Below are 55182 nucleotides of genomic sequence, written 5' to 3' on the forward strand. Positions count from 1 at the left end.
TGGCGCATTTCCTCCCAGCGCGGCGAGCCGAGCGGATCAGCCGTCTCCTGCGCGTGTACGCCTTGTGCGGCCAGCATCAGCGCCAGGCCCGTGGCAGCGATCAGCCCCTTCAAGGTCATTTCGGCTCCTTCCGCTGCGGCGGCTTGCGTTTGCTTTCGACGAAGCTGCGGATCGACCACAGCACCGGCGCGTCGATGAGGCCTTCCCACGGCGGCATGTGTTCGATGCCGAGCTTGATCTTGCCGTTCAGCACTGAATACCTGAAGAAATAGTCGCTGTCTTCGATGCAGCGCTGCTTCAGCGCCGGATCCTTGGCCCGGTTGCAGATGCCGCCGATGCGGCGCAGATCGGGCGCGGGCGCGCGCTCGCCGTCGGCATCGACGCCATGGCAGCGGGCACAGGCCTGGTTGAAGGCGCTGCGGCCGAGTTCGATGGCGGCGGCGTTGCCGCGCAGCGGATTGCTGTCGGCCCAGCCGGGGGCGATCGGCGGCAGCGTGGAAACATCGACGACCGGCGGCTGCGGCCGTTCCGCCTGCGCGGCGACGGGCAGGCAGCCCAGCACGGCGCACAGCGTGGCGGCCAGGCCCGCGCGCAGCCGGGCGAGGGCGGCGGAAGGATGGGAACGGAAGATCTGCATCGGGCGGCTTCCTTGCGAGAACGCTGCGGCTACCAGTCGGTGGCCGGGCAGCCCTGGCAATTGGTGAACGAGGATTCGGGGAAGATGGTGAAGCGCGTCACGCAGCGGTCGATGACGGCGTCGTCCAGCCTGACCGAGACGAACTTCGCTTCCTGCAGGTTGCAGCTCACCAGCTTCGCGCCGACGAACCAGGTGTGGTTGAGGCGGGCGAATTCCAGGCTGGCGCCGGTGAAGTCGGCGCCGGAAAAGTCGGAGCGCATCAGCCGCCCGGCTTCCAGATCGGTGCCGATCATGCGGGTGTTGCGGAAATTGGTGCTGGCGGCGTTGACCTTGTTCATGCGCGCGGCGGTCAGATCGGCGCCTTCCAGGTTGGCAGCGGACAGATTGGCGGCGCGCAGGTCGGCTCGCGTCAGGTTGGCGCCGCGCAGGTCGGCGCCGGCGAGGTTCTGGCCGACGAGGTCGGCATGGCGCAGATCGGCGCCCGGACAGCGGGTGTAGGGCCAGATCGGGCAGCCGTTGATGACCAGCGGCCATTCTTCTTCGTCGTCGGCATGGGTGGTGTCGCCGAAGCTCTCTTCCGCCCATGCGGCGGATGCGCTCAGGCCGCCCAGAACCAGACAGCTTGCGGCCAGCAGGCTACGCCAGCGCGGGCGGGAAGGCTGCGCGGCGGAGTTGGAGTCAGGAGTGTGAACCACGGGCGTGCTCCTTCCGGGGAGGCCGGGCGGGGTGCACCCGCCCGGTTATGGCGGCGAACCCGGCGCCCGCGCCGGAACGCGGGGCCGCCGGGTTCGTCAGGCAGGATCAGCGGCTGGCTTTCGGCAGCTTGAACACCCACATCGAGCCGCCCTGGGTCACCTGCTTGGTCAGCTCGGCCATGTCGCCGCCCCACAGCGGCACCGCGCCGCCGTAGCCCGACTGGATGGCGATGTACTGCTCGCCGTCCATCTCCCAGGTCACCGGGACCGAGACCACGCCCGAACCGGTCTGGAACTTCCACAGCTCCTTGCCGTTCTTGGCGTCGAAGGCCTTGACGTAGCCGTCCGAGGTGCCGGTGAAGATCAGGCCGCCGGCGGTGGTCAGGGTGCCGGCCCACAGCGGGAATTCTTCCTTGTGCTCCCAGACGATCTTGCCGGTGATCGGGTCGATCGCGCGCAGATTGCCGATGTGGTCGTCGAACAGGCGCTTGACGCGGAAGCCCTGGCCCAGATAGGCGGAGCCGGCCTGGTAGGTGATGTTCTCGGTCCAGTAGTCCATCGCCCAGTGGTTGGCCGGGATGTAGAACAGGCCGGTGTCCGGGCTGTACGACATCGGGTGCCAGTTGGTGCCGCCGATGAAGGGTGGCGAGACGAAGATCGATTCGCCCTTGTCGGCGCCTTCCTTCGGTTGCGGCGGACGGTTGTCCTTCTCGATCGGGCGGCCGGTCTTCAGGTCGAAGCCCGAAGCCCAGGTGATGCCTTCGACGAAGGGCCAGGCGCCGATCAGCGAGGTCGGCTTGTTGGGATAGCCGGCGCCCGTGGCGAGCTTGTCGCGGTCGGTGACGAAGAAGAAGCCGTTGCGGTCGGCGTGGGCCGAGGCATTGACCATCTTGCCGGTCTTCGGATCCTTGTACTCGAACAGCACGATGGAGTTGTTGCCGGAGAAGTCCCAGGCGTCGTTCGGGGTGTGCTGGAAGAAGCCCTTCAGTTCGCCGGTGCTGGCATCGACGTAGGCCTGGCCGGAAGTGAACAGGCTGTCCCAGTTGCGCGGGTCGTCGCCCGGCGCGGTGCGCTTCCAGGTATTCCACGGCGCGGGGTTGCCGGCGCCGATGACGACCATGTTGTTGGCGACGTCGAAGCTGGCGGTCTGCCACGGCGCGCCGCCGCCCTGGCTCCAGGCTTCGACCTTGCCGGTGGGCGAGTTGGGATCGTTCGGCCAGCTCGGTGCCTTGGGATCGCCGGTGGGGGTGCTGTCCTTGCCGTTCAGGCGGCCCATGTGGCCTTCGACCAGCGGGCGGGCCCAGACTTCCTCGCCGGTGTCGGGGTCGCGTGCGAACAGCCAGCCGACCACGCCGAATTCGTCGCCGGACGAACCGTGCACCAGCAGGATGCGGCCGCTCTTCTGGTCCTTGACGACGAAGGGGGCGCCGGTCATGGTGTAGCCGACCTTGTGGTCGCCGAACTTCTTGCGCCACACGACCTTGCCGGTCTTGCGGTCGAGCGCGACCATGGCCGCATCCAGGGTGCCGAAGAAGACCTTGTCGCCATAGATGGCGGCGCCGCGGTTGACCACGTCGCAGCAGGGGCGGATGTCGTCCGGCAGGCGGGCGTTGTATTCCCACAGGCGTTTGCCGCTGCGGGCGTCGATCGCGAACATGCGCGAATACGAGGCGGTGACGTAGATCACGCCGTCGTGCACCAGCGCCTGGGCTTCCTGGCCGCGCTGCTTTTCACCGCCGAAGGAGAAGCTCCAGGCCGGCACCAGGTTTTCGACGTTGTCGGTGTTGATCGTCTTGAGCGGGCTGTGGCGCTGCGCCTTCAGGCCCAGGCCGTAGGACAGCACGTCGCCAGTGGTCTTGTCGTCGTTGAGGATGTCTTCCCAGGTGACATCGGTGACTGCGGCAACCGGCAGCGACAACGCCGCCGCCGTGGCGACGACGATGGCGCGCAGCGCGAAGGGCTTTGCATGCGATTTCTTCATTTTTGCTCCTTGCCTCCTGATCCTGTCTTGTAGGTATGTCGTGTGGCTCTCCGCCGCTTTCGGGCCGACGGGCCGGGTGTCCGGTGAGGTGCTTTTGGCAAAGAGCGTGCCAGCCGCGGCTGAAGGGGTGAATGCCGCCTTTGGCGCCCTGTAGCGGTTTGGCGGGCGCTGCGGCGGCGGGCAAGGTGTAACGATATGGAACAGTCGCTCCCTTCTTGAACAGGCCGGACGGGCAATTTCATGTGGCATGGGGCGGCGGGGGCGTTGCGCCATGCACCGGCCGCTGGGCATGCTCAGCCGGCGGCTTCCAGCAGTTCGTCGGGAATGTCGTCCGGGCGCAATTCCGTGCGCTCGTCCCCCAGCAGCGCGAGCATGAGGCGCAGGCGGCTGGCGAGTTCGCTGATGTTGCCGGGCCATGAGTAGCGCTGCAGGCGGTCGATGGTCTCGGGAAGAACGCGGAGCGGTCGTCCTGGACTGGCTTCGTGGACGAAGTGATGTACCAGGCTGGCGAAATCGGCGCGTTCGCGCAGCGCCGGCAGCGTCACGACATGCCCCCTGTGCCGGGCCAGTGTCGCCTGATCCAGGCCACTGGCGTGTGCTTCATCCGGGAGCGGGCGCCGGCTGGCGGCGATGATGCGGTGGGTGCCGCCTGCCGCATCGAACAGCCGGCGGAGGGCTGGGGCGGGAAGAAGATCGACGTCAGTCAGGTAGAGCAGGCTGTTCTCCGTCTGGCGCAGGAAGTCCTCGAGTTCGTCGAGACCGGCCTGCTCGTGGGTGGCGAGGCTGCGGCCGTCGAGTTCGGGCACGGGAAGGCCGATGCCGTGGCCGCGGCAGTACTGATGGAGCAGATGGCGCTTGCCGGTTCCGGTCTCGCCGTACAGCAGCAGCGGACCTGCTTCGTGATCGTGATGCCAGGAATCGATCCGCGTGCCGGCCTGGACGACACGCGGATCGATGCCGGGCGCTGGCGGCGCATCGGTGCAAGGTGTGGTGGGCGCCCCCTCTTCTCCCGCTTGCCGGCTGCTGTGTGCTGGCCGGGGCAGCAGCAGCTCGGCCCGGGCGATGCAGGTCCGGCCGTGCAGCGTGCGCAGCGGAAACGGCGTCAACGGCCCGAATGCGGCCCAGGCCACCAGATGCTGCCACTGTGTGGTGAAGCACTCGGGGTAGCTGCCCTGCGGGAACTCCCCGTGCAGCTGCAGCAGCGTGCGGGCAGCACGATTGCTGGCCAGCAGGCGGCCCGCCTCGTCGAACAGCACCAGCCCTTCCAGCGGGCTGCCGAGCAGATCGGGCCGGGCATGGAAATGCAGCGACAGAAAGCCTTCGCCGAGGTTTTCGATCAGGCGGTGTTCGATGCATTCGGCCGTGGTGCGCAGCAGTGCGTCGGCATGCGAGAGGTTGGCGCGGGCGTCGGTGGAAATGTCCAGGATGCCGGCGACGCCGCCGGTGGGTGAGAAGATCGGCGTGGCGATGCAGGTCAGGAAGCGGTTGCGCGCGAGGTAATGCTGATCGCCTTCGATGGTGACGGCCCTGCGGGTGGTGAGTGCGGTGCCGATCGCGTTCGTTCCCATCGCCGCCTCGCTCCATTCGGCGCCGGGGCAAAGCGCGACCCGGGTGGAGCGGTCGAGGAAGCCGGTGTCGCCCATGGCGCTCAGGATCAGGCCGTCGCAGTCGGTCAGCAGCAGTGTCGAACTCGGGCAGTCGATCTGGCGGAAAAGGTTTTCGATGACCGGACGGGAGAAAGTCAGCAGGCGGGCATTGGCTTCCAGACGATCGCGCAGATCGGCTGCGGAAACGAGGGCGTCGGACAGCGCATCGTCAGGGCGCAGGCCGAACTCCCTGCTGCGCGCCCACGAGGCGTGCAGGTCGATCGGCGCAAGCGCGGCCGGACTCGGAGAGGGAGAGCGTGCAGGGTCCATGTCCTTTTCCATGCAGGAAGTATGCCTTCAGCGTGCATGGGCTGGAACTCGGCGCGGGCGGAAGTGCATCGCATTTGAACAGGTGTGCGGCAATTGAACACCCGGCAAGGCCGGCCTTGAGCAGTCCTGGGCGGGCCGTGCAGCCGATGAGCTTGCTAGTGATTTGAATGATAAGAAAAAAATATGATCGATGCAGCGGCATGCCATTCTGGCACGCTGCCTGCAGAGCAGGCTGGTAACGCACATGGCGTGCGTAACCACAAGAGAGGAGACATCGAGATGATCTACGCAATGCCCGGTCAGTCCGGGGCCCCGGTGCAGCACAAGGCGCGCTACGACAACTTCATTGGCGGCAAGTTTGTTGCGCCGGTCAAGGGGGCGTATTTCGATGTGGTGACGCCGATCAGCGGCCAGGTGTATACGCAGGCGGCGCGCTCGACGGCCGAGGACATCGAGCTGGCGCTGGACGCGGCGCACGCGGCGTTTCCGGCCTGGAGCAAGACGCCGGCGGCGGATCGGGCCAACATCCTGTTGAAGATTGCCGACCGCATCGAGCAGAACCTGGAGCGGCTGGCGTACGCCGAGACGGTGGATAACGGCAAGGCGATCCGCGAGACGCTCAACGCCGACATTCCGCTCACGGTCGATCACTTCCGCTACTTCGCTGGCTGCCTGCGCGCGCAGGAAGGCGCGATCTCGGAGATCGACGAGAACACCGTGGCGTACCACCTGCACGAGCCGCTGGGCGTGGTCGGGCAGATCATCCCGTGGAACTTCCCGATCCTGATGGCGGCGTGGAAGCTTGCGCCGGCGCTGGGCGCGGGCAACTGCGTGGTGTTGAAGCCGGCCGAATCGACGCCGGTGTCGATCATGGTGCTGGCCGAGCTGATCGCCGACCTGCTGCCGCCGGGCGTGCTCAACATCGTCAATGGCTTCGGCCGCGAAGCGGGCATGCCGCTGGCCACCAGCAAGCGCATCGCCAAGATCGCCTTCACCGGCTCGACCTCGACCGGCCGGGTGATCGCCCAGGCCGCGGCCAACAACCTGATCCCGGCCACGCTCGAGCTGGGCGGCAAGTCGCCCAACATCTTCTTCGCCGACGTCATGGACAAGGACGACAGCTTCCTGGACAAGGCGATCGAAGGGATGGTGCTGTTCGCCTTCAACCAGGGCGAAGTGTGCACCTGCCCGAGCCGGGCGCTGATCCAGGAGAGCATCTACGACCGGTTCATCGAGCGTGTGGTGAAGCGCGTGGCGGCGATCAAGCACGGCCACCCGCTCGACACCGAGTCGATGATGGGGGCGCAGGCCTCGAAGGAGCAGATGAGCAAGATCCAGTCGTACCTGGCGCTGGGCAAGGAAGAAGGGGCGCAGGTGCTGATCGGCGGCGACAAGGCGGATCTGGGCGCGGACCTGAGCGGGGGCTACTACATCCAGCCGACGCTGTTCAAGGGCCACAACAAGATGCGCATCTTCCAGGAAGAGATCTTCGGCCCGGTGCTGGCGGTGACGACGTTCAAGGACGAAGCCGAGGCGCTGGCGATCGCCAACGACACGCTGTACGGGCTGGGCGCGGGGGTGTGGAGCCGCAACGGCAACGTGGCCTACCGGATGGGCCGTGCGATCCAGGCGGGCCGGGTGTGGACGAACTGCTACCACGCCTATCCGGCGCATGCGGCCTTCGGCGGCTACAAGGAGTCGGGCATCGGCCGCGAGACCCACAAGATGATGCTCGACCACTACCAGCAGACCAAGAACCTGCTCGTCAGCTACAGCGAAAACAAGCTCGGGTTCTTCTGATGGATCAGGCTCCCGCGCCGCTTGCAGGGCGGCGTGGGGGCCGGTGTTCTCCCCCATCTCACGGAAGTGAGTTCCAGGCGGCCCAGGCCGCCGTTTTTTTTGCCGCCGGACAAGTGGGTGGGCATCTGTTCCGATTTGGAGCAGATGCTTCATCACGGGACAGTGACGATCAGCGGCGGTCGCTACCGCGGCGGCCGGGCAGCATCCTCGGCAGCACCGGCACGCCCTGCAGCCAATGCAGGATGACGGCGCCGACGTGCATCACGATCAGTGCCAGCAGCGTCCACGCGAACAGGCCGTGGGCGGCGCCGAACAATTCGTTCAGGGCTTCGTCCGGCCAGCCTGCCTTGGGAATGACGTAGCCGAAGAAGCGCATCGGGTACTTGGTGAAGCTGGCCGAGAGAAAGCCGCTCAACGGGGTCAGCACGAGCAGCAGGTAAACGGCGCGATGGCCGTAACGTGCAAGACGCTGCTGTGTCGCGCTCAAACGCTCGTCCACTGGCGGCGGATGCAGCCTGCGCCAGACCAGGCGCAGCGCAAGCACCAGGAAGGCGGTGATGCCGAGCGACTTGTGCAGGGCGATCGTGGAGCTGCGCTCGGGGCCGTTGGGAAGGCCGTCGATGGACAGGCCGATGAAGATCAGGACTGCGATCAGGATTGCGTGGATCCAGTGCAGTGCGATTGCACCCGGGTCATAGCGTGCAGGGACCATGAGCTCGTCTCCTTGTGAAAACGCCCCCTGCCGCGCAGTTCGGGCGGCAGGGGGCGCCTGGGGCGAACGGAATATGTTCGGGCACCGAGGCCCGGTCACTGTTCGGCGACCGTCTCCAGCCAGGCGCGGATCGCCCACATGGCTTCCTGGGACAGGATACCTTCGAAGGGCGGCATGTAGAACCCGGCCGTCGCGGGTGGCGCCGTTGCGGATGCGCTGCATGAAGATTTCGTCGCCCTCGGCGTCCGTCGGCAGGAAGCGCAGATCAGGTGCGATGCCGCCCGAGACGGCGCCGAGGCCGTGACAGCGGGCGCAGTTCTGGTTGAATGCCGAGTCGCCGATGCGGATCGCATCCGCGTTTTTGCTGTAGGGGTTGCGCTCCAGCCAGGCCTCGCCGAGGGGTTTCAGGGTGGAGACGTCAACGGCGTGGGGGACGACGTCGCCGTGCGCGCAGGCCAGCGACGCGCTGCCTGCCAGCAGCAGTGCGAGCGCTGCCTTGCGCAGGGGTTGGAACCTTGTCTCCTCGTTGTATTTGCTTTTCACTTTCTGTTTCCTCATGGCTGATGTCGGGGTGTGTCGATTTCGATGCACCGGCGAATCCGGTTGATGGGAACTCTGCAAGCGGTGTGCCATGACGACTTGCGCCATTGCGTGGCAAGGAATTTGCTCTCGCACACGCTATGGCCTCGGCGGCGGTTGCTGCAATTCGAGGCAGGTGCTAAGTTTTGGAACAACCGCGCATCACAAAAAACACGACAGGGCGCGAAGACAAGGAGGAGACAGGGAATGGGCCAGCTTTTGCCCGCCGACGGACGCGAACTGCGCGTGACCGAGGCGCGACGACGGTTTTTCGAGGAAGGAGCTTGCCCGGACGGCGAACTGCCGCACGAGGTGTTGCGCTCATGGGTGCGCTGCCGCGACGCCGGCGTCGATTACCTGGCCAGCGGCCGTGGCGATCCCGAAGGCCGCAGCGAGCTTGCCGATGCCCGTGAACGCAGCGAACTGCTGCTGAACAACGCCAGCGGCGTCATGGAACATGTTTACGAGCAGATCCGCGCTTCGGGCAGCATGGTCATTCTGGCCGACGACCGCGGCATGATTCTGCACAGTCTCGGCGATCCGGAGTTCGTCGGCCGCGCGCAGCGCATCGCGCTGCAGCCCGGCGCTTCGTGGAGCGAAGGTGCGCGCGGCACCAATGCAGTCGGTACCACGCTGGTCGAGGGGATGCCGGTCGAGGTCGTCGGCGCTGAACATTTTCTCGATCGCAATGGTTTTCTGGCCTGCAGCGCCGCGCCGGTGTTCAGTCCGGAAGGCGTGATGGCCGGTGTGCTGGACATCTCTGGCGACAGCCGCAATACCCAGCGCCACACGCTCGGCCTCGTCAGGCTCGCCGCGCAGATGCTGGAGAAGCGCCTGTTCGAAATCCAGTATGCGCGTGAGATCCTGGTGGCGATCCACTGCCGCCCGGAGTGCATCGGCGGCCTGCAGGAAGGTCTGCTGGCGGTGACTCAGGACGGACGCGTGGTGGGTGCGAACGGGATTGCACGTGCGCTGCTCCGGCAACTGCCTGTCTGCCCCGAGGGCATCGGTTTTTCCAATGTGTTCCGGGTGTCGTTCGGTGTCTTCATGGACCGTTGCGCGCGCGATCCGCATGCACTCCAGGCGCTGGAGCCGCGTGCAGGCGAACGCATCTTCTCGCGGCTGCGCGCGGCGGGGCCACTGCTCGGCATGTCCCGGGCCGGCACGCGCACCGACGAGACTGGCAGTGCAGCGCGTTCCCAGTCCGTACGCAGCGCCAAGCCTTGCGACCGGCGCACGGGGGAGATCACCCTGGACTGCCTCGCGACCGGCGATCAGCGGCTTCAGCTCGCGCTCGACCGCGCCGCGCGGATCAACGGCAAGGACATCCCGCTGCTGATCCAGGGCGAGTCGGGCGTGGGCAAGGAGCTCTTCGCCCGTGCCTTCCACTTCTCCGGCCCGCGTGCCGAAGGGCCCTTCGTCGCGCTCAACTGCGCTGCGATTCCCGAGACCCTGATCGAATCCGAACTGTTCGGCTACGTCGGCGGCGCCTTCACGGGTGCGCGGCGCGAAGGCGCGATCGGCAAGATCCAGCAGGCCCATGGCGGCACGCTGTTCCTCGACGAGATCGGCGACATGCCGCTGGGCATGCAGGCGAGGCTGCTGCGTGTGCTGCAGGAGCGCTGCGTGACGCCGATCGGCGGCCAGCGCCAGATCCCGGTCGATATCTCGCTGGTCTGCGCGACCCATCGGATGCTGCGCGATGCGGTTAAGGCGGGCAGCTTCCGCGAGGATCTGTACTACCGGGTCAATGGCCTGACCATCACCGTACCGCCGCTGCGCGAGCGCTCCGACATCCGCTCCATCGTTGCCAAGATCCTCGAAACCGAGTTGGCAGGCTCACCGCGGGCCGGCAGGGTCAGCATCAGCGAACGGGTGCTGGAGTTCATCGAACGCTATCCCTGGCCAGGCAATGTCCGCCAGCTGCAGAACGTGATCCGGGTGGCTGCCGCGCTGCTCGACGACGACGAAACCGAGATACTGCCGGTCCACTTGCCCGAAGAGCTGTTCGGCGCCGATCCGATGGACGACGCCGAAAGCGGCCGTCCGCAGGCGATTGCTGTGCCACGGGCCGAGGCCGAAGCGCCTGCCGCGTCGTCCGCGCAGGCGCGCAGCCTGGGCGAGATCGAACTGGAGGTGATCGCCGAGGTGATGCGCGAAGTCAGCGGCAACGTCTCGGCCGCTGCCCGCAGGCTCGGCATCAGCCGCAACACGCTCTACCGCAAGATCGGCCGCATGCATTGAGCCTGAGGCGCTGACGGAGCAAAGCCGGCCTCGCGGGCCGGCTTTGCTTTCAGTGGAGGCGGGGGCTGGCCGTCAGGCGGCGCGTGCGGCCGGTTCGGCGTCGAATGCCGGCTGCAGGCGATTGACGCCGCTGACGATGGCGCGGATCGAGGCGGTGATGATGTTGCCGTCGATGCCGACGCCGTAGCGGTCGCCGCCGTTGTCGCCGGCCTGCATCAGTTCGACGAAGGCGCAGGCCTGGGCATTGCCGCCGTCTTCGCTCGCGGTGATCGAGCGTTCCTCGTAGCTGCGCACCTGGACGTCGATGCCGGCGCCGCGCAGTGCGTGCACCGCGGCGTCGATCGGGCCGTTGCCTTCGCCGACGAGCAAGTGGCGGGTGCCGCCGATCTCGACCATGAGCCGGATGCCCTGGGCCGCGCCGTGCTCGAAGAGGTGGTGCTCGACGTAGCGCACCGGCGCCGCGGAATCGACGTAGGTGCTGCGGAAGAGCTCCCACAAGGCCTCGGCCGACATTTCGCCGCCGGTTGCGTCGGTGACCTGCTGCACCTCGCGCGAGAACTCGACCTGAAGCCGGCGCGGCATGACGATGCCGTACTCGGTCTCGAGCAGGTAGGCGATGCCGCCCTTGCCCGACTGGCTGTTGACGCGGATCACGGAGTCGTAGTTGCGGCCGACGTCGGCGGGGTCGATCGGGAGGTAGGGCACGTTCCACCGGGCGCCTGCCTTTTGGGCGGCGAATCCTTTCTTGATGGCATCCTGGTGGGAGCCGGAGAAGGCCGTGAACACGAGATCCCCCACATAGGGGTGGCGTGGGTGGATGGGCAACTGGTTGCAGTATTCGACGGTACGGGCGACGGCGTTGATGTCGGAGAAGTCGAGCTGCGGATGCACGCCCTGGGTGTAGAGGTTGAGCGCGAGGGTGACGATGTCCACGTTGCCGGTACGCTCGCCGTTGCCGAACAGGCAGCCTTCGACGCGGTCGGCGCCGGCCATGATGCCGAGCTCGGCGGCGGCGACGCCGGTGCCGCGGTCGTTGTGCGGGTGGAGGCTGAGCACGACGCTGTCGCGGCGGGCGAGGTTGCGGTGCATCCACTCGATCTGGTCGGCGTAGATGTTGGGCGTGGACACTTCGACCGTGGCCGGGAGGTTGAGGATGACCTTGTCTTCCGGCGTCGCGCCCCATTCGGCGGTGACGGCGTCGCAGATTTCCTTGGCGAAATCGAGTTCGGTGGCGGTGAAGGTTTCCGGGCTGTATTCGAGCGAGATGCGGGTGCCGCATTCGGCTTCGAGCTCGGTGGCGAGCTGCTTGATGAGGCGTACCGCCGATACGGCGAGTTCGACGACCTGCGGCTTCTCCATGCCGAACACGACTTCGCGGAAGGTCGGCGAGGTGGCGTTATAGATGTGGACGATGGCGCGCCTGGCGCCGCGCACCGATTCGATGGTGCGGCGGATGAGATCCTCGCGGGCCTGGGTGAGTACCTGGATGGTGACGTCTTCGGGCACATGGCCGCCTTCGATGAGGTGGCGGACGAAGTCGAAGTCGGTCTGCGAGGCCGAGGGGAAGCCGACTTCGACTTCCTTGAAGCCGATGTGGCAGACGGTGCGGAACATGCGCATCTTGCGCTCGACGTTCATCGGCTCGAACAGCGCCTGGTTGCCGTCGCGCAGGTCGGTGCTCATCCAGATCGGCGCCATGTCGATGGTCTTGTTCGGCCATTGGCGGTCGGCAAGCTGGATGGAGGGGAAGGGGCGGTACTTGGCGGCGGGGTTCTGCAACATCATGGCGCGATCCTTTTGGGCGTGGCGTTGTTCGATGGGGGAAAGTCTACTCGCCCGGCCGTGGCAGACGATTGCGTTGTTGCGGTGCGGGAAGCGATTTTTCGGCAGAATGATTCACAAAATGGGTTTCAAGTGAAATGATGTGCCGTATTGGGTGAAATCAGGAACCGATCATGCAGCTCGACCGCTACGACCGCCAGATTCTCGAACTGCTGCAGCAGGACGGCCGCATCAGCAACCAGGACCTCGCCGACCGCATCAGCCTGTCGCCTTCGTCCTGCCTGCGGCGGCTGCGGGCGTTGGAAGAGTCCGGCCTGATTCTCGGCTACCGTGCGCTGCTCGACGCGAAAAAGCTCGGCCTGTCGCTGATGGCGCTGATCCATATCTCGATGGACCGCCACACGCCCGAGCGTTTCACGCATTTCGAAAGCGAGGTGGCGAAGATTCCGCAGGTGCTGGAATGCCTGCTGATCACCGGCCAGGATGCCGACTACCAGTTGAAGGTGATCGTCGCCGACATGGACGGCTACCAGGAACTGCTGCTGAACCGCATCACCCGCATCCCGGGCGTCACCGGCGTGCATTCGAGTTTCGTGCTGCGGCGGGTGATCGACAACACTGCGATCCCGGTGCATGCAGGCTGAGGGCGCTGCGCCGGCGGGGCCGGCCGGGTGAGATTTCCCATGCCTCGGGAGGATTGCTAGAATCGCTATTCCATTTTGGAATAGCGAGCTCCGCACATGAAGCCCCTTGCCTCCGCTCCGGCCGTTGCCGTTCTTTTCGCCAGCCTGTTCCTGAGCGCCCCGCTGCATGCCGCCGATCTCAACGTGGCGGTGGCGGCGAACTTCACCGCGCCGATGCAGAAGATCGCCGAAGTGTTCGAGAAGGACACCGGCCACAAGCTGGTGCTGTCCTTCGGCTCCACCGGCAAGTTCTACGCCCAGATCAAGAACGGCGCGCCTTTCGAAGTGCTGTTCGCCGCCGACGACGAAACACCGGCCCGCATCGAGAAGGAAGGCGGCAGCGTGGAGGGCGCGCGCTTCACCTACGCCATCGGCAAGCTGGTGCTGTGGAGCAAGCAGGACGGCCTGGTCGACGACAAGGGCGAGATCCTGCGCAAGGGCAGCTTCGAACGCCTCGCGGTCGCCGATCCCAAGCTCGCACCCTATGGTGCTGCCGCGATGCAGACGCTGAACAAGCTCGGCCTCGCCGACAGCCTGGCGAGCAAGTTCGTGACGGGCGAGAACATCGGCCAGACCTACCAGTTCGCCGCCACGCAGAACGCCCAGCTGGGTTTCGTCGCGCTGTCGCAGGTGTATGCCGACGGCCGCATCACCGAAGGTTCGGCCTGGATCGTGCCTGAAGACATGTACGAGCCGATCCGCCAGGACGTGCTGGTGCTGAACAAGGGCAAGGACAATCCCGCCGCCGCCGCGCTGATGGACTACATGAAGGGCGAGACCGCCCGGAAGATCATCCTCTCCTACGGCTACGCACTCTGAGCATGGCGGTGCTCGACGACAGCGCCTGGCAGGCGATCCGGCTCACGCTCGAGCTGGCGACCCTGACCACGGTGCTGTTGCTCGTGATCGCCACGCCGCTGGCATGGTGGCTGTCGCAGACGCGCTCGCGCTGGCGGGCGCCGATCGGCGCCTTGGTCACGCTGCCGCTGGTGCTGCCGCCGACGGTGCTGGGTTTCTACCTGCTGGTGCTGATGGGGCCGAACGGCCCCGTCGGGCAATTTACCCAGGCGCTGGGCTGGGGCATCCTGTCCTTCAGCTTCACCGGCCTGCTGATCGGTTCGATCGTGTTTTCGCTGCCTTTCGCGGTGCAGCCGATCCAGCACGCTTTCGAGTCCATCGGGCCGCGGCCGCTCGAAGCGGCGGCGACATTGCGCGCAAGCCCGCTCGATGCCTTCTTCACCGTCGCGCTGCCGCTGGCGCGGCCTGGCATGCTGACCGCGGCGATCCTCAGTTTCGCCCACACGGTCGGCGAGTTCGGCGTCGTGCTGATGATCGGCGGCAACATTCCGGGCCAGACGCGGGTGGTCTCCACCCAGATCTACGGCCACGTCGAGGCGATGGAATACGCCCAGGCGCACTGGCTGGCGGGCGGCATGGTGGTGTTCTCCTTCCTGATCCTGATGAGCCTGTCGCTGCTCAGGCGCAGCGGTGGAGGCTTCATGCGATGAGTGGAGGCAGCAACCGCGTGCGGCTCGGCTTGGCGCGCTCGGAATTCTCCGTCGATGTAGACCTGACGCTGCCGGCGCGCGGCATCACGGTGCTGTTCGGCGCCTCGGGTTCGGGCAAGACCACCGTGCTGCGCTGCGTCGCGGGCCTGGAACGGGCGAGCGAAGGTCTCGTCCGCATCGGTGGGGAGGTGTGGCAGGACGATGAGAAGGGGGTGTTTCTGCCCACCTGGCGGCGTTCGCTGGGTTACGTGTTCCAGGAGTCGAGCCTGTTCGAGCACCTGGATGCGCGGCGCAACCTCGAATACGGCCTGCGCCGCACCAAGGTGCAGGGCGGACGGGGGGCGCTGGACGAGGCCATCGAACTGCTCGGCATCGGCGCTCTGCTGGCGCGCAAACCCGCCCAGTTGTCGGGCGGAGAGCGCCAGCGGGTGGCGATCGCCCGCGCGCTGGCGACGCGGCCGCGCCTGCTGCTGCTGGATGAGCCGCTGGCTTCGCTCGATCTGCCGCGCCGGCGCGAGATCATGCCCTGGCTCGAACGCCTGCGCGACCAGCTCTCGGTGCCGATGCTCTACGTCACCCATTCGGTGGAAGAGCTGAGCCGGCTGGCGGACCAGGTGGTGGTGCTGGAGCAGGGCAGGGCACTGGCGGTGGGGCCGGTCGGTGAGGTGCTGGCGCAGGGCGATCTGCCGGTGCTGGCCGGGGAGGATGCCGCAGCGGTGGTCGAAGGCGTGATCGAGGAATGCGATGCGCAATGGCACCTGGCTCGCGTGCGGCTCGACGACAGCGAGCGTCTCGTTGTTCGCGACGTCGGCCTGGCGGTGGGCGCACGGGTCCGGATGCGCGTGCTGGCGCGTGACGTCAGCTTGGCGCTGGATGAGCCGCAGCGCAGCAGCATCCAGAACCACCTGCACGGTGTCGTCGAAGCGGTGCTGGACGATATCCACCCCTCGCAGGCGCTGGTGCGGCTTCGCTGCGCCGGCCAGGCGCTGATCGCGCGCCTGACGCGCAAGTCGGTGGCGGAACTGGGTGTTCGGCCGGGCCTGCCGGTGTGGGCTTTGGTCAAATCTGCGGCGGTCATTGCCTGATGATGAGTGATGGCACGGTAGAAATGCTCGTTGGAGCCGAGGAGGCAAGGCCGGAAGTGGGCCGAATGCCTCCCGTTCGCGGTCTGGAAAACATGCACAGAGTCAGCCTCAACTACACGCTGGGCACCGATGCGGTGCCCGCGCTGGTCCGCAATCCCCTGCTCGACCTGCTGCAGGCGGTCAGCGAGCGCGGTTCGATCTCGGCTGCCGCACGCCAGCTCGATCTGTCCTACCGCCACGTCTGGGGAGAACTGAAACGCTGGGATGCCGAGTTCGGCCAGCCGCTGATCCATTGGGAAAAAGGCCATGCGGCCCGCCTCACCGACTTCGGCGCCAAGCTGCTGTGGGCCGAGCGCCAGGCGCAGGCGCGGCTGCTGCCGCAGATCGAGGCGCTGCGCGCCGACATCGAGCGTGCCTTCGCCATCGCCTTCGACGATTCCGCCCACGTGCTGACCTTTTTCGCCAGCCATGACGAAGCGCTGATCGCGCTCGGCGAGCAGGCGCGCGCCCGGCGGCTGCATCTCGACATCCGCTTCACCGGCAGCGTCGATGCCATCCGCGCGCTGAACGAAGGCCGCTGCGAGATGGCGGGCTTCCATACCCGGCTCAAGCCGGCGCGCGGCTCGCTGTCGCAGCGCACCTACAAGCCGCTGCTGCAGCCCGGCCGCAACAAGCTGATCGGCTTCGCCCGCCGCACCCAGGGCCTGATCGTCGCGCGAGGCAATCCGCTCGGCCTGCGGACGGTGGACGACCTCACCCGGCGCGGCGTGCGCTTCGTCAATTGCGCGCTCGGCACCGGCACACGGGTGCTGTTCGACGAATTGCTGGCTGACGCCGGCATCGCGCCCGAGTCGGTACGCGGGCACGAGCGGGCCGAGTCCTCGCACGCCGCGGTGGCGCATGCGATCGCCACCGGCATGGCCGACGCCGGCTTCGGCATCGAGGCCAATGCACGGATACGCGGCCTGGATTTCGTGCCGCTGGTCGAGGAGAACTACTTCCTTGCCTGCCTCAAGAGCAGTCTCGAACAGCCTGCGACCCAGGCATTGCTCGCGCTGCTGGGCAGCGCCGAATGGCAGCGCTGCCTGGCGACCCTGCCGGGCTACACGCCGATGAACAGCGGCGAAGTGCTGTCGATGACCCGCGTACTGCCCTGGTGGCGCTTCCGTACGCCGCGCGCGGAGAAGCCCGCGCCTGCCTGACACGGGTGGACCCGGCACGGTCGATCCGCGCATCATCACGGCTTCCGAGCCACGAAAAAATCGAGGAGACAGCCCGATGACCCAGCCCACCCTGACCGATGCCCTATTGACGGTCGAAGACCGTGTCGCCACGCTGACCTTCAACCGCGACGATTTGCGCAATGCCCTGACCGGCTCGGCGCTGATCGACGACATCTGTACCGTCGCCGACTGGGTGAACCGCTGCGACGGCGTATCGGTGCTGGTGATGACTGGCGCCGGCGCGGCCTTCTCGTCCGGCGGCAACGTCAAGGACATGGCCGAGCGTGGCGGTGATTTTGCCGGCGACGTCGCTGAAGTCGCCACCCGCTACCGCCGCGGCATCCAGCGCATTCCGCTGGCGATGCAGGCGGTGGAAATCCCGGTCATCGCCGCGGTGAACGGACCGGCGGTCGGCGCCGGTTTCGACCTCGCCAACATGGCGGACATCCGCATCGCGTCGACGAAGGCCAGGTTCGGCGAGACCTTCCTGAACCTCGGCATCATCCCCGGCGACGGCGGTGCCTGGTTCATGCAGCGCCTGATCGGCTATCAGCAGGCTTTCGAGCTGACGCTGTCGGGCCGTATCGTCGACGCCGAGGAGGCGAAGCGGCTGGGCATCGTGCTGGACGTGGTCGCGCCGGACGAACTGCTGCCGCGCGCCCAGGCCCTGGCGGCGCGCTTCGCCGCCCAGCCGCCGAAAGCCCTGCGCCTGACCAAGCGGCTGATGAAGATGGCGCAGCGCATGGAGCTGAAGGACTTCCTCGACCTCTGCGCGGCGTTCCAGGGCATGTGTCACAACGAGGCTGAGCACCTGGAGGCGGTCAATCGCATGCTGGCGGCGCAGAAGCGTTGACCGGAGGAGGAGGCTTGGCGGCGAATAAGCTGCTGTTTGGAATGTGAAATTCCGTGAAACACGGGGGCTGAAACTGGCTCTTACGGGCTCGACGGCGTAGAATCCCGCCCCTTGTCCACGCCTTGCAGCACGGAGCCCTCATGCTCTACCCCACCCGTTTCGATGTCATCGTCGTCGGCGGCGGCCACGCCGGCACCGAGGCCGCGCTGGCCGCGGCGCGCATGGGCGCGCAGACGCTGCTGCTCACCCACAACATCGAGACGCTGGGGGCGATGAGCTGCAATCCGTCGATCGGCGGCATCGGCAAGGGCCATCTGGTCAAGGAAGTCGATGCGCTCGGCGGCGCGATGGCGGCGGCCACCGACGAGGGCGGCATCCAGTTCCGCATCCTGAACGCTTCGAAAGGACCGGCGGTGCGCGCCACCCGTGCCCAGGCCGACCGCGTGCTGTACAAGGCGTCGATCCGCAAGCGGCTGGAGAACCAGCCCAATCTGTGGCTGTTCCAGCAGGCGGTGGATGACCTGACCGTGGTCGGCGACCGCGTCACCGGCGTGGTGACCCAGATCGGCCTGCGCTTCGAGGCGCCGGCGGTGGTGCTGACTGCCGGCACCTTCCTGAACGGCCTGGTGCACGTGGGCATGCAGAACTATGCCGCCGGCCGTGCCGGCGATCCGCCGGCAGTGTCGCTCGGCGCGCGGCTGAAGGAACTCGCGCTGCCGCAGGGCCGGCTCAAGACCGGCACGCCGCCGCGGCTGGATGCGCGCACGATCGACTTCTCGGTGATGACGGTGCAGCCGGGCGACGATCCGGTGCCGGTGTTCTCCTTCCTCGGCCGCGCCGAACAGCATCCACGCCAGCTGCCGTGCTGGATGACGCAGACCAATGTGCAGACGCACGACGTCATCCGCGCCAACCTCGACCGTTCGCCGATGTATTCGGGCGTCATCGAAGGCGTCGGGCCGCGCTACTGTCCGTCGATCGAGGACAAGATCCACCGCTTCGCCGACAAGGACAGCCACAACATCTTCCTCGAGCCGGAAGGCCTGGAAACGCACGAGATCTACCCCAACGGCATCTCGACCTCGCTGCCCTTCGACGTCCAGCTGCAGATCGTGCGCTCGATCCGTGGCCTGGAGAACGCGCACATCCTGCGCCCGGGTTATGCGATCGAGTACGACTACTTCGACCCGCGCAATCTCAAGGCCAGCCTCGAGACCAAGTCGATCGGCGGCCTGTTCTTCGCCGGCCAGATCAACGGCACCACCGGCTACGAGGAGGCCGCCGCGCAAGGCCTGCTGGCCGGCGCCAATGCCGCGCTGCAGGTGCAGGGCCGCGAAGCCTGGTGTCCGCGCCGCGACGAAGCCTACCTGGGCGTGCTGGTGGACGACCTGATCACGCGCGGGGTGTCCGAGCCCTACCGCATGTTCACCTCGCGCGCCGAATACCGCCTGAGCCTGCGCGAGGACAACGCCGACCTGCGCCTGACCGAGAAGGGCCGCGAACTCGGCCTGGTCGACGATGTGCGCTGGGAAGCCTTCTGCCGCAAGCGCGAAGCGATCGAGCGCGGCAGCGCGTTGCTGAAAGCGGCCTGGGCGCGGCCCGAGGTCATTCCGGCCGAAGACCAGCAGCGCGTGCTGGGCAAGCCGCTGGAGCGCGAGCAGCGCTATTTCGAGCTGCTGCGCCGGCCGGAGACCAGTTATGCCTCGCTGATGAGCCTGCCCGGCGCGCCGGAAGCGGCCGAGACCGATCCGCAGGTGATCGAGCAGATCGAGATCGCCGCCAAGTACCAGGGCTACATCGACCGCCAGCAGGAGGAAGTGGCGAAGCAGGCGCAGGCCGAAGCCACCCGCCTGCCGGCGGAACTGGACTACGCCGAAGTGCGCGGGCTGTCGAAGGAAGTGCAGCAGAAGCTGAACCTGCACCGGCCCGAGACCATCGGCCAGGCCGGCCGCATCCAGGGCGTGACGCCGGCGGCGATCTCGCTGCTGCTGGTGTGGCTGAAGCGCCGTGATCTGGCGGCGCGGACGGGCAGTGCCGATGCCGCGGCGCGGAGGCCGGCGGCATGAGCGGACGGCTGCAGGCTCATGCCGCTCAACTGGCCGAGGGTATTGCCGAGCTCGGCCTGGTGCTGGCCGACGAGACGGTCGAGCGCCTGCTCGCCTTCGGCGAACTGCTGCTGAAGTGGAACAAGGTCTATAACCTGACCGCGATCCGCAGCCCGCAGGAAGTCATCACCCACCATCTGCTCGATTCGCTGGTCGTGCTGCCGCAACTGCCGGCTGCCGGCCGCCTGGCCGACATCGGCTCGGGCGGCGGGCTGCCGGGCGTGGTGCTGGCGATCGTGAACCCCGGGCTGATCGTCAGCTCGATCGAGACCGTCGGCAAGAAGGCGAGCTTCCAGCAGCAGGCGAAGATCGAGCTCGGCCTCGGCAACTTCAGCGTCTTCAACAAGCGCGTGGAGCAGGTACGGGCCGAAGACCTGCCGGGCGGCGCGGTTGACGGCGTGATTTCGCGGGCCTTCTCCAGCCTGGCCGACTTCGTGAACCTGTCCGGCCACCTCGTCGCCGACGGCGGTGCGCTGTATGCGATGAAGGGTGTTCATCCCGCCGACGAGATCGCGGCCCTGCCCGCGGGCTGGGCGGTGGCCGAGCTGCGCGCGCTGACGGTGCCGGGGCTGGAGGCCGAGCGCCATCTGCTCGTTCTTCGCCGCACTGGGGGCGGAACGGGCTGATGCATCGCAACATTGAAGTACACTCGGGGCTCCGCGCCATGCGCACAGCCCCTGCAAACGGAACAGCCTGATTCGACCATGGCCAAGATTTTTTGCGTCGCCAACCAGAAAGGCGGGGTGGGCAAGACCACCACCTGCGTCAACCTCGCCGCCGCGCTGCAACTGGCCGGCCAGCGCACGCTGCTGATCGACCTCGATCCGCAGGGCAACGCGACGATGGGCAGCGGCATCGACAAGCGCGGCCTGAAGGGCTCCATCTACCAGCTGCTGGTTGGTCTGGAAGACCTCGCCGGCGTGCGCGTCACTTCGCCGACCGGCGGCTACGACGTGCTGCCGGCCAACCGCGATCTCGCCGGCGCCGAAGTCGAGCTGGTCGATCTCGAGCAGCGCGAGAAGCGGCTGCGCAATGCGTTGGCGCCCTTCCTGGCCGACTACGACTTCGTCCTCATCGACTGCCCGCCTTCGCTGTCGATGCTGACGCTGAACGGGCTGTGCTGCGCCAACGGCGTGATCATCCCGATGCAGTGCGAGTACTACGCGCTGGAAGGGCTGTCCGACCTGGTCAACACGATCAAGAAGGTGCATGCCAACCTCAACCGCGATCTCAAGATCATCGGCCTGCTGCGGGTGATGTTCGATCCGCGCGTGACGCTGCAGCAACAGGTTTCCGCCCAGCTCGAAGGGCATTTCGGCGACAAGGTGTTCCGTGCCATCGTGCCGCGCAATGTCCGCCTCGCCGAGGCGCCCAGCCATGGCATGCCGGGCGTGGTCTTCGACAAGGCGGCCAAGGGGGCGCAGGCTTACATGGCTTTCGCTCGTGAGATGATCGAGCGCGCCAGGACCTTCTGAATCCGGACACGACCATGAACAAACCCCGACTCAAGGGCCTCGGCCGCGGACTCGATGCGCTGCTGGCGGCCAATCAGGACGACGAACCCGAGAAGGGCGAACTGCAGACCCTGCCCACGATCGCGCTGCAGCCGGGCAAGTACCAGCCGCGCACGCGCATGGACCCGGGCTCGCTGGAGGAGCTGGCGGCCTCGATCAAGGCGCAGGGCGTCATGCAGCCGATCATGGTGCGGCCGGTGGGCGAGGACAGCTACGAGATCATCGCCGGCGAGCGCCGCTGGCGTGCCTCGCAGATCGCCGGCCTGGCCGAGGTGCCCTGCCTGGTGCGCGAGATCCCGGACGAAGCGGCACTGGCGATGTCGCTGATCGAGAACATCCAGCGCGAGGACCTCAATCCGCTTGAGGAGGCCAGCGGCATCCAGCGCCTGATCGACGAGTTCGAGATGACCCACCAGCAAGCCGCCGATGCAGTCGGCCGCTCGCGGCCGGCGGCGTCGAACCTGCTTCGCCTGCTCAACCTCGCCAAGCCGGTGCAGGAACTGCTGATGGCCGGCGACATCGACATGGGCCATGCGCGCGCGCTGCTGCCGCTCGACGGCGCCAGCCAGATCCAGCTGGCCAACCAGGTTGCCGCCCGCCAGCTGTCGGTGCGTGACACCGAGCGCCTGGTGCAGCAAATCCTGAATCCGCGCCAGAAGAAGCCGGCGCAGCAGCCGGACCGCGACCTGCTGCGGCTGGAAGAGGAGATCGCCGACAGCATCGGCGCTTCGGTGAAGATACGTGCGAACAAGAAGGGCGCCGGCGAGGTCACGATCCGTTTCGGCAGCCTGGACCAGCTCGACGGCCTGCTCGGCAGGCTGCGCTGAGCGGCAAGGCGCACGGCATGGCTGTCGATGCCGTTCGACTGCACGCGGCAGTCGAACGAAACGAATAATTTCTATAAGATATACGACAGTTGACGGGTTGTTTGCTGCGATGCAACTGAGGTTTGACTTTGCTGTGGATAACCCCTAGTATTCGCGGGATTTTTCGGCGGTCTCCGGCCGAATCGGCAGCTGGGCGCAACAATCGATGTTAAAGGCCGTTCTACTGCAGTTGGGCGCGACGATTTTCGCGGTGGTTCTTTCCGCCGCACTGTTCGGCGCGCGAGGTGCGATTTCTGCAGCAGGCGGCGGGTTGGCGTGCGTATTGCCGAGCTGGATGTTTGCTGTGCGTCTTGCTGCGATCTCGCGCAAGGCAGGCACGGCGAGCGTGGCCGCTTTCGTCGTGGGCGAGCTTGTCAAGGTCGCCTCGATCGTGGGATTACTGGTGCTGGTGTGGGTTCTGTATCCGCAGCTCCATTGGGGGGCGATGCTGATCGGCCTGATCCTGGCACTCAAGGCGAATTTATTTGCATTTTTGGTGAAGACCTGACATGGCTGGCAACGCTCCCACCGCATCCGAATACGTAATCCACCACCTCGGACACTTCAACAATACCGGGCATCCGCAAGAGAACATCATCAATTGGGGGGTCATCAACCTCGATTCGATGTTCTTTTCGATCCTGCTGGGCCTGATCACCGTCTTCCTGCTGTGGCTGGCCGCGCGCAAGGCGACTTCGGGTGTGCCCGGACGCTTCCAGGGCATCGTCGAACTGCTGGTCGAAATGGTTGCCGACCAGGCCAAGGGCATCGTGCATAGCGCCGAGTCGCGCAAGTTCGTCGCTCCGCTCGCACTGACGGTGTTCGTCTGGATCTTCCTGATGAATGCGATGGACTTGCTGCCGGTCGATCTGATTCCGGCAATCTGGACCGGCGTCTATTCCGCTGCCGGCGGCGATCCTGCCCACGCCTACATGCGCGTCGTCGCCACTGCCGACCTGTCGGCCGCGCTGGGCCTGTCGATCGGCGTGCTGCTGCTCTGCCTGTACTACAACGTCAAGATCAAGGGCGTTTCCGGCTGGGTGCATGAGCTCTTCACCGCCCCCTTCGGCAGCCACCCGCTGCTGTACCCGGTGAACTTCGCCATGCAGATCATCGAGTTCCTGGCCAAGACCGTTTCCCACGGCATGCGGTTGTTCGGCAACATGTATGCCGGCGAACTCGTGTTCATCCTGATCGCGCTGCTGGGCGGCACCGCCACTGCGTTCGGTTTCGTCGGTCATGTGGTCGCCGGCACCATCTGGGCGATCTTCCACATCCTGATCATCACGCTCCAGGCCTTCATCTTCATGATGCTGACCCTGGTGTATGTCGGTCAGGCGCACGAAAGCCACTAAAAACAAGTTTCAGCTTCATCTTCAACGTAGTACCTGGTTTTTAAACTCACCTTCCCCACTAAGGAGTCGTCATGGAAAACGTTCTGGGTTTTGTTGCTCTGGCTGCTGGTCTGATCATCGGTCTGGGTGCCATCGGTGCTTGTATCGGTATCGGCATCATGGGTTCCAAGTACCTCGAAGCTTCCGCTCGCCAGCCTGAACTGATGAACGCCCTGCAGACCAAGATGTTCCTGCTGGCCGGTCTGATCGACGCCGCGTTCCTGATCGGTGTCGGTATCGCCATGATGTTCGCCTTCGCCAACCCGTTCCAGCTCTGATCGGTTCGAGTTCATCCTTTTTTGAACCAACCTGAGGGCCAAGAACCGTGAATTTGAACGCAACCCTGATAGCCCAGCTCGTTGTGTTCTTCATTCTGGCGTGGTTCACGATGAAATTCGTGTGGCCGCCCATCGTGAAGGCACTGGACGAGCGTGCGAAGAAAATCGCCGACGGGCTGGCAGCTGCGGACAAGGCCAAGGCCGATCTGGCACTCGCCGAGAAGAAGGTCGTCGAGGAACTGCGCAAGGCCCGCGAATCCGCGGGTGATGTGCGTGCCTCCGCTGAAAAGCAGGCGAGCCAGCTTGTCGACGAAGCCCGTGCCGAAGCCGCCCGCATCATTGCGGCCGCCCGTGAAGCCGCCGAGGCTGAAGCCGGCGTCGCATCCCAGCGCGCCAAGGAAGCATTGCGCGACCAAGTCGCCAACCTGGCTGTTGCCGGCGCAGAGAAGATCCTGCGTCGTGAGATCAACGCCCAGGTGCACAGCGAATTGCTTGCCAACCTGAAACAGGAACTGCAATAAGTCATGGCCGAGAACGTCACCATCGCGCGCCCCTATGCGGATGCCGCCTTCGAGCTGGCTCGCGGGGCAGGTGCGCTGGGGCCTTGGTCGGAAGCACTGGATCGGCTCGCCGCCCTGGCGGCCGATCCGGACATGCGGGCATGCATCGCCGATCCCAATCTCAGCGCCAGCCAGCTCGTGCAGCTGGTGCTGGATGTGGCCGGAACCCTGTCCGCTGAACAGCAGAACTTCGTCCGCGTGCTCGTGGATAACGAACGTCTGCAGTTGCTTCCCGAGATCCGTGACCTGTTCGTTGCACTGAAGAACGAACACGAAGGTGTCCTGGAGGCTGAAATCGCCTCTGCCTTCCCCCTCGACGATGCAAGCCTGGCATCGCTCAAGTCCGACCTCGAAGCCCGCTTCAAGGCCAAACTGAACATCCAGGTCCATATCGATCCCGCCCTCATCGGCGGGGTCCGCATCGCCGTCGGCGACGAAGTCATCGACGCCTCGGTACGCGGCAAGCTCGCGAACATGGCCGCTGCGCTAAAGAACTAGGAGCATAAAAGCTATGCAACTCAACCCCTCTGAAATCAGTGATCTGATTAAGAGCCGGATCCAGAACCTGCAGCTCGCCGCCACGTCGCGTAACGAGGGCACGGTGGTCTCCGTCACCGACGGTATCTGCCGCATCCACGGCCTGACCGACGTGATGCAGGGCGAAATGCTGGAATTCCCCGGCAACACCTTCGGCATGGCGCTTAACCTCGAGCGCGATTCCGTCGGCGCCGTCGTGCTCGGCGAATACGAGCACATCACCGAAGGCGACACCGTCAAGGCCACCGGCCGCATTCTCGAAGTGCCCGTCGGCCCCGAGCTGGTCGGTCGCGTCGTCAACGCACTGGGCCAGCCGATCGACGGCAAGGGTCCGATCAACGCCAAGCTGACCGACAAGATCGAGAAGGTCGCCCCCGGCGTCATCGCCCGTAAGTCGGTTTCGCAGCCGGTGCAGACCGGCCTGAAGTCGGTCGACTCCATGGTGCCGATCGGCCGTGGCCAGCGCGAGCTGATCATCGGCGACCGCCAGACCGGCAAGACCGCCGTGGCCGTCGATGCCATCATCAACCAGAAAGGCCAGGACATGTTCTGCGTTTACGTGGCGATCGGTCAGAAGGCTTCGACCGTTGCCAACGTCGTGCGCAAGCTGGAAGAGAACGGCGCGATGGAATACACCATCGTCGTTGCCGCGACCGCTTCCGAGTCCGCCGCCATGCAGTACCTGTCGGCCTACGCCGGCTGCACCATGGGCGAGTACTTCCGCGACCGTGGTCAGGATGCGTTGATCGTTTATGACGATCTGACCAAGCAGGCCTGGGCCTATCGCCAGGTTTCGCTGCTGCTGCGCCGTCCGCCGGGCCGCGAAGCCTACCCGGGCGACGTGTTCTACCTGCACTCCCGTCTGCTCGAGCGCGCTGCCCGCGTGAACGAAGAGTACGTCGAGAAGTTCACCAACGGCGAGGTCAAGGGCAGGACCGGTTCGCTGACCGCGCTGCCGGTCATCGAAACCCAGGCCGGTGACGTGTCCGCCTTCGTGCCGACCAACGTGATCTCGATTACCGACGGCCAGATCTTCCTGGAAACCGACCTCTTCAACGCCGGTATCCGTCCCGCGATCAACGCCGGTATCTCGGTGTCCCGCGTCGGTGGCGCTGCGCAGACCAAGGTCGTCAAGAAGCTGTCCGGCGGTATCCGTACCGACTTGGCGCAGTATCGCGAACTCGCCGCGTTCGCCCAGTTCGCCTCCGACCTGGACGACGCCACCCGCAGGCAGCTCGAGCGCGGCCGCCGCGTCACCGAACTGATGAAGCAGGCCCAGTATTCGCCGATGTCGATCGCTGACATGTCCATCGTGCTGTATGCGGTGAACAACGGTTACTTCGATGACGTCGACGTCAGCCGTGTGCTGCCGTTCGAAGCCGCGATGCTGCAGTTCGTCAAGACCAAGCAGGCCGATCTGGTCTCCTCGATCCTGAGCAAGAAGGAACTGGACGCCGAAGGCGAAAAGACCCTGGCTGCCGCGATCGCCGAGTTCAAGAAGAGCTGGGCCTAAGGCCGGCGAGGGAGACGGAATATGGCAAGCGGTAAGGAAATCCGTACCAAGATCAAGAGCGTGCAAAACACGCGCAAGATCACGAAGGCCATGGAGATGGTGGCCGCATCCAAGATGCGCAAGGCGCAGGATCGGATGCGGGCTGCCCGCCCCTTTGCCGAGAAGATCCGCCGACTCGCCGCGAACCTGTCCCAGGCCAATGTGACCGACTACAAGCACCCCTTCCTGGTTCAGAAGAGCCAGGTCAAGCGGGTGGGGCTGATCCTGGTGACCACCGACAAGGGTTTGTGCGGTGGTCTCAACACCAACGTCCAGCGCATCGCCCTCAACGCGATGAAGGACTGGGAGTCCTCGGGCGTGACCGAGATCCGTGCCTGCGCCATCGGCAACAAGGGTCTGGGCTTCATGCAGCGGATGGGCGCCAAGGTGGTGTCGAACGTCACCCAGCTGGGTGACACGCCGCACCTGGAGAAGCTGATCGGTCCGGTCAAGATCATGCTCGACGCGTTCCAGAACGACGAGCTCGATGCGGTCTACCTGGTCTACACCCGCTTCATCAACACGATGAAGCAGGAACCGGTGATGGAGCAGCTGCTGCCGCTCACCGGCGAGAAGCTGGGAACGCCGGACAGTTCGTGGGATTACCTCTACGAGCCGGATCCTCAGGTCGTCATCGACGAACTGCTGGTCCGCTACGTCGAGGCGCTGGTCTATCAGGCCGTGGCCGAGAACATGGCATCCGAACAGAGCGCGCGCATGGTGGCAATGAAGGCCGCTTCCGACAATGCCAAGAACGTGATTGGCGAACTGCAGCTGGTCTACAACAAGACCCGCCAGGCCGCGATCACCAAGGAGCTGTCGGAAATCGTCGGCGGCGCCGCCGCGGTGTAACGGATTATTGATTTAAGGATATGACGATGAGTCAAGGTACGATCGTTCAGTGCATCGGCGCGGTGGTGGACATCCAGTTCCCGCGTGAAGCGATGCCCAAGGTGTATGACGCCCTGAAGCTCGAGGACGCTGCCGACTCCTTCGCCGAAGCTGGCCTGACCTTCGAGGTTCAGCAGCAGCTCGGCGACGGCGTTGTGCGCACCATCGCGCTGGGTTCTTCCGACGGCCTGCGCCGCGGCATGAAGGTGGCTGCCACCGGTGCGCCGATTTCGGTGCCGGTCGGCGAGGCCACGCTCGGCCGCATCATGGACGTGCTGGGCCGCCCGATCGACGAAGCCGGTGCCATTGGCACCGACGAGCGCCGCTCGATCCACCAGAAGGCGCCGAAGTTCGATGAACTGTCGCCGTCGGTGGAGCTGCTCGAAACCGGCATCAAGGTTATCGACCTGATCTGCCCGTTCGCCAAGGGCGGCAAGGTGGGTCTGTTCGGCGGCGCCGGCGTCGGCAAGACCGTGAACATGATGGAGCTGATCAACAACATCGCCAAGCAGCACTCGGGTCTGTCGGTGTTCGCCGGTGTGGGCGAGCGTACTCGCGAGGGTAACGACTTCTACCACGAGATGAAGGACTCCAACGTTCTCGACAAGGTTGCGATGGTGTTCGGTCAGATGAACGAACCCCCGGGCAACCGTCTGCGCGTGGCGCTGACCGGCCTGACCATGGCCGAGCGTTTCCGCGACGACGGCCGCGACATCCTGTTCTTCGTGGATAACATCTACCGCTACACCCTGGCCGGTACCGAAGTGTCCGCGCTGCTGGGCCGGATGCCTTCCGCGGTGGGCTACCAGCCGACGCTGGCGGAAGAAATGGGCCGCCTGCAGGAGCGCATCACTTCGACCAAGGTCGGCTCGATCACCTCGATCCAGGCCGTGTATGTGCCGGCGGATGACTTGACCGACCCGTCGCCCGCCACCACCTTCCTGCACTTGGACTCGACCGTCGTGCTGTCGCGTGACATCGCCGCGCTGGGTATCTACCCCGCCGTCGACCCGCTCGACTCTACCTCGCGCCAGCTCGACCCGCTGGTCGTCGGCGAAGAGCACTACGGCGTTGCCCGCCAGGTTCAGCAGACCCTGCAGAAGTACAAGGAACTGCGCGACATCATCGCGATTCTGGGTATGGACGAACTGTCGCCGGAAGACAAGCTCGCCGTGGCCCGTGCGCGTAAGATCCAGCGTTTCCTGTCGCAGCCCTTCCACGTTGCGGAAGTGTTCACCGGCTCGCCGGGCAAGTACGTGACGCTGAAGGACACGATCAAGGGCTTCAAGATGATCGTCAGCGGCGAACTGGACTCCCTGCCGGAACAGGCTTTCTACATGGTCGGCAACATCGAAGAGGCCATCGAGAAGGCGAAGAAGCTGCAGTAATTCGTCCGCCCGCGCGGTGCTGCGGCACCGCGCGGATTTGAAAAGGAAACACTATGGCTATGACGGTTCATGTCGACATCGTCAGCGCGGAAGAGCAGATTTTCTCCGGGCTGGCCGAATTTGTCGCACTGCCTGGCGAGGCGGGTGAACTCGGCATTCTGCCCGGCCACATGCCGCTGATGACCCGGATCAAACCGGGTGCGGTGCGGGTCAAGGTTCCGAATCAGGCGGAAGAAGAGCTTGTGTTCGTTGCCGGTGGTTTGCTCGAGGTTCAGCCGGGTCTGGTGACGGTGCTTGCCGACACCGCGATCCGCGGCAAGGATCTGGACGAAGCGAAGGCGCTGGAAGCCAAGAAGAAGGCTGAAGAGGCAATGGCAAACCAGACCGCGCGTCTGGACTACGCCAAGGCCCAGGCCGAGCTCATGGAAGCGGTGGCCCAGCTCGCCGCGATCGAGCGTCTGCGCAAGCGCGGTCACTGATCGATCGCGCTCCTGCCCGACGGGTGGGGTCGAAAAAAAGCAGCTCTGCGGGGCTGCTTTTTTATTGCTGTTTTTCTTCCTTTGGGGGCTGCTCCGAGTGGCCCGATCTCTCTGCGAAGCCGTATCAATGCCATATCCGGACCGGCTTCAGCCGGGGGCTGCGAAGTGTTCCTTGGCAGAGCAGGCATGCCGGCCTGCATGGGCGCCTCAAGCCGCGCTTACCACAAAGCGGGTGCCAGTGTCAGCGGCCCTGCTCCAGCCGCGAAATGCGCTTCTCGAGCCGTCCGAGCGCATCGCGCAGGGCGACGATGTCCTGCGCGACAGCCGGGAGCGCGCTGCGGGGCACCAGCAGCGGCGCTTCTTCGGTCAGATACTCGGCCACGTTGCCGCCCGTGCGTTCGATGGAGCGGCGGCCTTCGCCGAGCAGCTGCTTGCCGCCTTCGACCAGGCGATGGGCGGCAATATCGCCGAACAGCCGCGAGAGATCCTCTTCCGCGTCCCAGCGGAGATGACGGAAGACGAAACCCAGCGCGTCGGCGAGTTCGGCATTGCCTTCGATGCGTACGTGCCGCATCGCCGTTTCCAGGCCGTCGGCCAGCAGCTTGGGCAGGTCGGCGGCGGCGAGCACCAGCGACACCTCGGGCTCGTTCTCGCCGGCCCATGCGGCAAGATAACCTTCGGCGGATATCGAGAAATCGAGTTCCAGCAGCGGCGTGACGGCGAGCCGGGCGGTGCGGCCGGCATGCGGCAGCAGGCGGGTACGCGCCCAGCCGGATTGCGACAGCAGGTGATTGGTGGCGGACAGGAAGACGCTGGACAGCATGGCGGCCGGGCCTGGAGAGATGAGTGAAAAAGTCGAGCCGAAAGCAAAACGGGGAGGCCTGAGCCTCCCCGTTGATGCACCAACTGCCTAGTTGGTCTGCTGGATGCCGGCGATGAGCCAGCCGCCCTGGCCGCTGACCGGCTTGACCAGGTGCCAGATCTCGTCGAAGGCTTCCGGCGCGGCATCTTCCGCTTCGCGCAGCAGGCCGTTGAAGCGGACGCTGACGATGTAGCGGCCCTCTTCCTGCTCGACATCGACGACGTCGGCGTTCAGTTCGACGACGTCGGTGCGCTGGGCAGCGGCGCCACGCTCGTTGAGCTGCATGCAGATCTCGGCAAAGACTTCCGGCGTGGTGAATTCACGCAGGTCGTCCAGGTTGCCGGCGTCGTTGGCAGCCTGCAGGCGGATGAAGTTCAGCTTGGCCTGGCGGGCGAAGCCCTGCACGTCGAAGCCCTCGGCAACAGCCTTGTCCAGACCCGAGGCAGCAGGCGCGCTGCTGACAGGCGGCGTGGCGGCCAGCGGGCCAGGGTAGCGAGGCGTGCTGCCCTGGGTAGCCTGGCCGGCACCGGCGTACTGCAGGTTCTGGCTTTGCGCGGCATTGGTGTTGCGGCGGAACAGCAGGCGGAAGATGAAGAAGGCTGCGGCTGCGAGCAGCAGGATCATCATGAACGAAGCCATTTCCTCGCCGAGGCCGAGATGCGAGAACAGCGCGGCCAGACCCAGGCCGGCGGCGAGGCCGGCAATGGGACCCATCCAGGAGCGCTTTGGTGCTGCAGCGGCCGCGCCTGCGGGCGGCGTGTTCTGGGTTGCGGCGGGTTGGCGGGGGGCTTGCTGAGGGGTCGCGTTGCGCTTCATGCCGAAGCTGCTGCCGCCGCCAAGGCGCTTGGCTTCGGCTTCGGGCGCGCCGATGAAGCCGAAGGAAAAGATGGCGACGATCAGGGTGAGGATCAGATTCTTCATCGTGGGTGGGTCTCCTGGTTCAAAGCTTGTAGCCGCGGTGCAGGGCAACCACCCCTGCACTGAGGTTGAAGTAATCGACACGCGAAAGGCCAGCTTGTTCCATCATGCCCTTCAATTCTTCCTGGCCGGGGTGCATGCGGATGGATTCGGCCAGATAGCGGTAGCTTTCGGCGTCGTTCGCCACCTGCTTGCCCATCCAGGGCAGCAGCTTGAACGAGTACAGGTCGTAGATCGGCGACAGCGGCTTCCACACGCGCGAGAACTCCAGCACCAGCAGGCGTCCGCCGGGGCGCAGCACGCGCCGCATCTCGGCCAGCGCGACGTCCTTGTGCGTCATGTTGCGCAGGCCGAAGGCGACGGTCACGCAGTCGAACCAGTCGTCCGGGAAAGGCAGCTTCTCGGCGTTGCACTGGGCGCTCGGCATCGCATAGCCGTGGTCGATCATGCGGTCGCGGCCGCGCGACAGCATGGCGTGGTTGATGTCCGTCAGCCACACCTGCCCGCGCTTGCCGACCTTGCGCGCGAAGGCCAGCGACAGGTCGGCCGTGCCGCCGGCGACGTCGAGCACGCGATCGCCTTCGCGCACGCCGGAGACCTGGATCGTGAAGTGCTTCCATAGGCGATGCAGGCCGAACGACATCAGGTCGTTCATCACGTCGTACTTCTGTGCGACCGAGGAGAACACCTCGGCCACCTTCTTTTCCTTGGCTTCCTCGGCAACCGTCTGGAAGCCGAAGTGCGTCGTCTTGTCGCTCATGATCGTCTCAGTGATGATGTCCGCAACCGCTCTTCGGCGCCGGCGGTGGCACCTTGGCGGGATCGCGGCTGCCGCCGGCCTGGGCAAGGCGGTCGAGATAGGCCTGCCACAATGCATCCTGCTGCTGGCCGAGCATGTAGAGGTAGTCCCAGGAGTACAGGCCGCTGTCGTGGCCGTCGGAGAATACCGGGCGGACCGCGTAGTTGCCCACCGGCTGCAGGTTGACCACGTTGACGTCGCGCTTGCCCTGCTGCAGGGTCTCCTGCCCGGGGCCGTGGCCGCGGACCTCGGCCGAGGGAGAATGCACGCGCAGGAACTCGAAAGGCAGGGTGAAACGGCTGCCGTCGTCGAAGGCGATCTCGAGCCGCTTCGACTGGCTGTGCAGCGTGATTTCGGTGGGAAGCGGGGTGTTCCGATCCAGTCCGGCCATGGTCAAAGCTTCGCATTCGGGGGCCACAATCATACCCGAATCGTTACCGCCCGGCCCCGTGCCGCGCCCGCCCGCCGTATTGCAAGCGGATGACGTGTCATCAAAACGTCAAACAGCTGCAATAGACTGTGCTCGTCACCAGGCATCAACAGTGGGGAATCGACAGCATGCCAGCGAACATCTTGCTCGTGGAAGACGAGCCGGCGATCCAGGAACTGATCGCCGCCAACCTCAATCGTGCCGGCCATCACGTGGTCCGTGCCGCGGATGCCGAATCGGCCCAGCGCATCGTGCGCGAGGCGCTGCCCGACCTGATCCTGCTCGACTGGATGCTGCCGGGGGCCTCGGGCATCGAGTTCGCCCGCCGCCTGCGTGCCGACGAGCGCACGCGAGCCATCCCGATCATCATGCTCACCGCCCGCGGCGAGGAGCAGGACAAGATCACCGGGCTCGAAACCGGCGCCGACGACTACATCACCAAGCCTTTCAGTCCGCGCGAACTGGTTGCGCGGATCAAGGCGGTACTGCGCCGGCGGGCGCCTCAGACCACCGAGGACGCCGTCGAACTGGGTGGCCTGCGGCTCGATCCGGGCACCCACCGGGTGACCGCGGCAGGAGAGGTGCTGACCCTGGGGCCGACCGAGTTCCGCCTGCTGCATTTCCTGATGACGCACCCGGAGCGCGTGCATTCGCGCGCGCAGTTGCTCGACCAGGTGTGGGGCGACCACGTCTTCGTCGAGGAGCGGACGGTGGACGTACATATCCGCCGCCTGCGCTCGGTGCTCGAGCCGGGCGGCTTCGATGCGCTGATCCAGACGGTTCGCGGCAGTGGCTATCGCTTCTCGACCCAGGCACCGCAGCAGCCGGCTACGCGTTGACCGGCGTGGAACAAGCGTGATCCATCGCCCTCTCCGCTACATCGGCGTCGGCATCGGCATACCGGTGGCCGCCATCCTGGTGCTGGCGCTGCTGGCCGGCTTCTATCGCGGCAGCGATGCTGCGCTTGCCCTGGCCGTGCTCGGCTTGCTGGCGATCGCCATCCTGTTGGTGCGCCACGCGCGCCTGCTGGTGGAGTGGGCGCGCCAGCCTGTCGGCAGCATGCCGCCGCAGGTCGAGGGCTTGTGGGGCAGCGTGTTCGACGAACTGGAGGATCGTTTCCAGCGCGAGCTCGCGGTGCGCGACAAGCTGTCGGAGGAGCTGGGCCGCTTCCAGCAGGCTGCGCAGGCGATGCCCGACGGCCTGCTCTATCTCGCCGAGGACGACAGCATCGAATGGCTCAACGTGATGGCCGAGCAGCATTTCGGCCTCGACCGCCGCCGCGATCTGCGGGTGCCGCTCGCCAACCTGGTCCGCCAGCCCGACTTCGTCGCCTACCTGCAGGCAGGCCGCCACGCCGAGCCGCTGACCATGCAGCTGCCGGGCCGCAGGGAAAGGGCGCTGCAGGTGCAGATCATCCGCTTCGCCGGCAACCGGCGCATGGTGCTGTCGCGCGACATCTCCAAGCTGCAGCGCCTGGAGAACATGCGCCGGGACTTCGTCGCCAACGTGTCGCACGAGATGCGCACGCCGCTGACCGTCGTCGGCGGCTTTCTCGAGACCCTGATCGACGGCCTCGACGACTTCAGCCGTGACGAGGTGCTGCATTTCCTGTCACTGGCGCACGAGCAGTCGAACCGCATGCGGCACCTGATCGAGGATCTGCTGGCCCTGTCGGCACTCGAGACGGGCGCGCCGGCGCCGCTGGAGGAGCGGGTGGATGTGCCCGCGCTGATGCAGACGGTACTGCGCGAAACCGAGTCGCTGTCGGCCGGCCGCCATACCGTCACGCTGAAGCTCGAAGGCAGCGGCGAGCTGAAGGGGAGCGCCAAGGAACTGCACAGCGCGTTCTCCAACCTCGCCACCAATGCGGTCCGTTATACGCCTGCTGGCGGGCATGTCGAGCTGGGGTGGCGTGTCGATGCCGAGGGCGGCGAATACTGGGTCAGGGACGACGGCATCGGCATCGACCCCGAGCACATCCCGCGTCTGACCGAACGCTTCTACCGGGTGGATCGCGGCCGCTCGCGCGAGACCGGCGGCACGGGCCTCGGCCTCGCCATCGTCAAGCACATCCTGAATCGGCACCAGGCCGTGCTCCAGGTTGACAGCGAGCCGGGCAAGGGCAGCCGTTTTGCGATGCGCTTCCCGCTGAACAGGATCGGCGACGAGAGCTAGCCGGCTGCACCTTCGGGAATGGCCGACTGCTCCACTTCGAAGGCGCACAGATCGTAGTTCGTGCCGCGGCGGATCAGGCGCTGCAGGCGGACCTGGCGCGCCGTGTCTTCGTGATGGATTTCCACCCGCTGTCCGGCGGAATACCACTGCGACGGCAGGATGATGCAGGCGGGGATCTTGAGCGCGCTCGATTCGGGCAGCAGGAAGCCCTGCTGCCAGGGTGCGCGTCCGCTTCTCGGGCCAGCCTGGCGTACCGAAACCATGCGGGGCAGGCCGGGCAACACTTCGATGCCGGCTTCCAGTGTGCCGTCTTCGCGGTACATCAGCCAGCTCAGATTGCCGAGCAGGAAATGCGGGCTGTCCGGCGGGCGGATGCCGACGAGCTGGTGGTGGGCAATGCGCTCTCCAGCTGCGCGGCGCTGTAGCCGGAAGCCGGCGACGGACTGGTCCTGGATTGCCCATTGTTCGTAATCCAGCCCGAGGCGTTCGGCGTCGCGCTGGTGGCGTGCCTGCTCATGCTCGGGGGTGTCGACTTCCGGTACCTGCCCGCCGAAAGCCAGCAGGGAGATGTCCTCGCGCAGACGGTACAGCGGATTGTCGGCGCGTGGCTGGCGGAATACCACGCCTTCGATGGCGAAGCCGATCGCCAGCCAGTCGGCGCTCAATTGCAGCATGCCGTCGGCACGCCGGCGCGGGAAGCGCCGCCCCGCCGTGCCGCGGCCCCAGGGCCGGTACAGCGACAGCAGCAGGCGTGCGCTGGCATCGGTCGGGCAGTCCTCGCCCAGACCAAGCGAGGACGGCTTCGCGCCCCGCTTGAATTGTGTGAGCACGGCCTGGATCTGGTTGGCGAGGGTGCTGCCGTCGAAGCGCAGCCGTGCGGGTGCCTGCGGGACCAGGCCCAGCGGGCGCAGGCCGACGTCGCCGTGGATATCCACACCATAGTCGGTGGGTTTGGTGTTTTCGTCCGCCATTGCGAGATCACAGTAGGGGGCGAAGCGCTGCGCCCAGCGGATGACCCAGTTCAACTCGCGCTCGCTGCGGCCGTACGGGTTGGCGAGATCGGTCAGCAGGATGGCAACGTAGGCCTCCTGCGCACTTTGCGCGCGCCACACTTCGTTGAGCGGATCGGAGACGCGGATGCGGTGGATGCCTGCCTGGCTCGCATCCGCATGGCTGGCATGGATTTCGGCCCAGCAGCCCGGCGGCACTTCGCGCCGCGCGCGGAAATACTCGAACAGGACCTGGCCGGCATAGTAGGTGCGGCGCTGGGCCAATAGCGCGTGCTGGTCGTCCAGCGTGCCGGCTGCCGCGTCGAGCCGGGCGATCTGGGCATAGGAGCGCGACAGGTTGCGCCACAGTCCGACCACTTGCCGCAGCGACGCGTTCTCCTCGCTGTCGGGCGGCAGTGGCAGGCTGGCATAGCGGCGCGAGATGTCGTCCTGACTGCAGGCGATGACTTCGCGCGCGGCTTCGAGGACTTCGAGGTGCTGGTTGGGTGCCGGTGCCGCCTGTAGCAGGGCCTCGATCATGCTGCTCAGCAAGGCATGCGTGCGCGGAACGTCCGTCGGGTGCAGCTTTTGCAGCAGATCGAGGCAGGCTGCCGGATTGGAGAAGTCCATGGCGGAAGGTGTGCGAAAGATGGATCAGTCTTGCCTGGCGAGGGCGCTGTCGATGGCGCGCGCCAGCGCGACCGGATCGGCTGCGCCATGGGCGATGCCCTGGCGCTGCGCCGGTCCCCACACCGACTCCGGAAAGTGGCGGTCGTCGCGATAGCGCGGAATCACGTGCCAGTGGAGGTGCGGCACCATGTTGCCGAAACTGGCGAGGTTGATCTTGTCGGGGTGCAGCAGGGTGCGCAGCGCGCTTTCGGTGGCCAGCACGACGTCGAGCAGGTGGCGCCGGTCCGCCGGCAGCAGGTCGCTCATCTCGGCGACGTGCTCGTTCCAGATCACGCGGCAGAAGCCCGGGTGGGCGTCATCATCGACGCGAATGACGCGGCAGCGTCCGTCCTCCCAGATGATCTGCTCGGCAGATGCGGGGCACAGCGGACAATCCATGGCGATCCTCGTCGGCGTGAATGGCGGGAAACCGCGAACTCTAGCGGCTCGGCGTGGCGGGGGCGAGGAACTGCTGCTCACAATCGGCCGTGCGCCGGGGGTAGTCCTGGGCCACCGTGAGGGTTTCGGCCATTTCCATCGGCTCGCCGTCATGGAAGGCGAACAGATTGCCGGGCGGAATCTGTGTCCACGCTTCGTTGTCGGTCAGCGGCGTGGTGGCGATCACGGCGACCCGGTCGGATGGCGTCGTGACCTGGTTGAAGTTGACCGTGACATCCTCGTCGGCCAGGTGGGCCACCGGGAAAGGCGCCTTGCGGACGATGTAGCACAGCCGCGACGAACAGTGCGCGAACAGGCGCTTACCGTCGGACAGCAGGAAGTTGAATTCGCCGAGGCTGCCGACTTCGAGCGCCAGCTCGCGCAGCACCGCATGCAGCTCGGCCGTGTCCTGCGTCCCCTGCGGGAAATGCTGCGCCAGGCGGTCGAGGACGTAGCAGAAGGCCAACTCCGAGTCCGTGCTGCCGACCGGCTGGAAGCGGCCGGACAGCCTGGGGGCGAAGCCTTTCAGGTTGCCGTTGTGGGCGAAGATCCAGTAGCGCCCCCACAGCTCGCGCTGGAACGGGTGGGTGTTCTCCAGCCTGACGTTGCCCTGCGTGGCCTTGCGGATGTGGGCGATGACGTTGAGCGAATGGATCGGGTAGTGCTTGACCAGTTCCGCGATCGGCGAATCGGCGCTCGGGCTGGGATCTAGGAAGAGGCGCACCCCGGCGCCTTCGAAGAAGGCGATGCCCCAGCCGTCACGATGGTGGTCGGTGAGCCCACCGCGAGCGCGAAAGCCGGCGAAGGAGAAACAGATATCGGTCGGCACATTGCAGTTCATGCCGAGCAGCTGGCACATCGGAGTCTCCGCGATGTCGGTACTGGAACCGGCAGTATAGCGAAGCGGGCACGGCCGATGGTCGCGTCCGCCGCGCTGTCTTCGGCCTCAGGCGCCGAGCTTCTTCTTCAACAGCTCGTTGACCTGGGCCGGGCTGGCCTTGCCCTTGCTGGCCTTCATGACCTGGCCGACCAGGGCGTTGAAGGCCTTTTCCTTGCCGGCGCGGAACTCGTCCACCGACTTCTGGTTGGCGGCCAGCACCTCGTCGATCATCGCCTCGATCGCGCCGCTGTCAGTGACCTGCTTCAGCCCCTGTTGGTCGATGATCTCGTCGGCGCTCGGGCCTTCGCCGTTCCACAGCGCCTCGAACGCCTTCTTGCCGATGGCGTTGGAGATGGTGTTGTCGGCGATGCGGACCACCAGGCCGGCTAGCTGGGCCGGCGACACCGGCGAGGCGCCGATGTCGAGTTCGGCCTTGTTCAGGCGCGCGGCGAGATCGCCCATGACCCAGTTGGCGCAGGGCTTCGCCAGCGCCGGACCGGCGGCCGTCACCGTGGCCTGATAGAAGTCGGCGACTTCCTTCGAGGCCGTCAGTGTGGTGGCGTCGTAGGCGGACAGGCCCCATTCGTCCATGAAGCGGGCCTTCATCGCGCCCGGCAGTTCGGGCATCCCGGCCTGCACGCACGCCTTCCAGTCGGGCGAAATCAGCAGCGGCAGCAGGTCGGGGTCGGGGAAGTAGCGGTAGTCGTGGGCGTCTTCCTTGCTGCGCATCATGCGCGTCTCGCCGCTGTCGGGATCGAACAGCACCGTGGCTTGCTGTACGCGGCCGCCGTCCTCGATGGTGTCGATCTGCCACTGCACTTCGTAGTCGATCGCCTGCTGCAGGAAGCGAAAGGAATTCAGGTTCTTGATCTCGCGGCGGGTGCCGAGCTCGGCCGCGCCCTTCCTGCGCACCGACACGTTGGCGTCGCAGCGGAAGGAGCCTTCCTGCATGTTGCCGTCGCAGATGTCGATCCAGCGCACCAGCGCATGCAGCGAGCGGGCGTAGGCCACGGCTTCGGCCGAGGAGCGCATGTCGGGTTCGGAGACGATCTCGAGCAGCGGCGTGCCGGCGCGGTTGAGGTCGATGCCGGTCATGCCGTGGAAGTCCTCGTGCAGGCTCTTGCCGGCATCCTCTTCGAGGTGGGCGCGGGTCAGGCGCACGGTCTTCTCGTAGGCCTGCTCTCCTTCGCCGACGCGGATCGTGATCACGCCGCCCTGCACCACCGGCAGGTCCATCTGGCTGATCTGGTAGCCCTTCGGCAGGTCGGGGTAGAAGTAGTTCTTGCGCGCGAACACGCTCTTTTCCGCGACGTGGGCGCCGATCGCCAGGCCGAAGCGGATCGCGCGTTCGACCGCGCCGCGGTTCAGCACCGGCAGCACGCCGGGCAGGGCGATGTCCACCGCGCTGGCCTGCACGTTGGGCTCGGCACCGAAGGCGGTGCTGGCGCTGGAAAAGATCTTGCTGGCGGTGTTGAGCTGGGCATGGACTTCCAGCCCGATCACGACTTCCCAATCCGTTCTGCTCATGGTCGTTTCTCTTGTTGCGGTTCGCGGCGCCGGCTCAATGGCACTGGCCGCTGGTCCGATCGACGATGATCGGCCATACATAGTCGAAGGTGCCGCGGCTGCAGCGCCGCGCGCAATCGGAAAAGCCCACCGTCACTTGATGGCCCTGCTCCCAGATGTTGACCGTGCAACCGTCCTTGGCGCGAAGTTCCACGCTGGGCAGCCGGCGGGTCTGGGTGAAGGGGCCGTCGAAGCGGCAACTGCCGCGGCGAGGAATGTCCACCGTGGCGCTGAAATGCCGGACGTCGGCTTGGCGGATGTCGAGCACCGCGGTTGCGCCATAGCCGGCTTCGTCGCGGAAACGGCAGTCGGCCTGGATGTCGAGCGGGCGCACCGGCATCGGTTTCAGGCGGCCGGGTTTCTCGCTCGGCCGGGTCTCGCTTTCGGTAGGGCCGGGCGTCGGGCCTGGCGCCTGCCACGGCGGCGTGGCGCAGGAGGCGAGCAGGCTGGCCGCGGTTGCGGCCAGGCCGGCACGCAGCAACTGGCGCGGCGAGATCGGGGTTGCGGAAGCCATTGCAGGCTCAGCCAGCAATTGCCGGCCGGCGCGTGTGCCAGTCAGTGATCTGCTGGAAGCGGTGTGCGGCATTCAGCAGGCGCGATTCGCCGAAGTAGTCGCCGATCAGCTGCAGGCCCACCGGCAGGCCGTCGCTGCCGAGGCCGCAGGGCTGCGACAGACCGGGCAGGCCGGCGAGGTTGATCGCCAGGGTGAAGATGTCCGACAGGTACATCTGCACCGGGTCGTCCGCCATCTGGCCCAGCGCCCAGGCGGTGGTCGGCGTGGTCGGGCCGGCGATGATGTCGCAGTGCTGCAGCGCGGCCTGGAAATCCTGCGCGATCAGGCGGCGCAGGCGCTGCGCCTGCAGGTAGTAGGCGTCGTAGTAGCCGTGCGACAGCACGTAGGTGCCGACCAGGATGCGGCGCTTCACTTCGGCGCCGAAGCCTTCGGCGCGGGTCTTGCCGTACATGTCGGCGAGGTCGCCGTATTCGGCCGCGCGGTGGCCGTAGCGCACGCCGTCGAAGCGCGACAGGTTGCTCGAGCATTCGGCCGGCGCGATCACGTAGTAGGCGGGGATCGCCAGCCTGGCGTTGGGCAGCGAGACCTCGACCGTGGTGGCGCCGAGCGCGCGGTATTGCTCGATCGCGGCGTTGACCGCGGTCCGCACGTCGTCGGCCATGCCTTCGGCGAAGAATTCGCGCGGCAGGCCGATGCGCAGGCCTTCTAGCGGCCGTGCGCCAGCCGGTGCGGCGAGCGCGGCGGCGTAGTCCTCGGCCGGGCGTTCCAGGCTGGTCGAATCTCGGGGGTCGAAGCCGGCCATCGCCGACAGCAGCAGCGCGCAGTCCTCGGCGCTGGCGCCGAAGGCGCCGCCCTGGTCGAGCGAGGAGGCGTAGGCGATCATGCCGTAGCGGCTCACCAGGCCGTAGGTCGGCTTGATGCCGGTGATGCCGCAGAAGGCCGCCGGCTGGCGCACCGAGCCGCCGGTATCGGTGCCGGTGGCGATCGGCGCCAGGCGGGCCGCTACCGCCGCGGCCGAGCCGCCGGACGAACCGCCCGGCACGCGGTCGAGCTTCCAGGGGTTCTTCACCGCGCCGTAAAAGGAGCTTTCGTTGGACGAGCCCATCGCGAACTCGTCCATGTTGGTCTTGCCCAGGCTGACCGCGCCGGCGGCCTTCAGCAGGCCGACGACGTGGGCGTCGTAGGGGCTGACGAAGTTCGACAGCATCTTCGAGCCGCAGGTGGTCAGCACGCCTTCGGTGCAGAACACGTCCTTGTGGGCGAGCGGGATGCCGGTCAGCGGAGCGGCCTGGCCGGCGGCGATGCGCTCGTCGGCGGCGCGGGCGGCGGCCAGTGCGCCTTCACAGTCGACGGTGACGAAGGCGTTGAGCTGGGGATCGAGGGCGTCGATGCGGTCGAGGAACAGGGTCGCGAGTTCGACGCTGGAAATCTGCCGGGCGTCGAGCGCGCGGCGCAGTTCCGGAAGGGAAGCGTGGATCATGTGTTCGGCAAGCCAGTTTGGAGGCGCGAAATTCGCGCCGCGGATCATTCGATGACTTTGGGCACCAGGTACAGCCCGGCCTCGGTCTGCGGCGCGACCTGCTGGAAGGCAGCACGATTGTCCCGTTCGGTGACGGCATCGTCGCGCAGGCGGGTGGCGAGTTCCTGGGGATGGCTCATGGGCTCGACGCCGGTCGTGTTCGACCGCCTGCATCTGTTCGATGAGGCCGAAGATGCCGTTCAGCTTGTCGCGGGTGGCGTCGATTTCGGCGTCGGAAAGCGCGATGCGCGCGAGGCGGGCGAGATGCCCGACTTGTTCATTGGACAGCGACATGAGGTAACAAAACCTGCTGAATCCACAAAGGTTTGTAGGTTATCATAATCGTCTTTGCCCCGCCGGGGCTGCGCCATTTGGCGGCAGCGGGCGGGGCGCTCGCGTTGCGGCGCATCATGCTGTTGTCCGGTGCGCCACGCGGCTCAACATTCCACCGGTTTCGGAAGGCCCCATGTTCGGTTTCCTGCGTTCCTATTTTTCCAACGATCTCGCGATCGACCTCGGCACCGCCAACACCCTGATCTATGTACGCGGCAAGGGCATCGTGCTCGACGAACCCTCGGTGGTGGCGATCCGTACCGAAGGTGGTCCCAACGCCAAGCGTTCGATCCAGGCGGTCGGCCACACCGCCAAGCAGATGCTCGGCAAGACGCCCGGCAACATCACCGCCATCCGGCCGATGAAGGACGGTGTGATCGCCGATTTCGTCGTCACCGAGCAGATGATCAAGCAGTTCATCAAGAAGGTGCACGATTCGCGCCTGCTGTCGCCTTCGCCGCGCATCATCATCTGCGTGCCCTGCGGCTCCACCCAGGTCGAGCGCCGGGCGATCCGCGACGCCGCGCTGGCGGCTGGCGCCTCGCAGGTCTTCCTGATCGAGGAGCCGATGGCGGCCGCGATCGGTGCCGGCCTGCCGGTGTCGGATGCCACCGGTTCGATGGTGGTCGACATCGGCGGCGGCACCACCGAGGTCGGCGTGATCTCGCTGGGCGGCATCGTCTATTCCGGCAGTATCCGCGTCGGCGGCGACAAGTTCGACGAGGCCATCGTCAATTACATCCGCCGCAACTACGGCATGCTGATCGGCGAGACCACCGCCGAGAAGATCAAGAAGGAAATCGGCTCCGCCTTCCCCGGCTCCGAAGTGCGCGAGATGGAAGTCAAGGGCCGCAACCTGGCCGAAGGCATCCCGCGCAGCTTCACGGTGTCGTCCAACGAGATTCTCGAGGCGCTGGCCGAGCCGCTCAACCAGATCGTCTCGGCGGTCAAGATCGGCCTGGAACAGACGCCGCCCGAACTTGGCGCCGACATTGCCGAACGCGGCCTGATGATGACCGGCGGCGGCGCGCTGGTGCGCGACCTCGACCGTCTGCTGATGGAAGAGACCGGCCTGCCGGTGGTCGTTGCCGAAGAGCCGCTGACCTGCGTCGCGCGCGGCTGCGGCATGGCGCTCGACAAGATGGACAAGCTCGCGGCGATCTTCACCTCCGAGTGAGCCGCTGCCCCGGCGTTGGCGCCGGGGCGTGTCTTCGTCATCGTCCACGCCACCGTTTTCGACCTGGCGGCCCCTGGTTTCCCGGATGTCTCTCGTCGGCCACAAGACCCCTCCGATCTTCAAGCGCGGACTGACGCCGGTCACGCGCCTGTCGGTGTTCGTCGCCATCTGCCTGGTGCTGCTGGTGACGGACCTGCGTTTCCGCTACCTGGAGATCGTGCGCAACGCCTTGTCGGTGGTGACCTATCCGCTGCAGATGGCGGCTGCGAAGCCGGCCGATTTCGTGCTCAATGCTTCGCGCTATTTCGCCACCCTGGTCGAAGTGCAGCTCGAGAATGCCGAACTGCGCCGGGAGCATCTGACGACCGGCGAGCGCCTGCTGCGCTTCGATCTGCTCGAAAAGGAGAATGCCGAACTGCGTGGCCTGCTCGGCATGTCGCAGCGGGTCGCCGTCAAGAGCGTCGCCGCCGACATCCTCTACAACGCGCCCGACCCCTTCGCCCGCAAGGTCATCCTCGACCGCGGCGCGCAGCAGGGCGTCGAAGCCGGTCTGGCGGTGATCGATGCCAAAGGCGTGGTCGGCCAGGTCACGCGTGTGCATCCGGTGCAGTCCGAGGTCACGCTGCTGACCGACCGCAACCAGTCGATTCCGGTCAGCGTGCTGCGCAACGGCGTGCGCGGCGTGCTGTTCGGCACCGGCCGCGGCCACCTGGAAATGAGGTTCGTGCTGGCCGATTCCGACATCCGCGCAGGTGATCAGTTGGTCACCTCTGGCCTCGATGGCATCTTCGTCCCTGGCCTGCCGGTGGCGAATGTGACTGCAGTTGACCGCACGTCCGACGCCTTCGCCCGTATCGACTGCGAGCCGCTGGCAGACATCGACACCAGCGTGCAGGTGCTGGTGGTCGGCCGCACCGCCTATCCGCCGCCTCCGCCGGCGCCGGACGAGGAGCGCTGACGATGCAGCCGACCAATCGTTCCAGCCGCATCCTGCTGCCGGTCAAGCTGTGGTTCGTCTATCTCAGCCTGTTCGTTGCGCTGGGGCTCGAGTACATCCCGACCGGGCGGGCGCCGGGCATCCCCGACTGGGTGGCGCTGGTGCTCGCGATCTGGTGCGTGCGCGAGCCGCAGCGCATCGGCATGGGTGCGGGCTTCGTGCTCGGCCTGCTGGTCGATGTCGGCCAGGGCGCGGCGATGGGCCAGCATGCCCTTGCCTATGTGGTGCTGGCCTACCTGGCCAATGGCGCGGCGCGGCGGGTGATGTGGTTTCCGCTGCTGCAGCAGGCGCTGCACTTCCTGCCGTTGTTCCTGCTGACCCAGGCGCTGATGGTGGTTGTGCGCCTGCTCGCCGGCGCCGAGTTTCCCGGCTGGACGTATTTCCTATCCAGCCTGAGCAGCACCGCGCTGTGGGCGCCGCTGTCGATGCTGCTGCTGCTGCCGCAGTACCAGCCGGTTGACCGCGACGACAACCGTCCGATCTGAGGCCCGCGGCGGATGACGGAGATTCGTTCCACCGCTCAGGAGCTCGCCCGCTTCCGCCTGCGGGTGGTGGTGGCGCTGTTGTTCGTGTGCGTCTGCCTGGGCCTGCTGGCGGTACGCTTCCATTACCTGCAGGTGGTGCGCCACGACTACTATCTGACGCGAGCCGAGGACAACCGCATCGCGCTGCTGCCGAAAGTGCCCCATCGCGGCACCATCGTCGACCGCAACGGCGTCGTGCTGGCGCGCAACTACGCCACCTACACGCTGGAAATCACGCCGTCGCAGGTCAAGGACATCCAGGGTACGCTGGACGAGCTTGCCACCCTGGTGGCGATCGAGCCGCGCGAGCGCCGGCGTTTCATGAAGCTGCTGGAGGAGAGCCGCAGCTTCGAAAGCGTGCCGGTGCGCAGCCGCCTCAGCGACGAAGAGGTCGCCCGCGTGGTGTCGCAGCGCTACCGCCTGCCGGGTGTTGACGTGAAGGCACGGCTGCTGCGCGACTATCCGCAGGGTGCTGTGGGTTCGCACGTCGTCGGCTACATCGGCCGCATCAACCAGCGTGACGTCGAGCGTATCGAGGAAGCGGGCGATACTGCCAACTACCGCGGCACGCAGCACATCGGCAAGGCCGGGCTGGAGCAGTTCTATGAGTCCGAACTGCACGGCACCACGGGCATCGAGCAGGTCGAGGTCAATGCCGGCGGGCGGGCGGTGCGCGCGCTGTCGAGCATTGCGCCAATGTCGGGCAATGACCTGGAGCTGACGCTCGACATCGAGCTGCAGCGCGTGGCCGAGAGCGCCTTCGGCGACCGCCGCGGCGCGCTGGTGGCGATCGAGCCCTCCACCGGCGGCGTGCTGGCGCTGGTATCGACACCGACCTTCGATCCCAATCTGTTCGTCGATGGCATTTCCACCCAGGACTGGAAAGCGCTCAACGAATCGCCCGACCATCCGCTGCTGAACCGCGCGATCTATTCGGCCTATCCGCCGGGCTCCACCTTCAAGCCCTTCATGGCGCTGGCCGGGCTGGAGACGGGCAAGCGCACGACGGGCCAGGCGATCGCCGACTTCGGCTACTTCACCCTCGGCAACCACCGTTTCATGGACGACAAGATCGGCGGCCACGGCATGGTCGATCTGCACAAGTCCATCGTCGTATCGTGCAATACCTACTATTACCAGCTCGCCAATGATCTCGGCATCGACAACATCGCCAGGTTCATGGGGCCATTCGGCTTCGGTTCGCGCACCGGCATCGACCTGCCGGGTGAGGCGCCTGGCGTGCTGCCGTCGCCGGAGTGGAAGCGCCAGCGCTTCCGCCGTGCCGAACAGCAGCAGTGGTTCGCCGGCGAGACGATCTCGGTCGGCATCGGCCAGGGCTACAACGCCTACACGCCGCTGCAGATGGCCAATGCCCTGGCGGCGCTGGTCAACGACGGCAAGCTGTACCGGCCGCACATCGTGCGCTATGTCGTCGATTCACGCACAGGGCAGCGGCGTACGGTCGAGCCCGAGCCGCTGCGCGAGATTCCGCTCAAGCCGTCCCACCTCAGGGCGGTGCGCGACGGCATGGTCGGCGTGAATGTCAGCGGCACCGGCAAGCGCGCCTTCAAGGGAGCGGAATACACCTCGGGCGGCAAGACCGGCACGGCCCAGGTGTTTTCGTTGCGCGGCCAGCGCTACGTCGAGGGACGGGTGCGCGAGCGCCTGCGCGACCATTCGTGGTTCATCGCCTATGCGCCGGCCGAGGCGCCGCGCATCGCGCTCGCGGTGCTGGTCGAGAACGGTGGTTTCGGTGCCCAGTCGGCGGCGCCGATCGCGCGCCAGGTGATGGACTATCACCTGCTGCACCGGCAGGCGGAAGAGCCGGCGGCAGAGGACGCCGATGCCGAAGAACTCGAAAGCGGCGAGCACATGGAAGCCGCGGCAGCCGATGCTGCGGCAGTCGATACTGCGGCAGCCGATGCTGCGGCTGTGCGATCTGAAGCCGCAGCGGGGGGGGCACGATGAGCAGTTGGCGATTCAATCCGCTCGTGCTGGTGCGCGCCTTCCTGCGGCCGATCGATCCGCTGCTGCTGCTGCTGCTGGCAGTGCTGCTCGGCTATGCCTGGGTGCTGATGCAGAGCGCCTCGCCCGAGCGCCTGGACAGCCAGGCCTTGCATTTCGCCGTTGCGCTGGCAGCGATGTGGGCGATGGCCTGGCTGACGCCCGCGCATCTGCTGCGGCTCGCGCTGCCACTGTATGCGCTCGGCGTGGTGCTGCTGATCGGAGTCGATCTGTTCGGCGAGATTTCCAAGGGTGCGCGGCGCTGGCTCGACATCGGCATCACCCGCATCCAGCCGTCCGAGATCATGAAGATCTCGATGCCGCTGATGCTGGCCTGGTACTTCCACCAGCGCGAAGGCCACACCCGCTTCGTCGATTTCGTCGTTGCCGGCGCGCTGCTGGTGGTGCCGGTCGGCCTGATCCTGATCCAGCCCGATCTCGGCACCAGCCTGCTGGTCACGGCCTCCGGCCTGTACGTGATCTATTTCGCCGGCCTGTCGTGGAAGCTGATCGTGCCGCTGGTCGTCGCGGTGGTCATCGGCCTGGGCTCGGTCGTTGCCTTCGGCGATACCCTGTGCCAGCCCGAGGTCGATTGGCAGGTGCTGCGCGAATACCAGAAACAGCGCGTGTGCACCCTGCTGGACCCGACGCGCGATCCGCTCGGCAAGGGCTTCCACATCATCCAGTCCACCATCGCCATCGGTTCCGGCGGGTTGTCGGGCAAGGGCTGGATGGAAGGCACCCAGACCCACTTGGCCTTCCTTCCCGAGCGGCATACCGACTTCATCTTTGCCGTGCTGGCCGAGGAGTTCGGCCTGGTCGGCGCGGTCGTGCTGCTGGCCACCTATCTGCTGCTGATCGTGCGCGGCTTCGTCATCGCGGCCTTTGCGCCCACGCATGCCTCGCGCCTGCTCGCGGGTGCGATCACGATGATCTTCTTCACCTATGCCTTCGTGAACATGGGCATGGTCAGCGGCATCCTGCCCGTGGTGGGCGTGCCGCTGCCTTTCATCAGCTATGGGGGAACCGCGCTCGTCACGCTGTGTCTGGGGGTGGGTATCCTGATGAGCATCCAGCGCAGCCGGTTGACGGCGCGCAACGCTTGAACAGTCATGGAGTGCCGATGAAGTCCGATTCCGTCCAGGCCGAGGCCGCGAGCGGCTGCGCCCCAAGTGTGCGCCGGCCGCGCGGCCAGGGGCTGGCCACCGTGGCCCTGCTGGTGCTTGCCGCCGCCTTGCTGTCGGCCTGCGGCTCCGCGCCCAAGCGCGACGAACCGCAGGCTGCCGCCGAAGCGCCTGCGGCGGGCACGCCCAAGCAGGCCAGCCGGGGCGGCGGCTATTACAAGGACGACGGCCCGGACGACGTTCCGCCCGGCAACCTCGATGCCATCCCCGACGCCGAGCCCCGTCTGGAGCCACTCCACCGTTTCGCCAACCGGCCCTACAACGTCTTCGGCCAGGGCTACGTGCCGGCCACCGAGCTGAAGCCGCACCGCGAGCGTGGGCGGGCAAGCTGGTACGGCCGCCGTTTCCACGGCAAGCCGACATCCAGCGGCGAGCCCTACGACATGTATGCGATGACCGCCGCGCACCCGACGCTGCCGATTCCGAGCTATGTGCGGGTCACGCACCTGCCCAGCGGACGCTCGGTGGTGGTGCGGATCAACGACCGTGGTCCCTTCCACAAGGGGCGCATCATCGACCTGTCCTATACCGCGGCCCACAAGCTCGGCTACATCAACGCCGGCAGCGCGGAAGTCGAAATCGAGCAGATACTGCCGGACGAACTCCCGCTGCTGGCAGCAGCGAGGCCGGTGCCGCCGATACGTGGCCGCCAGGTCCAGCAGGTTGCCGAAGCCGCCGCCGCGCCGGCTCCCGCACCGGCCGCCGCCGAGGTGGTGGATGTGGCGCCACGCACGCTGCCGCCGCTGGCGGCATCAGCACCGCCGGCCAGCACCGAGGTGCCGGCTGCCGTGCCTGGGAGCGCCGCAGCGCGAGTTGCGGCCGCGGTTGCGGGTGCAACGGATGCCGGCGACGGCCTGGTGCCGCACATCGCCTCGGCCAGCGCCGGCATCTTCCTGCAGCTCGGCGCCTTCAGCTCGCGTGCCAATGCCGAAGGCTTCAAGGCTTCGGTCGCGGACGAGGTCGGCGAGCACGCGGAGCGCCTCGAACTGTTTGCCGATGGCGAGCGTTTCCGCCTGCATGCCGGACCCTACGATACGGTCGATGCCGCCCGGGCGGCGGCCGACCGGATGGGGACGGCGCTCAAGTTGAAGCCGTTCGTGATCGTGCGCTGAACGGCGATGCCGTCTGCTGCACTGCCGCATCGGGTTGCAACAAAGGCTTTCGCTTTTGGTCTCTGCCCGGGGTGGCACCTATAATCCGGCGTTCCCGCCAGTTTTTCCCCTCTTCTTTCCGGGTTCCCTCATGCGTCTTGTCCTTGCCGTCCTGATTTCACTGTTTTCCTTCGCCGCGCTGGCCCAGTCCGTGCCGCCGCCGGCGCTTGCTGCCAAGGCCTGGGTGCTGGCCGACCACTCCACCGGGCAGGTGCTCGTTGACAAGGATGCCGATGGCCGCATCGAGCCGGCCTCGCTGACCAAGCTGATGACGGCCTACCTGACTTTCAGCGCACTGAAAGCGGGCACGCTGACGCCGGACCAGGTGGTGCCGGTGTCGACCAAGGCCTGGCGCATGGAAGGCTCGCGCATGTTCATCGAGCCGAACAAGCCGGTGACCGTCGATGAACTGATCCGCGGCGTGATCGTGCAGTCGGGCAACGACGCCTGCGTCGCGCTGTCCGAGGCGATCGCCGGCAGCGAGGAGGCCTTCGCCGCGCTGATGAACCGCGAGGCCCAGCGCCTGGGCATGACCAACACCAACTTCACCAACTCCACCGGCCTGCCCGATCCGCAGCTCTACACCACGGCGCGCGACCTGGCTATCCTGGCGAGCGCGATCGTGCGCGACTTCCCCGAGTTCTACAACCTGTACTCGCTGAAGGAGTTCACCTACAACGGCATCAAGCAGCCGAACCGCAACCGCCTGCTGTACATGGATGCCACCGTTGACGGCATGAAGACCGGCCACACCAGCACCGCCGGCTACTGCCTGGTGTCGACCGCGCAGCGCGGCACCCGCCGCCTGATCTCGGTGGTGCTCGGCGCCGCTTCCGACACCGTGCGTGCGCAGGAATCGCTGAAGCTGCTGAACTTCGGCTTCCAGTTCTACGATACCGTCAAGCTCTACTCGGCTGACGAGGCGCTGTCGCAGTTCCGTGTCTGGAAGGGCGAGGAAAACGAAGTGGCGGTCGGCTTCACTCGTGATTTCGTCATGTCGCTGCCCAAGGAGGCTGCGCAGAAAGTCGCCGTGTCGCTGGAAAGCCGCCAGCCGCTGATCGCACCGCTGGAGAAGGGCCAGCAGGTCGGCATGCTGAAGCTGAGCGTCGACGGCAAGCCGCTGGGCGAATATCCGGTGGTCGCGCTCAAGGACGTGCCGGTGGCCGGCTTCTTCGGCCGCCTGTGGGACGCGATCGTGCTGTTCTTCAAGAACCTCTGAGCGGACAGGGCATGAGCGAGCATGGCGGCGCGCAGCCGCGCCAGACCCTGATCGAGTACCCCTGCGATTTCCCGATCAAGGCGATGGGTGCGCGGGTCGATGGCTTCGCCCAGGCGGTGATCGAAGTGGTGCTGCGCCATGCACCGGACTTCGACCCCGCCGGCGCCGAGATGCGGCCCTCGAGCAAGGGCAACTACCTCGCGGTGACCTGCACCTTCCGCGCCGTTTCGCAGCAGCAGGTCGACACCCTGTACCGTGAGCTGACCGCGCACCCGCTGGTCAAGGTGGTGCTGTGATCGTCAAGCGCCTCGGCCTGGTGGAGTACGCGCCGGCGCTGGAGGCGATGCGCGTGTTCACCGCCGAACGCACGGACGGCACGCCGGACGAGATCTGGCTGCTGCAGCATCCGCCGGTTTACACCCTGGGCCAGGCCGGCAAGGCCGAGCACCTGCTGTGCAACCCGGCCGGCATCCCGCTGGTGCAGATCGACCGCGGTGGCCAGATCACCTACCACGGCCCCGGCCAGCTCGTCGCCTACCTGCTGATCGACCTGCCGCGGCGCCGCCTGAAGGTGCGCGAACTGGTCCATCTGATGGAGCAGGCGATCATCGACACCCTGGCCGAATACGGCCTTGCCGCCGAGCGCAAGGATGGCGCGCCCGGCGTCTACATCGCCGGCGACAAGATCGCCGCGCTCGGCCTGCGGGTGAAGAACGGCTGCAGCTACCACGGCCTGGCGATCAACGTCGATGCCGACCTGATGCCCTTCGGCTGGATCAACCCCTGCGGCTACGAGGGGCTGAAGACCATCCGCATGAAGGATTTCGGCGTGGCTGACGGCGTCGATGCCGTCGGTGAACGCCTGCTGGCCCATCTTCAGCGTCTGCTGCCGCCGATCGAAGCGCGGGCTGATGTACATAATCAGCCTGCACGGGCTGCGCAAGACGCGCCAGCGGGGCCATAATCGCAGCCTGCGCCACACCACAGAGAGCGGACAACATGGAAAATTCGGTGGAAACCCCCGCCCGCAAGCAGCGCGGCGCCGCAAAGACGGCGCGCATCCCGATCAAGATCGTCCCCGCCGAGCGCCTGCAGAAGCCCGACTGGATCCGCATCCGGCTCGGCGCCGGCCAGGAAGCCGAGCGCTTCAACGAGATCAAGGCCACGCTGCGCGAGCACAAGCTGCACACCGTGTGCGAAGAGGCGTCCTGCCCCAACATCCACGAATGCTTCGGCAAGGGCACGGCCACCTTCATGATCATGGGTGACATCTGCACCCGCCGCTGCCCCTTCTGTGACGTCGGCCACGGCCGCCCCGAGCCGCTGAACGCCGACGAGCCGCGCGACCTCGCCAAGACCATTGCCGCGATGCGGCTGAAGTACGTCGTCATCACCTCGGTCGACCGCGACGACCTGCGCGACGGCGGCGCCCAGCACTTCGTCGAGTGCATCCGCGAAACGCGCAAGGCATCGCCGTCTACGACCATCGAAGTGCTGGTGCCGGATTTCCGCGGCCGCATGGAAGTCGCGCTCGACATCTTCGACCAGGCGCCGCCCGACGTCATGAACCACAACCTCGAGACCGTGCCGCGGCTGTACAAGCAGGCCCGTCCGGGTTCGGACTACGCCTATTCGCTCGAACTGCTGCGCCAGTTCAAGGCCCGCCACCCGGACGTGCTGACCAAGTCCGGCCTGATGGTCGGCCTCGGCGAGACCGACGAGGAAATCCTCGAAGTCATGCGTGACATGCGTGCCCACGACGTCGACATGCTGACCATCGGCCAGTATCTGCAGCCCTCCGGCGGCCACCTGCCGGTGCTGCGCTATGTACACCCGGACATCTTCAAGATGTACGAGACCGAAGGGCTGAAGATGGGTTTCCGCAACGCAGCCTGCGGTCCGATGGTGCGATCCAGTTATTGGGCAGATCAGCAGGCGCACGGCGCAGGCGTAGTCTGAACGCCCGCGCAATTGCCAGCCGGTAGTGTCCCGCTCACTGGCTGGCCGTGGCGCTCGCTGCACCCGTGTAGCTGAAGACCTGGCGCAGGTAGGAAAGAAACACCTCGTCATCGCAAATGGTCTTTCCCGGTGAATCCGACAGCTTGGCCACCGGCATGCCGTTGCAGCTGACCAGCTTCATGACGATGTTCAGGGGTGTCTTGCCGGTGTCGTTGGTCAGGTTGGTGCCGATGCCGAATGCGATCTGGGTGCGCTCGGCGAACTTTTCGTAAAGCTCGAAGGTTTGCGGGAAAGTGAGGCCGTCGCTGAAGACGAAGCGCTTGGTGTGCGGATCGATACGCAGCTTCGCGTAGTGGGCGAGTGCCTTTTCGCCCCATTCCACCGGGTCGCCCGAGTCGTGCCGCAAGCCGTCGAACAGCTTGGCAAAGTAGAGGTCGAAGTCGGCGAGGAAGGCGTCCATGCCCACGACGTCGGTCAGCGCGATGCCCAGGTCGCCGCGATATTCCTGCACCCAGTCCTCCAGCGCGGCCTGCTGGAATTTACGCAGTTGCACGCCCGAGGCCTGGTAGGACTGCAGGTATTCGTGCGCCATCGTTCCCATCGGCGTCAGCTGCAGGTCCTTGGCCAGCAGGACATTGGAAGTGCCCTTGAACTGCAGCGGCAGTTCCCGCTTCAGCGTCTCGACCACCTCACGCTGCCACATGCCTGAATAACGGCGGCGCAGGCCGAAGTCCGAAAGCTCGTAGGGATGCCGGGCACGACCCTGGTCCGTGCCCAGAAACCGGCGAACCTGCTCGATCTTGGCCTGCAGCCGCGACCGGGCTTCGGCAAGGCAGGCTTCGCCATCACCGAGACGGCGGAAGTACAGCTCATTGACGATCGCCAGCACATAAATCTCGAAAAGCATCACATGCACCTGGGGGCCGCGTGCGGTGATCGTGAGCTGATCTCCATCGATACCGACTTCGATGAAGCGGCGCTGCAGCTGGAACACCGAGAGGAAATCGACGAAATCGGACTTGATGAACCTCAGGCCGCGCAGATATGCCAGTTCATCCGCGCGGAAGCGCAGCGCGCACAGCGCATCGAGTTCCGCATTCACCTCGCCCGCCAGTTCGGCGAGCGGAAAGGCGGGCCTGTTGCGGCACACGAAGCGATACTCGGCCTGGTTTGCCGGATTCCGGTGCAGCATGGTCTGCCACATCGTGAACTTGTACAGATCGGTTTCGAGCAGGCTGCTGATGACCGGGCGCTTCATGGTGTGCTCCATTCGGAAGGTGTCGGGCGAGGGGCGCCTGCTGGATATCAGGCGAGGAAGTCGGCCGAGTTTGCCAATTGCATGCCGCGCGCGGACATGTCGCGGACGAAGGCATCGCCGATGGCTTCGAAACCGGATACGGAGCTCGCGCAGTCGGTCAGCAGAACCATTTTCCGGATGTGCTCCGGGCTGGAATTGTCGGCGATGTCGCGCACCGTGTTGGCGACGCAGTGCGACAGCGCTTCACCTGCGACCACGATGATGTCGGCTTTCTCCAGGGCGCGGATCAGCGCGGTATTGAGCTGCGTGGAAGGGTCCGACGGGTCCGGCACCTCGGCCCGGATCGCGGAGTAGTGCTCGGTCATCGGGTTGGCGCCCTTGGCGACGTAATTCACGATCCTGAGCCGCTTGCGCGCCCAGGCATCGAGTTCGGCTTTCACCGTGGCTTCGATGTTGTGCCCCCAGTTGCCGATGAGACAGTGCTCCGGCCAGACCACCAGCGGATAGCGGCCGCCCGCGTCCAGTTTCGAGACGTAGTCTGCCGAGTAGGCCTGAACCGACGGATCGGCACTTCGCCAGCGGCCGGACTGGATGTCGCCCGACGTGATGACGGTGAAAGGGGCCGGGCGGGCGCCTTGTCCATCCAGCCACCAGGCCGGATGGGCAATGTCCACCGGATTGTGCGAGTCGAGCGTGACATGGATGTGGCCCAGCCTGTCGCCGACGCGGCGAATGAATGCAGCAGTGCGCTGCATGTCTGCATATGCGCCGGGAACGGGAAGGGCAGGACGGACGAGCGTATCGACTGGGCTTGATGCAAGGTCTGTGGGACAGCGGCTGTCAGGCAGGTCGCAAAAGTCATTCTGCGGATCGATCAGAAGCAGGTCGATTTTTATGTTGGACACCGTGTTTCTCCTTGTGCTGATGCCGCCTGGGGCGCAGATCATGGATTGTGCGCAGCAATGACGCCTTCTGCCAGTGCTTGCAGACAATCATCGGCAGTTCTGTGTGAGCCGGCCTCCGGCGCGGATCGGCTCCTTGCCTTCCCGCGCCGATCGAGGTTTCCGGTATTGCGCTGCTGCGAAACGGCGCCAGTGGCCATTGGCGGCAAGAAAAGCGTCGCCATAGGGGAAGAACTCACACGCAGCGCTTGCCAGAACGGCGACAATCCAGGCGTTGCCGCGCATGCACGTGGCGTAAGCTTGAGGGTCGATGACGATGTTTTCGAGTGAGGCTGGCGCCAGGGCCGGTCAGGTCCAGCCGATGCGGGAGTTTTCGTTCTCCGAGCGGGAGTTCGAACGTGCGCGCAAGCTGATCCACCGGCTGGCGGGCATCGCGATGTCCGACATGAAGCAGGACATGATGTACGGCCGGCTGGTGCGCTGCCTCCGGGCAAAAGGACTGAAGAGCTTCGAGGAGTATCTCGACCTGGTCGAGGCCGATCGCGGGCGGGAGCGCCAGACCTTCATCAATGCGCTGACGACGAATCTCACCTCCTTCTTCCGCGAGCCGCACCATTTTCCGATGCTTGCCGAGCATGCCCGCAGCCGGGCTGCTGCGGGAGCCTACCGGGTGTGGTGCGCGGCGTCCTCGACCGGCGAGGAGCCGTACTCGATTGCGATCACCCTGGCCGAGGCGTTGCCGGCGACCCGCATCGAGATCATCGCTTCGGACGTGGATACCCAGGTTCTGGAGGCGGCGCGGCGCGGAGTCTATCCAGAAGCGCGGATGCGCGAGCTGTCACCCGATCGCCTGCGCCGCTTCTTCCAGCCGGCGCCAGGTGCCGGGCAGGGCATGCTACAGGTGCGTTCCGAACTGTCTGCGCGCATCGACTTCAAGCGCATCAACCTGCTCGATGCCGACTGGGGGCTGCGCGGCCCGTTCGATGCCATCTTCTGCCGCAATGTCATGATCTACTTCGACAAGAGCACCCAGCGCCGCATCATCGAGCGTTTCCGTCCGTTGCTGCGCCCGGAGGGGTTGCTGGTATGCGGCCATTCGGAAAGCCTGCAGAACCATGCCGACCTGTTCCGCAGCCTCGGACGCACCACTTATGCACCCGTCCTCCGTTCGGCCTGAGGCCGCAGCCGCGATGGCCCTGCGCCATCCGCCGCTGTTCAATGACAGGCTGATCGCCATCGGTGCGTCGACCGGCGGTACCGAGGCCATTCGCGAAGTGCTGGCCGGGCTGCCGCCAGGCTTGCCGGGCATCGTCATCACCCAGCACATGCCCGAGCGTTTCACCCGCTCCTTCGCCGAGCGGCTGGACAGGATGTGCGCCCTGGCGGTCAAGGAGGCCGTGCATGGCGAACGCATTCTGCCGGGCCATGCTTATGTGGCGCCGGGCCATTCACA

At 66.1% G+C, this 55182-nt stretch carries 54 protein-coding genes and 2 pseudogenes (2 of these 56 cut by a window edge); 35 read left to right on the forward strand and 21 right to left on the reverse strand.

Annotated elements, in window-relative coordinates; genetic code table 11:
• The 5 genes from QM748_RS16120 to QM748_RS16140 all read right to left on the reverse strand — a co-directional run.
• Positions 1-119, reverse strand: the 5' portion of a protein-coding gene (locus tag QM748_RS16120; protein WP_415247922.1) for a quinoprotein dehydrogenase-associated SoxYZ-like carrier. It extends 658 nt beyond the left edge of the window; 119 of the gene's 777 nt are visible here — the first part of the coding sequence; its start codon is at positions 117-119; the stop codon falls past the left edge of the window.
• Complete coding sequence (locus QM748_RS16125; protein ID WP_415247923.1) at positions 116-637, reverse strand: c-type cytochrome; 522 nt, start codon at positions 635-637, stop codon at positions 116-118. The genes QM748_RS16120 and QM748_RS16125 overlap by 4 nt, the downstream gene beginning before the upstream one ends.
• A gap of 29 nt (positions 638-666) precedes the next feature.
• Positions 667-1332, reverse strand: a complete 666-nt coding sequence (locus QM748_RS16130; RefSeq protein ID WP_415247924.1) for a pentapeptide repeat-containing protein — start codon at positions 1330-1332, stop codon at positions 667-669.
• Positions 1333-1438: 106 nt separating this feature from the next.
• Positions 1439-3313, reverse strand: a complete 1875-nt coding sequence (locus tag QM748_RS16135; RefSeq protein WP_415247925.1) for a methanol/ethanol family PQQ-dependent dehydrogenase — start codon at positions 3311-3313, stop codon at positions 1439-1441.
• 293 nt (positions 3314-3606) lie between these two features.
• Positions 3607-5229 (reverse strand): sigma-54-dependent Fis family transcriptional regulator, encoded by a 1623-nt coding sequence (locus QM748_RS16140; protein ID WP_415247926.1) that lies wholly within the window; start codon positions 5227-5229, stop codon positions 3607-3609.
• Positions 5230-5508: 279 nt separating this feature from the next.
• On the opposite strand from QM748_RS16140, the gene adh reads away from it, so the two are divergent.
• Positions 5509-7029 (forward strand): aldehyde dehydrogenase, encoded by a 1521-nt coding sequence (adh, locus tag QM748_RS16145; RefSeq protein WP_415245313.1) that lies wholly within the window; start codon positions 5509-5511, stop codon positions 7027-7029.
• A 169-nt stretch (positions 7030-7198) separates the two neighbouring features.
• Here adh and QM748_RS16150 read toward each other — a convergent pair whose 3' ends face one another.
• The gene (locus QM748_RS16150) at positions 7199-7741 is read right to left on the reverse strand and encodes a cytochrome b (RefSeq protein ID WP_415247927.1); all 543 of its coding nucleotides are present in this window, start codon (positions 7739-7741) and stop codon (positions 7199-7201) included.
• Between the two features lie 95 nt (positions 7742-7836).
• Positions 7837-8299, reverse strand: a pseudogene (gene pedF / locus QM748_RS16155) (cytochrome c-550 PedF).
• A 228-nt stretch (positions 8300-8527) separates the two neighbouring features.
• Between pedF and QM748_RS16160 the strand changes: the two are divergent.
• The gene (locus QM748_RS16160; RefSeq protein WP_415247928.1) at positions 8528-10564 is read left to right on the forward strand and encodes a sigma-54-dependent Fis family transcriptional regulator; all 2037 of its coding nucleotides are present in this window, start codon (positions 8528-8530) and stop codon (positions 10562-10564) included.
• Between the two features lie 72 nt (positions 10565-10636).
• On the opposite strand, the gene leuA is transcribed toward QM748_RS16160, so the two are convergent.
• On the reverse strand, positions 10637-12349 hold the full coding sequence (gene leuA, locus QM748_RS16165; RefSeq protein WP_415247929.1) for a 2-isopropylmalate synthase: 1713 nt from the start codon (positions 12347-12349) through the stop codon (positions 10637-10639).
• A gap of 170 nt (positions 12350-12519) precedes the next feature.
• Here leuA and QM748_RS16170 point away from each other — a divergent pair, with 170 nt between their 5' ends.
• From QM748_RS16170 to QM748_RS16260, 19 genes are all read left to right on the forward strand, one after another.
• Positions 12520-12990, forward strand: coding sequence for an Lrp/AsnC family transcriptional regulator (locus QM748_RS16170; RefSeq protein WP_415247930.1), 471 nt, complete (start codon positions 12520-12522; stop codon positions 12988-12990).
• 96 nt (positions 12991-13086) lie between these two features.
• Positions 13087-13848 carry a molybdate ABC transporter substrate-binding protein gene (modA, locus tag QM748_RS16175; protein WP_415247931.1) on the forward strand — a complete coding sequence of 254 codons (762 nt, stop codon included), beginning with the start codon at positions 13087-13089 and terminating at the stop codon, positions 13846-13848.
• A 2-nt stretch (positions 13849-13850) separates the two neighbouring features.
• Positions 13851-14537 (forward strand): molybdate ABC transporter permease subunit, encoded by a 687-nt coding sequence (gene modB / locus QM748_RS16180; protein WP_415247932.1) that lies wholly within the window; start codon positions 13851-13853, stop codon positions 14535-14537.
• A complete protein-coding gene (gene modC / locus QM748_RS16185; RefSeq protein ID WP_415247933.1) occupies positions 14534-15622 on the forward strand; it encodes a molybdenum ABC transporter ATP-binding protein in 1089 nt (362 codons plus the stop codon). Before modB ends, modC begins: the two co-directional genes overlap by 4 nt.
• A 92-nt stretch (positions 15623-15714) precedes the next feature.
• Positions 15715-16824 (forward strand): substrate-binding domain-containing protein, encoded by a 1110-nt coding sequence (locus QM748_RS16190; protein ID WP_415247934.1) that lies wholly within the window; start codon positions 15715-15717, stop codon positions 16822-16824.
• A gap of 76 nt (positions 16825-16900) precedes the next feature.
• Positions 16901-17698 carry an enoyl-CoA hydratase-related protein gene (locus QM748_RS16195; RefSeq protein WP_415247935.1) on the forward strand — a complete coding sequence of 266 codons (798 nt, stop codon included), beginning with the start codon at positions 16901-16903 and terminating at the stop codon, positions 17696-17698.
• A 140-nt stretch (positions 17699-17838) separates the two neighbouring features.
• On the forward strand, positions 17839-19764 hold the full coding sequence (mnmG, locus tag QM748_RS16200; RefSeq protein WP_415247936.1) for a tRNA uridine-5-carboxymethylaminomethyl(34) synthesis enzyme MnmG: 1926 nt from the start codon (positions 17839-17841) through the stop codon (positions 19762-19764).
• Positions 19761-20429, forward strand: a complete 669-nt coding sequence (rsmG, locus tag QM748_RS16205) for a 16S rRNA (guanine(527)-N(7))-methyltransferase RsmG (protein WP_415247937.1) — start codon at positions 19761-19763, stop codon at positions 20427-20429. Before mnmG ends, rsmG begins: the two co-directional genes overlap by 4 nt.
• A gap of 78 nt (positions 20430-20507) precedes the next feature.
• Entirely contained in the window at positions 20508-21278 is a 771-nt protein-coding gene (locus tag QM748_RS16210) for a ParA family protein (RefSeq protein WP_415247938.1), read from the forward strand.
• A gap of 14 nt (positions 21279-21292) precedes the next feature.
• Positions 21293-22144, forward strand: a complete 852-nt coding sequence (locus QM748_RS16215) for a ParB/RepB/Spo0J family partition protein (protein WP_415247939.1) — start codon at positions 21293-21295, stop codon at positions 22142-22144.
• Between the two features lie 205 nt (positions 22145-22349).
• Entirely contained in the window at positions 22350-22691 is a 342-nt protein-coding gene (locus QM748_RS16220) for an ATP synthase subunit I (RefSeq protein WP_415247940.1), read from the forward strand.
• Between the two features lies 1 nt (position 22692).
• Positions 22693-23538, forward strand: coding sequence for a F0F1 ATP synthase subunit A (gene atpB, locus QM748_RS16225; RefSeq protein ID WP_415247941.1), 846 nt, complete (start codon positions 22693-22695; stop codon positions 23536-23538).
• Positions 23539-23609: 71 nt separating this feature from the next.
• Complete coding sequence (atpE, locus tag QM748_RS16230) at positions 23610-23855, forward strand: F0F1 ATP synthase subunit C (RefSeq protein ID WP_002925444.1); 246 nt, start codon at positions 23610-23612, stop codon at positions 23853-23855.
• Between the two features lie 47 nt (positions 23856-23902).
• Positions 23903-24376, forward strand: coding sequence for a F0F1 ATP synthase subunit B (locus tag QM748_RS16235; protein WP_415247942.1), 474 nt, complete (start codon positions 23903-23905; stop codon positions 24374-24376).
• Between the two features lie 3 nt (positions 24377-24379).
• Positions 24380-24913: a F0F1 ATP synthase subunit delta gene (locus tag QM748_RS16240; protein ID WP_415247943.1), complete on the forward strand. Its 534-nt coding sequence runs from the start codon at positions 24380-24382 to the stop codon at positions 24911-24913.
• A 13-nt stretch (positions 24914-24926) separates the two neighbouring features.
• Positions 24927-26465, forward strand: coding sequence for a F0F1 ATP synthase subunit alpha (gene atpA, locus QM748_RS16245; RefSeq protein WP_415247944.1), 1539 nt, complete (start codon positions 24927-24929; stop codon positions 26463-26465).
• A gap of 21 nt (positions 26466-26486) precedes the next feature.
• Positions 26487-27356: a F0F1 ATP synthase subunit gamma gene (gene atpG, locus QM748_RS16250; RefSeq protein WP_415247945.1), complete on the forward strand. Its 870-nt coding sequence runs from the start codon at positions 26487-26489 to the stop codon at positions 27354-27356.
• Between the two features lie 26 nt (positions 27357-27382).
• Positions 27383-28783, forward strand: a complete 1401-nt coding sequence (gene atpD / locus QM748_RS16255; protein ID WP_415247946.1) for a F0F1 ATP synthase subunit beta — start codon at positions 27383-27385, stop codon at positions 28781-28783.
• Between the two features lie 53 nt (positions 28784-28836).
• Positions 28837-29262, forward strand: coding sequence for a F0F1 ATP synthase subunit epsilon (locus QM748_RS16260; RefSeq protein WP_004261883.1), 426 nt, complete (start codon positions 28837-28839; stop codon positions 29260-29262).
• A gap of 241 nt (positions 29263-29503) precedes the next feature.
• Here QM748_RS16260 and QM748_RS16265 read toward each other — a convergent pair whose 3' ends face one another.
• The 4 genes from QM748_RS16265 to QM748_RS16280 all read right to left on the reverse strand — a co-directional run bounded on the left by QM748_RS16265 (position 29504) and on the right by QM748_RS16280 (position 32232).
• Positions 29504-30085 carry an SCP2 domain-containing protein gene (locus QM748_RS16265; RefSeq protein WP_415247947.1) on the reverse strand — a complete coding sequence of 194 codons (582 nt, stop codon included), beginning with the start codon at positions 30083-30085 and terminating at the stop codon, positions 29504-29506.
• 87 nt (positions 30086-30172) lie between these two features.
• A complete protein-coding gene (locus QM748_RS16270; protein WP_415247948.1) occupies positions 30173-31045 on the reverse strand; it encodes a Tim44 domain-containing protein in 873 nt (290 codons plus the stop codon).
• 19 nt (positions 31046-31064) lie between these two features.
• The gene (gene ubiE, locus QM748_RS16275; protein ID WP_415247949.1) at positions 31065-31802 is read right to left on the reverse strand and encodes a bifunctional demethylmenaquinone methyltransferase/2-methoxy-6-polyprenyl-1,4-benzoquinol methylase UbiE; all 738 of its coding nucleotides are present in this window, start codon (positions 31800-31802) and stop codon (positions 31065-31067) included.
• A gap of 7 nt (positions 31803-31809) precedes the next feature.
• Positions 31810-32232 carry a gamma-butyrobetaine hydroxylase-like domain-containing protein gene (locus tag QM748_RS16280; protein WP_415247950.1) on the reverse strand — a complete coding sequence of 141 codons (423 nt, stop codon included), beginning with the start codon at positions 32230-32232 and terminating at the stop codon, positions 31810-31812.
• Positions 32233-32399: 167 nt separating this feature from the next.
• On the opposite strand from QM748_RS16280, the gene phoB reads away from it, so the two are divergent.
• Both phoB and phoR read left to right on the forward strand, forming a co-directional pair.
• Positions 32400-33110, forward strand: a complete 711-nt coding sequence (gene phoB, locus QM748_RS16285; RefSeq protein ID WP_415247951.1) for a phosphate regulon transcriptional regulator PhoB — start codon at positions 32400-32402, stop codon at positions 33108-33110.
• A gap of 16 nt (positions 33111-33126) precedes the next feature.
• The gene (gene phoR / locus QM748_RS16290; RefSeq protein ID WP_415247952.1) at positions 33127-34446 is read left to right on the forward strand and encodes a phosphate regulon sensor histidine kinase PhoR; all 1320 of its coding nucleotides are present in this window, start codon (positions 33127-33129) and stop codon (positions 34444-34446) included.
• On the opposite strand, the gene QM748_RS16295 is transcribed toward phoR, so the two are convergent.
• The 7 genes and pseudogenes from QM748_RS16295 to gatC form a co-directional block, all read right to left on the reverse strand.
• Positions 34443-36065, reverse strand: a complete 1623-nt coding sequence (locus QM748_RS16295; protein WP_415247953.1) for a hypothetical protein — start codon at positions 36063-36065, stop codon at positions 34443-34445. The genes phoR and QM748_RS16295 overlap by 4 nt on opposite strands.
• Positions 36066-36089: 24 nt before the next feature.
• Positions 36090-36503 carry an HIT family protein gene (locus tag QM748_RS16300; protein WP_415247954.1) on the reverse strand — a complete coding sequence of 138 codons (414 nt, stop codon included), beginning with the start codon at positions 36501-36503 and terminating at the stop codon, positions 36090-36092.
• A 40-nt stretch (positions 36504-36543) separates the two neighbouring features.
• Positions 36544-37401, reverse strand: a complete 858-nt coding sequence (locus QM748_RS16305) for a class II glutamine amidotransferase (RefSeq protein WP_415247955.1) — start codon at positions 37399-37401, stop codon at positions 36544-36546.
• 87 nt (positions 37402-37488) lie between these two features.
• The gene (gene gatB, locus QM748_RS16310; RefSeq protein ID WP_415247956.1) at positions 37489-38949 is read right to left on the reverse strand and encodes an Asp-tRNA(Asn)/Glu-tRNA(Gln) amidotransferase subunit GatB; all 1461 of its coding nucleotides are present in this window, start codon (positions 38947-38949) and stop codon (positions 37489-37491) included.
• 34 nt (positions 38950-38983) lie between these two features.
• Positions 38984-39502, reverse strand: a complete 519-nt coding sequence (locus QM748_RS16315; protein ID WP_415247957.1) for a hypothetical protein — start codon at positions 39500-39502, stop codon at positions 38984-38986.
• A 7-nt stretch (positions 39503-39509) separates the two neighbouring features.
• Positions 39510-40982, reverse strand: a complete 1473-nt coding sequence (gatA, locus tag QM748_RS16320; RefSeq protein ID WP_415247958.1) for an Asp-tRNA(Asn)/Glu-tRNA(Gln) amidotransferase subunit GatA — start codon at positions 40980-40982, stop codon at positions 39510-39512.
• A gap of 44 nt (positions 40983-41026) precedes the next feature.
• A pseudogene (gatC, locus tag QM748_RS16325) lies at positions 41027-41315 on the reverse strand (Asp-tRNA(Asn)/Glu-tRNA(Gln) amidotransferase subunit GatC).
• A 172-nt stretch (positions 41316-41487) separates the two neighbouring features.
• On the opposite strand from gatC, the gene QM748_RS16330 reads away from it, so the two are divergent.
• The 10 genes from QM748_RS16330 to lipA all read left to right on the forward strand — a co-directional run bounded on the left by QM748_RS16330 (position 41488) and on the right by lipA (position 51569).
• Complete coding sequence (locus QM748_RS16330) at positions 41488-42531, forward strand: rod shape-determining protein (protein WP_068636726.1); 1044 nt, start codon at positions 41488-41490, stop codon at positions 42529-42531.
• Between the two features lie 85 nt (positions 42532-42616).
• Positions 42617-43489, forward strand: a complete 873-nt coding sequence (gene mreC, locus QM748_RS16335; protein ID WP_415247959.1) for a rod shape-determining protein MreC — start codon at positions 42617-42619, stop codon at positions 43487-43489.
• A gap of 2 nt (positions 43490-43491) precedes the next feature.
• Positions 43492-44013 carry a rod shape-determining protein MreD gene (gene mreD / locus QM748_RS16340; protein ID WP_415247960.1) on the forward strand — a complete coding sequence of 174 codons (522 nt, stop codon included), beginning with the start codon at positions 43492-43494 and terminating at the stop codon, positions 44011-44013.
• Between the two features lie 12 nt (positions 44014-44025).
• A complete protein-coding gene (gene mrdA / locus QM748_RS16345; RefSeq protein ID WP_415247961.1) occupies positions 44026-46020 on the forward strand; it encodes a penicillin-binding protein 2 in 1995 nt (664 codons plus the stop codon).
• A complete protein-coding gene (gene rodA, locus QM748_RS16350; RefSeq protein WP_415247962.1) occupies positions 46017-47162 on the forward strand; it encodes a rod shape-determining protein RodA in 1146 nt (381 codons plus the stop codon). Before mrdA ends, rodA begins: the two co-directional genes overlap by 4 nt.
• A gap of 17 nt (positions 47163-47179) precedes the next feature.
• Complete coding sequence (locus QM748_RS16355; RefSeq protein WP_415247963.1) at positions 47180-48352, forward strand: septal ring lytic transglycosylase RlpA family protein; 1173 nt, start codon at positions 47180-47182, stop codon at positions 48350-48352.
• A gap of 130 nt (positions 48353-48482) precedes the next feature.
• The gene (locus QM748_RS16360; RefSeq protein ID WP_415247964.1) at positions 48483-49610 is read left to right on the forward strand and encodes a D-alanyl-D-alanine carboxypeptidase family protein; all 1128 of its coding nucleotides are present in this window, start codon (positions 48483-48485) and stop codon (positions 49608-49610) included.
• Positions 49611-49621: 11 nt separating this feature from the next.
• A complete protein-coding gene (locus QM748_RS16365; RefSeq protein ID WP_415247965.1) occupies positions 49622-49906 on the forward strand; it encodes a YbeD family protein in 285 nt (94 codons plus the stop codon).
• Positions 49903-50574, forward strand: a complete 672-nt coding sequence (lipB, locus tag QM748_RS16370) for a lipoyl(octanoyl) transferase LipB (RefSeq protein WP_415247966.1) — start codon at positions 49903-49905, stop codon at positions 50572-50574. The genes QM748_RS16365 and lipB overlap by 4 nt, the downstream gene beginning before the upstream one ends.
• A gap of 47 nt (positions 50575-50621) precedes the next feature.
• Positions 50622-51569 carry a lipoyl synthase gene (gene lipA / locus QM748_RS16375; RefSeq protein ID WP_415247967.1) on the forward strand — a complete coding sequence of 316 codons (948 nt, stop codon included), beginning with the start codon at positions 50622-50624 and terminating at the stop codon, positions 51567-51569.
• Between the two features lie 34 nt (positions 51570-51603).
• Here lipA and pncB read toward each other — a convergent pair whose 3' ends face one another.
• Positions 51604-52827 carry a nicotinate phosphoribosyltransferase gene (pncB, locus tag QM748_RS16380; protein ID WP_415247968.1) on the reverse strand — a complete coding sequence of 408 codons (1224 nt, stop codon included), beginning with the start codon at positions 52825-52827 and terminating at the stop codon, positions 51604-51606.
• Positions 52828-52874: 47 nt separating this feature from the next.
• Positions 52875-53582: a cysteine hydrolase gene (locus QM748_RS16385; protein WP_415247969.1), complete on the reverse strand. Its 708-nt coding sequence runs from the start codon at positions 53580-53582 to the stop codon at positions 52875-52877.
• A gap of 457 nt (positions 53583-54039) precedes the next feature.
• On the opposite strand from QM748_RS16385, the gene QM748_RS16390 reads away from it, so the two are divergent.
• On the forward strand, positions 54040-54906 hold the full coding sequence (locus QM748_RS16390; RefSeq protein WP_415247970.1) for a CheR family methyltransferase: 867 nt from the start codon (positions 54040-54042) through the stop codon (positions 54904-54906).
• A 13-nt stretch (positions 54907-54919) separates the two neighbouring features.
• A protein-coding gene (locus QM748_RS16395) for a chemotaxis protein CheB (RefSeq protein ID WP_415247971.1) crosses the window boundary here: on the forward strand, positions 54920-55182 show its 5' portion. Its footprint extends 343 nt past the window's final position; 263 of the gene's 606 nt are visible here — the first part of the coding sequence; the start codon lies at positions 54920-54922; its stop codon lies beyond the right edge, outside the window.

Origin of the sequence: Thauera sp. (assembly GCF_047601425.1) — a bacterium.
Classification (GTDB): Bacteria; Pseudomonadota; Gammaproteobacteria; order Burkholderiales; family Rhodocyclaceae; genus Thauera.

What these genes read in the sequence shown, in the direction of transcription:
- QM748_RS16390 (WP_415247970.1), top strand. Translation starts at nt 54,040, where the DNA reads ATGACGATGTTTTCGAGTGAGGCTGGCGCCAGGGCCGGTCAGGTCCAG.
- atpE (WP_002925444.1), top strand. Translation starts at nt 23,610, where the DNA reads ATGGAAAACGTTCTGGGTTTTGTTGCTCTGGCTGCTGGTCTGATCATC.
- QM748_RS16300 (WP_415247954.1), bottom strand. Translation starts at nt 36,503, where the DNA reads ATGGATTGTCCGCTGTGCCCCGCATCTGCCGAGCAGATCATCTGGGAG.
- gatB (WP_415247956.1), bottom strand. Translation starts at nt 38,949, where the DNA reads ATGAGCAGAACGGATTGGGAAGTCGTGATCGGGCTGGAAGTCCATGCC.
- QM748_RS16270 (WP_415247948.1), bottom strand. Translation starts at nt 31,045, where the DNA reads ATGAAGAATCTGATCCTCACCCTGATCGTCGCCATCTTTTCCTTCGGC.
- QM748_RS16330 (WP_068636726.1), top strand. Translation starts at nt 41,488, where the DNA reads ATGTTCGGTTTCCTGCGTTCCTATTTTTCCAACGATCTCGCGATCGAC.
- QM748_RS16140 (WP_415247926.1), bottom strand. Translation starts at nt 5,229, where the DNA reads ATGGACCCTGCACGCTCTCCCTCTCCGAGTCCGGCCGCGCTTGCGCCG.
- QM748_RS16385 (WP_415247969.1), bottom strand. Translation starts at nt 53,582, where the DNA reads ATGCAGCGCACTGCTGCATTCATTCGCCGCGTCGGCGACAGGCTGGGC.
- QM748_RS16305 (WP_415247955.1), bottom strand. Translation starts at nt 37,401, where the DNA reads ATGTGCCAGCTGCTCGGCATGAACTGCAATGTGCCGACCGATATCTGT.
- QM748_RS16220 (WP_415247940.1), top strand. Translation starts at nt 22,350, where the DNA reads ATGTTAAAGGCCGTTCTACTGCAGTTGGGCGCGACGATTTTCGCGGTG.
- QM748_RS16355 (WP_415247963.1), top strand. Translation starts at nt 47,180, where the DNA reads ATGAAGTCCGATTCCGTCCAGGCCGAGGCCGCGAGCGGCTGCGCCCCA.
- QM748_RS16170 (WP_415247930.1), top strand. Translation starts at nt 12,520, where the DNA reads ATGCAGCTCGACCGCTACGACCGCCAGATTCTCGAACTGCTGCAGCAG.
- ubiE (WP_415247949.1), bottom strand. Translation starts at nt 31,802, where the DNA reads ATGAGCGACAAGACGACGCACTTCGGCTTCCAGACGGTTGCCGAGGAA.
- atpD (WP_415247946.1), top strand. Translation starts at nt 27,383, where the DNA reads ATGAGTCAAGGTACGATCGTTCAGTGCATCGGCGCGGTGGTGGACATC.
- modC (WP_415247933.1), top strand. Translation starts at nt 14,534, where the DNA reads ATGAGTGGAGGCAGCAACCGCGTGCGGCTCGGCTTGGCGCGCTCGGAA.
- QM748_RS16125 (WP_415247923.1), bottom strand. Translation starts at nt 637, where the DNA reads ATGCAGATCTTCCGTTCCCATCCTTCCGCCGCCCTCGCCCGGCTGCGC.
- mreC (WP_415247959.1), top strand. Translation starts at nt 42,617, where the DNA reads ATGTCTCTCGTCGGCCACAAGACCCCTCCGATCTTCAAGCGCGGACTG.
- QM748_RS16195 (WP_415247935.1), top strand. Translation starts at nt 16,901, where the DNA reads ATGACCCAGCCCACCCTGACCGATGCCCTATTGACGGTCGAAGACCGT.
- QM748_RS16135 (WP_415247925.1), bottom strand. Translation starts at nt 3,313, where the DNA reads ATGAAGAAATCGCATGCAAAGCCCTTCGCGCTGCGCGCCATCGTCGTC.
- modB (WP_415247932.1), top strand. Translation starts at nt 13,851, where the DNA reads ATGGCGGTGCTCGACGACAGCGCCTGGCAGGCGATCCGGCTCACGCTC.
- QM748_RS16190 (WP_415247934.1), top strand. Translation starts at nt 15,715, where the DNA reads ATGCACAGAGTCAGCCTCAACTACACGCTGGGCACCGATGCGGTGCCC.
- QM748_RS16295 (WP_415247953.1), bottom strand. Translation starts at nt 36,065, where the DNA reads ATGGACTTCTCCAATCCGGCAGCCTGCCTCGATCTGCTGCAAAAGCTG.
- rodA (WP_415247962.1), top strand. Translation starts at nt 46,017, where the DNA reads ATGAGCAGTTGGCGATTCAATCCGCTCGTGCTGGTGCGCGCCTTCCTG.
- QM748_RS16365 (WP_415247965.1), top strand. Translation starts at nt 49,622, where the DNA reads ATGAGCGAGCATGGCGGCGCGCAGCCGCGCCAGACCCTGATCGAGTAC.
- adh (WP_415245313.1), top strand. Translation starts at nt 5,509, where the DNA reads ATGATCTACGCAATGCCCGGTCAGTCCGGGGCCCCGGTGCAGCACAAG.
- pncB (WP_415247968.1), bottom strand. Translation starts at nt 52,827, where the DNA reads ATGAAGCGCCCGGTCATCAGCAGCCTGCTCGAAACCGATCTGTACAAG.
- QM748_RS16260 (WP_004261883.1), top strand. Translation starts at nt 28,837, where the DNA reads ATGGCTATGACGGTTCATGTCGACATCGTCAGCGCGGAAGAGCAGATT.
- QM748_RS16280 (WP_415247950.1), bottom strand. Translation starts at nt 32,232, where the DNA reads ATGGCCGGACTGGATCGGAACACCCCGCTTCCCACCGAAATCACGCTG.
- atpB (WP_415247941.1), top strand. Translation starts at nt 22,693, where the DNA reads ATGGCTGGCAACGCTCCCACCGCATCCGAATACGTAATCCACCACCTC.
- atpG (WP_415247945.1), top strand. Translation starts at nt 26,487, where the DNA reads ATGGCAAGCGGTAAGGAAATCCGTACCAAGATCAAGAGCGTGCAAAAC.
- gatA (WP_415247958.1), bottom strand. Translation starts at nt 40,982, where the DNA reads ATGATCCACGCTTCCCTTCCGGAACTGCGCCGCGCGCTCGACGCCCGG.
- leuA (WP_415247929.1), bottom strand. Translation starts at nt 12,349, where the DNA reads ATGATGTTGCAGAACCCCGCCGCCAAGTACCGCCCCTTCCCCTCCATC.
- QM748_RS16215 (WP_415247939.1), top strand. Translation starts at nt 21,293, where the DNA reads ATGAACAAACCCCGACTCAAGGGCCTCGGCCGCGGACTCGATGCGCTG.
- mrdA (WP_415247961.1), top strand. Translation starts at nt 44,026, where the DNA reads ATGACGGAGATTCGTTCCACCGCTCAGGAGCTCGCCCGCTTCCGCCTG.
- atpA (WP_415247944.1), top strand. Translation starts at nt 24,927, where the DNA reads ATGCAACTCAACCCCTCTGAAATCAGTGATCTGATTAAGAGCCGGATC.
- QM748_RS16240 (WP_415247943.1), top strand. Translation starts at nt 24,380, where the DNA reads ATGGCCGAGAACGTCACCATCGCGCGCCCCTATGCGGATGCCGCCTTC.
- mreD (WP_415247960.1), top strand. Translation starts at nt 43,492, where the DNA reads ATGCAGCCGACCAATCGTTCCAGCCGCATCCTGCTGCCGGTCAAGCTG.
- QM748_RS16360 (WP_415247964.1), top strand. Translation starts at nt 48,483, where the DNA reads ATGCGTCTTGTCCTTGCCGTCCTGATTTCACTGTTTTCCTTCGCCGCG.
- QM748_RS16210 (WP_415247938.1), top strand. Translation starts at nt 20,508, where the DNA reads ATGGCCAAGATTTTTTGCGTCGCCAACCAGAAAGGCGGGGTGGGCAAG.
- phoB (WP_415247951.1), top strand. Translation starts at nt 32,400, where the DNA reads ATGCCAGCGAACATCTTGCTCGTGGAAGACGAGCCGGCGATCCAGGAA.
- QM748_RS16265 (WP_415247947.1), bottom strand. Translation starts at nt 30,085, where the DNA reads ATGCTGTCCAGCGTCTTCCTGTCCGCCACCAATCACCTGCTGTCGCAA.
- rsmG (WP_415247937.1), top strand. Translation starts at nt 19,761, where the DNA reads ATGAGCGGACGGCTGCAGGCTCATGCCGCTCAACTGGCCGAGGGTATT.
- QM748_RS16160 (WP_415247928.1), top strand. Translation starts at nt 8,528, where the DNA reads ATGGGCCAGCTTTTGCCCGCCGACGGACGCGAACTGCGCGTGACCGAG.
- modA (WP_415247931.1), top strand. Translation starts at nt 13,087, where the DNA reads ATGAAGCCCCTTGCCTCCGCTCCGGCCGTTGCCGTTCTTTTCGCCAGC.
- mnmG (WP_415247936.1), top strand. Translation starts at nt 17,839, where the DNA reads ATGCTCTACCCCACCCGTTTCGATGTCATCGTCGTCGGCGGCGGCCAC.
- QM748_RS16315 (WP_415247957.1), bottom strand. Translation starts at nt 39,502, where the DNA reads ATGGCTTCCGCAACCCCGATCTCGCCGCGCCAGTTGCTGCGTGCCGGC.
- QM748_RS16150 (WP_415247927.1), bottom strand. Translation starts at nt 7,741, where the DNA reads ATGGTCCCTGCACGCTATGACCCGGGTGCAATCGCACTGCACTGGATC.